The 55,467-nt window shown below is 68.0% G+C and carries 58 protein-coding genes, 1 pseudogene and 2 riboswitches (1 of these 61 only partly in view); of the genes and pseudogenes, 25 read left to right on the forward strand and 34 right to left on the reverse strand.

Features of this window, described 5'->3' with window-relative positions:
- The 3 genes and pseudogenes from IT779_RS19635 to IT779_RS19645 form a co-directional block, all read right to left on the reverse strand.
- Positions 1–154 (reverse strand): annotated as a pseudogene (locus IT779_RS19635) (4-hydroxy-2-oxovalerate aldolase); the annotation flags it as partial.
- 11 nt (positions 155–165) lie between these two features.
- Positions 166–1,077, reverse strand: a complete 912-nt coding sequence (locus IT779_RS19640; protein WP_196150834.1) for an acetaldehyde dehydrogenase (acetylating) — start codon at positions 1,075–1,077, stop codon at positions 166–168.
- A gap of 29 nt (positions 1,078–1,106) precedes the next feature.
- Positions 1,107–1,892: a 2-keto-4-pentenoate hydratase gene (locus tag IT779_RS19645; RefSeq protein ID WP_196150835.1), complete on the reverse strand. Its 786-nt coding sequence runs from the start codon at positions 1,890–1,892 to the stop codon at positions 1,107–1,109.
- Between the two features lie 365 nt (positions 1,893–2,257).
- Between IT779_RS19645 and kstD the strand changes: the two genes are divergently transcribed.
- Complete coding sequence (kstD, locus tag IT779_RS19650) at positions 2,258–3,958, forward strand: 3-oxosteroid 1-dehydrogenase (RefSeq protein WP_332838875.1); 1,701 nt, start codon at positions 2,258–2,260, stop codon at positions 3,956–3,958.
- A gap of 122 nt (positions 3,959–4,080) precedes the next feature.
- On the forward strand, positions 4,081–4,941 hold the full coding sequence (locus IT779_RS19655) for a MaoC/PaaZ C-terminal domain-containing protein (RefSeq protein WP_196150837.1): 861 nt from the start codon (positions 4,081–4,083) through the stop codon (positions 4,939–4,941).
- Between the two features lie 6 nt (positions 4,942–4,947).
- Here IT779_RS19655 and IT779_RS19660 read toward each other — a convergent pair whose 3' ends face one another.
- The 6 genes from IT779_RS19660 to IT779_RS19685 form a co-directional block, all read right to left on the reverse strand.
- Entirely contained in the window at positions 4,948–5,394 is a 447-nt protein-coding gene (locus IT779_RS19660; protein ID WP_196150838.1) for a hypothetical protein, read from the reverse strand.
- Positions 5,391–6,701 carry a DUF58 domain-containing protein gene (locus IT779_RS19665; RefSeq protein WP_196150839.1) on the reverse strand — a complete coding sequence of 437 codons (1,311 nt, stop codon included), beginning with the start codon at positions 6,699–6,701 and terminating at the stop codon, positions 5,391–5,393. Before IT779_RS19665 ends, IT779_RS19660 begins: the two co-directional genes overlap by 4 nt.
- A complete protein-coding gene (locus tag IT779_RS19670) occupies positions 6,698–7,660 on the reverse strand; it encodes an AAA family ATPase (RefSeq protein WP_196150840.1) in 963 nt (320 codons plus the stop codon). Before IT779_RS19670 ends, IT779_RS19665 begins: the two co-directional genes overlap by 4 nt.
- Positions 7,661–7,680: 20 nt before the next feature.
- On the reverse strand, positions 7,681–8,211 hold the full coding sequence (locus tag IT779_RS19675) for a hypothetical protein (protein WP_196150841.1): 531 nt from the start codon (positions 8,209–8,211) through the stop codon (positions 7,681–7,683).
- On the reverse strand, positions 8,211–9,140 hold the full coding sequence (locus IT779_RS19680; RefSeq protein ID WP_332838876.1) for a DUF4129 domain-containing protein: 930 nt from the start codon (positions 9,138–9,140) through the stop codon (positions 8,211–8,213). The genes IT779_RS19675 and IT779_RS19680 overlap by 1 nt, the downstream gene beginning before the upstream one ends.
- A 327-nt stretch (positions 9,141–9,467) precedes the next feature.
- Positions 9,468–9,914, reverse strand: a complete 447-nt coding sequence (locus tag IT779_RS19685; RefSeq protein WP_196150843.1) for an NUDIX hydrolase — start codon at positions 9,912–9,914, stop codon at positions 9,468–9,470.
- Positions 9,915–10,058: 144 nt separating this feature from the next.
- Here IT779_RS19685 and IT779_RS19690 point away from each other — a divergent pair, with 144 nt between their 5' ends.
- Complete coding sequence (locus IT779_RS19690; protein WP_196150844.1) at positions 10,059–10,481, forward strand: YciI family protein; 423 nt, start codon at positions 10,059–10,061, stop codon at positions 10,479–10,481.
- A gap of 24 nt (positions 10,482–10,505) precedes the next feature.
- Positions 10,506–11,786 (forward strand): RNA polymerase sigma factor, encoded by a 1,281-nt coding sequence (locus IT779_RS19695; RefSeq protein ID WP_196150845.1) that lies wholly within the window; start codon positions 10,506–10,508, stop codon positions 11,784–11,786.
- Between the two features lie 27 nt (positions 11,787–11,813).
- Here the strand turns inward: IT779_RS19695 and IT779_RS19700 are convergent, their stop codons facing one another.
- From IT779_RS19700 to IT779_RS19725, 6 genes are read right to left on the reverse strand one after another with little or no spacing between them, the layout of a single operon-like run.
- The gene (locus tag IT779_RS19700) at positions 11,814–13,004 is read right to left on the reverse strand and encodes a lipid-transfer protein (protein WP_196150846.1); all 1,191 of its coding nucleotides are present in this window, start codon (positions 13,002–13,004) and stop codon (positions 11,814–11,816) included.
- The gene (locus tag IT779_RS19705; protein WP_196150847.1) at positions 12,994–13,416 is read right to left on the reverse strand and encodes a MaoC family dehydratase; all 423 of its coding nucleotides are present in this window, start codon (positions 13,414–13,416) and stop codon (positions 12,994–12,996) included. The genes IT779_RS19700 and IT779_RS19705 overlap by 11 nt, the downstream gene beginning before the upstream one ends.
- Positions 13,413–14,327 carry a bifunctional MaoC family dehydratase N-terminal/OB-fold nucleic acid binding domain-containing protein gene (locus IT779_RS19710; protein WP_196151169.1) on the reverse strand — a complete coding sequence of 305 codons (915 nt, stop codon included), beginning with the start codon at positions 14,325–14,327 and terminating at the stop codon, positions 13,413–13,415. The genes IT779_RS19705 and IT779_RS19710 overlap by 4 nt, the downstream gene beginning before the upstream one ends.
- A 26-nt stretch (positions 14,328–14,353) precedes the next feature.
- A complete protein-coding gene (locus IT779_RS19715; protein ID WP_196150848.1) occupies positions 14,354–15,523 on the reverse strand; it encodes an acyl-CoA dehydrogenase family protein in 1,170 nt (389 codons plus the stop codon).
- Positions 15,508–16,572, reverse strand: coding sequence for an acyl-CoA dehydrogenase family protein (locus IT779_RS19720; RefSeq protein ID WP_196150849.1), 1,065 nt, complete (start codon positions 16,570–16,572; stop codon positions 15,508–15,510). The genes IT779_RS19715 and IT779_RS19720 overlap by 16 nt, the downstream gene beginning before the upstream one ends.
- Positions 16,573–16,598: 26 nt before the next feature.
- A complete protein-coding gene (locus tag IT779_RS19725) occupies positions 16,599–18,782 on the reverse strand; it encodes an acyl-CoA dehydrogenase family protein (RefSeq protein WP_196150850.1) in 2,184 nt (727 codons plus the stop codon).
- 206 nt (positions 18,783–18,988) lie between these two features.
- Here IT779_RS19725 and kstR point away from each other — a divergent pair, with 206 nt between their 5' ends.
- The 5 genes from kstR (at position 18,989) to IT779_RS19750 (ending at position 25,433) form a co-directional block, all read left to right on the forward strand.
- Complete coding sequence (gene kstR, locus IT779_RS19730; protein ID WP_196151170.1) at positions 18,989–19,579, forward strand: cholesterol catabolism transcriptional regulator KstR; 591 nt, start codon at positions 18,989–18,991, stop codon at positions 19,577–19,579.
- Positions 19,580–19,966: 387 nt separating this feature from the next.
- Positions 19,967–22,537 (forward strand): trehalose-phosphatase, encoded by a 2,571-nt coding sequence (gene otsB / locus IT779_RS19735; RefSeq protein ID WP_196150851.1) that lies wholly within the window; start codon positions 19,967–19,969, stop codon positions 22,535–22,537.
- A 266-nt stretch (positions 22,538–22,803) separates the two neighbouring features.
- Positions 22,804–23,667 (forward strand): metal ABC transporter solute-binding protein, Zn/Mn family, encoded by an 864-nt coding sequence (locus IT779_RS19740; protein WP_196151171.1) that lies wholly within the window; start codon positions 22,804–22,806, stop codon positions 23,665–23,667.
- A 24-nt stretch (positions 23,668–23,691) separates the two neighbouring features.
- Positions 23,692–24,573 (forward strand): metal ABC transporter ATP-binding protein, encoded by an 882-nt coding sequence (locus tag IT779_RS19745; RefSeq protein WP_408637777.1) that lies wholly within the window; start codon positions 23,692–23,694, stop codon positions 24,571–24,573.
- Positions 24,570–25,433: a metal ABC transporter permease gene (locus IT779_RS19750; RefSeq protein WP_196150853.1), complete on the forward strand. Its 864-nt coding sequence runs from the start codon at positions 24,570–24,572 to the stop codon at positions 25,431–25,433. The genes IT779_RS19745 and IT779_RS19750 overlap by 4 nt, the downstream gene beginning before the upstream one ends.
- A gap of 45 nt (positions 25,434–25,478) precedes the next feature.
- Here the strand turns inward: IT779_RS19750 and IT779_RS19755 are convergent, their stop codons facing one another.
- Both IT779_RS19755 and IT779_RS19760 read right to left on the reverse strand, forming a co-directional pair.
- Complete coding sequence (locus IT779_RS19755) at positions 25,479–25,982, reverse strand: type II toxin-antitoxin system HicB family antitoxin (RefSeq protein ID WP_332838878.1); 504 nt, start codon at positions 25,980–25,982, stop codon at positions 25,479–25,481.
- Position 25,983: 1 nt separating this feature from the next.
- Positions 25,984–26,178 carry a hypothetical protein gene (locus IT779_RS19760; protein ID WP_196151216.1) on the reverse strand — a complete coding sequence of 65 codons (195 nt, stop codon included), beginning with the start codon at positions 26,176–26,178 and terminating at the stop codon, positions 25,984–25,986.
- A 252-nt stretch (positions 26,179–26,430) separates the two neighbouring features.
- On the opposite strand from IT779_RS19760, the gene IT779_RS19765 reads away from it, so the two are divergent.
- The 3 genes from IT779_RS19765 (at position 26,431) to IT779_RS19775 (ending at position 29,114) form a co-directional block, all read left to right on the forward strand.
- Complete coding sequence (locus IT779_RS19765; RefSeq protein ID WP_196150854.1) at positions 26,431–26,652, forward strand: hypothetical protein; 222 nt, start codon at positions 26,431–26,433, stop codon at positions 26,650–26,652.
- Positions 26,653–27,034: 382 nt separating this feature from the next.
- Positions 27,035–28,207 carry an acyl-CoA dehydrogenase family protein gene (locus IT779_RS19770; protein WP_196150855.1) on the forward strand — a complete coding sequence of 391 codons (1,173 nt, stop codon included), beginning with the start codon at positions 27,035–27,037 and terminating at the stop codon, positions 28,205–28,207.
- A 97-nt stretch (positions 28,208–28,304) separates the two neighbouring features.
- Positions 28,305–29,114, forward strand: a complete 810-nt coding sequence (locus IT779_RS19775) for an enoyl-CoA hydratase/isomerase family protein (protein ID WP_196150856.1) — start codon at positions 28,305–28,307, stop codon at positions 29,112–29,114.
- Between the two features lie 20 nt (positions 29,115–29,134).
- Here the strand turns inward: IT779_RS19775 and IT779_RS19780 are convergent, their stop codons facing one another.
- The 6 genes from IT779_RS19780 to carD all read right to left on the reverse strand — a co-directional run bounded on the left by IT779_RS19780 (position 29,135) and on the right by carD (position 33,961).
- On the reverse strand, positions 29,135–29,413 hold the full coding sequence (locus IT779_RS19780) for a DUF4190 domain-containing protein (RefSeq protein WP_196150857.1): 279 nt from the start codon (positions 29,411–29,413) through the stop codon (positions 29,135–29,137).
- A 397-nt stretch (positions 29,414–29,810) separates the two neighbouring features.
- Positions 29,811–30,785, reverse strand: coding sequence for a 23S rRNA (guanosine(2251)-2'-O)-methyltransferase RlmB (gene rlmB / locus IT779_RS19785; protein WP_196150858.1), 975 nt, complete (start codon positions 30,783–30,785; stop codon positions 29,811–29,813).
- A complete protein-coding gene (cysS, locus tag IT779_RS19790; RefSeq protein WP_196150859.1) occupies positions 30,785–32,188 on the reverse strand; it encodes a cysteine--tRNA ligase in 1,404 nt (467 codons plus the stop codon). The genes rlmB and cysS overlap by 1 nt, the downstream gene beginning before the upstream one ends.
- A gap of 65 nt (positions 32,189–32,253) precedes the next feature.
- Positions 32,254–32,721: a 2-C-methyl-D-erythritol 2,4-cyclodiphosphate synthase gene (ispF, locus tag IT779_RS19795; protein ID WP_196151172.1), complete on the reverse strand. Its 468-nt coding sequence runs from the start codon at positions 32,719–32,721 to the stop codon at positions 32,254–32,256.
- A gap of 14 nt (positions 32,722–32,735) precedes the next feature.
- Positions 32,736–33,470, reverse strand: a complete 735-nt coding sequence (gene ispD, locus IT779_RS19800) for a 2-C-methyl-D-erythritol 4-phosphate cytidylyltransferase (RefSeq protein WP_196150860.1) — start codon at positions 33,468–33,470, stop codon at positions 32,736–32,738.
- Between the two features lie 2 nt (positions 33,471–33,472).
- Complete coding sequence (gene carD, locus IT779_RS19805) at positions 33,473–33,961, reverse strand: RNA polymerase-binding transcription factor CarD (protein ID WP_011206964.1); 489 nt, start codon at positions 33,959–33,961, stop codon at positions 33,473–33,475.
- Positions 33,962–34,358: 397 nt separating this feature from the next.
- Between carD and IT779_RS19810 the strand changes: the two genes are divergently transcribed.
- The 3 genes from IT779_RS19810 (at position 34,359) to disA (ending at position 37,690) form a co-directional block, all read left to right on the forward strand.
- Entirely contained in the window at positions 34,359–35,072 is a 714-nt protein-coding gene (locus IT779_RS19810) for a hypothetical protein (RefSeq protein ID WP_332838879.1), read from the forward strand.
- A 90-nt stretch (positions 35,073–35,162) separates the two neighbouring features.
- On the forward strand, positions 35,163–36,551 hold the full coding sequence (gene radA / locus IT779_RS19815; protein WP_196150861.1) for a DNA repair protein RadA: 1,389 nt from the start codon (positions 35,163–35,165) through the stop codon (positions 36,549–36,551).
- Positions 36,552–36,577: 26 nt separating this feature from the next.
- Positions 36,578–37,690, forward strand: a complete 1,113-nt coding sequence (gene disA, locus IT779_RS19820) for a DNA integrity scanning diadenylate cyclase DisA (protein ID WP_196151174.1) — start codon at positions 36,578–36,580, stop codon at positions 37,688–37,690.
- Positions 37,691–37,699: 9 nt separating this feature from the next.
- Here the strand turns inward: disA and IT779_RS19825 are convergent, their stop codons facing one another.
- Positions 37,700–38,350 (reverse strand): hypothetical protein, encoded by a 651-nt coding sequence (locus IT779_RS19825; RefSeq protein WP_196150862.1) that lies wholly within the window; start codon positions 38,348–38,350, stop codon positions 37,700–37,702.
- Positions 38,351–38,466: 116 nt separating this feature from the next.
- On the reverse strand, positions 38,467–39,090 hold the full coding sequence (locus tag IT779_RS19830) for a carbonic anhydrase (RefSeq protein WP_196150863.1): 624 nt from the start codon (positions 39,088–39,090) through the stop codon (positions 38,467–38,469).
- Positions 39,091–39,189: 99 nt separating this feature from the next.
- On the opposite strand from IT779_RS19830, the gene IT779_RS19835 reads away from it, so the two are divergent.
- On the forward strand, positions 39,190–40,128 hold the full coding sequence (locus IT779_RS19835) for an A/G-specific adenine glycosylase (protein WP_196150864.1): 939 nt from the start codon (positions 39,190–39,192) through the stop codon (positions 40,126–40,128).
- A 99-nt stretch (positions 40,129–40,227) separates the two neighbouring features.
- On the opposite strand, the gene IT779_RS19840 is transcribed toward IT779_RS19835, so the two are convergent.
- Entirely contained in the window at positions 40,228–40,977 is a 750-nt protein-coding gene (locus IT779_RS19840) for an alpha/beta fold hydrolase (RefSeq protein ID WP_196150865.1), read from the reverse strand.
- Positions 40,978–41,147: 170 nt separating this feature from the next.
- On the opposite strand from IT779_RS19840, the gene IT779_RS19845 reads away from it, so the two are divergent.
- The 3 genes from IT779_RS19845 (at position 41,148) to IT779_RS19855 (ending at position 42,701) form a co-directional block, all read left to right on the forward strand.
- Positions 41,148–41,465: an antibiotic biosynthesis monooxygenase family protein gene (locus tag IT779_RS19845; RefSeq protein WP_196150866.1), complete on the forward strand. Its 318-nt coding sequence runs from the start codon at positions 41,148–41,150 to the stop codon at positions 41,463–41,465.
- Positions 41,466–41,581: 116 nt separating this feature from the next.
- Positions 41,582–41,710, forward strand: a riboswitch (cobalamin riboswitch).
- Positions 41,711–41,736: 26 nt separating this feature from the next.
- Complete coding sequence (locus IT779_RS19850) at positions 41,737–41,934, forward strand: CbtB domain-containing protein (RefSeq protein ID WP_196150867.1); 198 nt, start codon at positions 41,737–41,739, stop codon at positions 41,932–41,934.
- The gene (locus IT779_RS19855) at positions 41,925–42,701 is read left to right on the forward strand and encodes a CbtA family protein (RefSeq protein ID WP_196150868.1); all 777 of its coding nucleotides are present in this window, start codon (positions 41,925–41,927) and stop codon (positions 42,699–42,701) included. The genes IT779_RS19850 and IT779_RS19855 overlap by 10 nt, the downstream gene beginning before the upstream one ends.
- A gap of 69 nt (positions 42,702–42,770) precedes the next feature.
- Here IT779_RS19855 and IT779_RS19860 read toward each other — a convergent pair whose 3' ends face one another.
- Complete coding sequence (locus tag IT779_RS19860) at positions 42,771–43,211, reverse strand: OsmC family peroxiredoxin (RefSeq protein WP_196150869.1); 441 nt, start codon at positions 43,209–43,211, stop codon at positions 42,771–42,773.
- Positions 43,212–43,262: 51 nt separating this feature from the next.
- A complete protein-coding gene (locus tag IT779_RS19865; RefSeq protein ID WP_196150870.1) occupies positions 43,263–43,718 on the reverse strand; it encodes an SRPBCC family protein in 456 nt (151 codons plus the stop codon).
- 544 nt (positions 43,719–44,262) lie between these two features.
- Here IT779_RS19865 and IT779_RS19870 point away from each other — a divergent pair.
- The 3 genes from IT779_RS19870 to IT779_RS19880 all read left to right on the forward strand — a co-directional run bounded on the left by IT779_RS19870 (position 44,263) and on the right by IT779_RS19880 (position 45,747).
- Positions 44,263–45,123 carry a helix-turn-helix domain-containing protein gene (locus IT779_RS19870; protein WP_232541916.1) on the forward strand — a complete coding sequence of 287 codons (861 nt, stop codon included), beginning with the start codon at positions 44,263–44,265 and terminating at the stop codon, positions 45,121–45,123.
- 153 nt (positions 45,124–45,276) lie between these two features.
- Positions 45,277–45,504: a DUF397 domain-containing protein gene (locus tag IT779_RS19875; RefSeq protein WP_196150871.1), complete on the forward strand. Its 228-nt coding sequence runs from the start codon at positions 45,277–45,279 to the stop codon at positions 45,502–45,504.
- A 105-nt stretch (positions 45,505–45,609) separates the two neighbouring features.
- Positions 45,610–45,747: a hypothetical protein gene (locus IT779_RS19880; RefSeq protein ID WP_198428789.1), complete on the forward strand. Its 138-nt coding sequence runs from the start codon at positions 45,610–45,612 to the stop codon at positions 45,745–45,747.
- Between the two features lie 51 nt (positions 45,748–45,798).
- Here IT779_RS19880 and IT779_RS19885 read toward each other — a convergent pair whose 3' ends face one another.
- The 3 genes from IT779_RS19885 to IT779_RS19895 are packed head-to-tail and all read right to left on the reverse strand — an operon-like array spanning position 45,799 to position 49,346.
- Positions 45,799–46,545 (reverse strand): succinate dehydrogenase/fumarate reductase iron-sulfur subunit, encoded by a 747-nt coding sequence (locus IT779_RS19885; RefSeq protein ID WP_196150873.1) that lies wholly within the window; start codon positions 46,543–46,545, stop codon positions 45,799–45,801.
- A gap of 2 nt (positions 46,546–46,547) precedes the next feature.
- Positions 46,548–48,488 (reverse strand): fumarate reductase/succinate dehydrogenase flavoprotein subunit, encoded by a 1,941-nt coding sequence (locus tag IT779_RS19890; RefSeq protein WP_196150874.1) that lies wholly within the window; start codon positions 48,486–48,488, stop codon positions 46,548–46,550.
- Between the two features lie 27 nt (positions 48,489–48,515).
- The gene (locus IT779_RS19895; RefSeq protein ID WP_196150875.1) at positions 48,516–49,346 is read right to left on the reverse strand and encodes a hypothetical protein; all 831 of its coding nucleotides are present in this window, start codon (positions 49,344–49,346) and stop codon (positions 48,516–48,518) included.
- A gap of 465 nt (positions 49,347–49,811) precedes the next feature.
- Between IT779_RS19895 and IT779_RS19900 the strand changes: the two genes are divergently transcribed.
- Positions 49,812–51,023 (forward strand): thiolase family protein, encoded by a 1,212-nt coding sequence (locus tag IT779_RS19900; RefSeq protein ID WP_196150876.1) that lies wholly within the window; start codon positions 49,812–49,814, stop codon positions 51,021–51,023.
- 5 nt (positions 51,024–51,028) lie between these two features.
- On the opposite strand, the gene IT779_RS19905 is transcribed toward IT779_RS19900, so the two are convergent.
- Both IT779_RS19905 and IT779_RS19910 read right to left on the reverse strand, forming a co-directional pair.
- Complete coding sequence (locus IT779_RS19905; protein ID WP_196150877.1) at positions 51,029–51,316, reverse strand: hypothetical protein; 288 nt, start codon at positions 51,314–51,316, stop codon at positions 51,029–51,031.
- A gap of 275 nt (positions 51,317–51,591) precedes the next feature.
- The gene (locus IT779_RS19910; protein WP_408637778.1) at positions 51,592–52,557 is read right to left on the reverse strand and encodes an alpha/beta fold hydrolase; all 966 of its coding nucleotides are present in this window, start codon (positions 52,555–52,557) and stop codon (positions 51,592–51,594) included.
- Positions 52,558–53,104: 547 nt separating this feature from the next.
- Between IT779_RS19910 and IT779_RS19915 the strand changes: the two genes are divergently transcribed.
- Positions 53,105–53,518 carry a DUF4254 domain-containing protein gene (locus IT779_RS19915; RefSeq protein ID WP_332838880.1) on the forward strand — a complete coding sequence of 138 codons (414 nt, stop codon included), beginning with the start codon at positions 53,105–53,107 and terminating at the stop codon, positions 53,516–53,518.
- Positions 53,519–53,583: 65 nt separating this feature from the next.
- Here the strand turns inward: IT779_RS19915 and IT779_RS19920 are convergent, their stop codons facing one another.
- Positions 53,584–54,765 carry an AAA family ATPase gene (locus IT779_RS19920; protein WP_196150879.1) on the reverse strand — a complete coding sequence of 394 codons (1,182 nt, stop codon included), beginning with the start codon at positions 54,763–54,765 and terminating at the stop codon, positions 53,584–53,586.
- A 173-nt stretch (positions 54,766–54,938) separates the two neighbouring features.
- Here IT779_RS19920 and IT779_RS19925 point away from each other — a divergent pair, with 173 nt between their 5' ends.
- On the forward strand, positions 54,939–55,250 hold the full coding sequence (locus IT779_RS19925; RefSeq protein ID WP_198428729.1) for a hypothetical protein: 312 nt from the start codon (positions 54,939–54,941) through the stop codon (positions 55,248–55,250).
- Between the two features lie 199 nt (positions 55,251–55,449).
- Positions 55,450–55,467, forward strand: a riboswitch (cyclic di-AMP (ydaO/yuaA leader) (it continues 151 nt past the right edge of the window).

A 55,467-nucleotide genomic window follows, 5' to 3' on the forward strand; every position in this document is an offset into this window, starting at 1 on the left:
CATGGGTCACCTCGATCACCGGCACACCCGCCGCGTCCAACGCACGCACGATCGACACCACCTCATCGGCGGTGAACTGATGACGCTTGTGATGGGAACCATCACGCAGCGACGTGTCGGTGATACGGATATCGAACTCTGTCCTGAAACTCATGTCGGCGCTCCTCACACGCGAGCAGAAACGATTTGACCGGCGATGACCTCGCCGACCTTCGTGGCCGCGGCGGTCATGATGTCGAGATTGCCCGCGTAGGGCGGCAGGAAATCACCCGCGCCCTCGACCTCGACGAATACCGAAACCTTCGCCATACCACCGGAGATCACCGACGGCTCGTCGAACTGCGGTTCGTTGAGCAGGCGGTAACCGGGCACGTACTGCTGGATATCGGCCACCATGCGGTGGATGGATTCGGCGATCGCGCCGGTGTCGGCGTCTTCGGGAATCGCGCAGAAAATGGTGTCGCGCATGATCATCGGCGGATCGGCCGGGTTCAGGATGATGATCGCTTTACCTCGGGTCGCCCCGCCGATGGTTTCCACGCCGCGCGAGGTGGTCTTGGTGAACTCGTCGATATTCGCGCGCGTTCCCGGACCGGCCGACACCGACGAAACCGACGCAACGATTTCCGCGTAAGGCACTTCGACCACCCGCGAAACCGCGGCCACGATCGGAATCGTGGCCTGCCCGCCGCAGGTGATCATGTTCACGTTCGGCGCATCGATATTCGCGTCGAGGTTCACCGGCGGCACCACCGCCGGACCCACCGCGGCCGGGGTCAGGTCTACCGCGCGGATACCGGCCTCGGCGTAGCGCGGCGCCGCGGCCCGGTGCACATACGCCGAGGTGGCCTCGAACACGATGTCGGGGCGCTCGGACTGCGCGAACAACCAGTCGACGCCCTCGTGCGAGGTCTCGAGCCCGAGTCCGCGCGCCCGCTTCAATCCCTCACTGTCGGGGTCGATGCCGATCATCCAGCGCGGCTCGATCGCCTCGGACCGCAACAGTTTGTAGAGCAGGTCGGTACTGATATTGCCGGAGCCGACGATCGCGGCGGTGACGGTCCCCTGAACGGACACGATGAGCCTCCTCGAAAAACCTTTGATGATCAGGTGAACTGCAAACGAACTGAGCCGAGGCCGGCGAATTCGGCGTGGAAGGCATCACCGGGACGCGCGTCGATCGCACGGGTGCAGGAACCCGGCAACACGATGTCGCCCGCCTTCAACCGCACCCCGAACGACGCCACCTTGCGCGCCAACCACGCCACCGCGATCACCGGATCACCCAACACCGCGTCACTACGGCCTTCGGCCACGACCTCACCGTTGCGGGTAAGCACGGCGTCGATGCCCTTGATGTCGATATCCTTCGGCGCGACCCGCTCCCGACCCAATACCCACCCGGCCGAGGACGCGTTGTCGGAGATCGTGTCGCACAATCCGATGTTCCAGTCCTTGATCCTGGAATCGATCAGCTCGATCGCGGGCGCGTAAGCCACCGTCGAGGCGAGCACATCGGCTTCGGTGCATTCTTCGCCGGGCAGGTCCGCGCCCAACACGAAACCGACCTCGACCTCGACACGCGGCAACAGATAACGGCCGGTATCGACCGGGACTTCCTCCGACACCTGCATATCGGCCAGCAGATGGCCGTAGTCGGGCTCGTCCACGCCCATCATCTGCTGCATCGCCTTCGACGAAAGGCCCACCTTGTGGCCGATCACCGTCGCGCCGTCGGCCAGCCGACGCCGAATATTCAGCAGCTGGATCTCGTAGGCGTCGACCACGTCGATATCGGGATACCGGTCGACCAATTTGTCGACGGCCACCCGATCCTGTTCGGCGAGGGCGAGTTCGTCGGCCAATTCGGTTCGTACCGCATCGGACAGCACGCTAGTTTTCCTTCCGGTGGTGGGATCGAGCGCGGGGTGGCGGCGCGATTTCGACGTCTCGGCACGGCCTGTCGGTGATAGACGAGTGGCCTGCGGTGAGAGTTTCGACACGGCCGCCGCGACGTGTGACGAGGCCGGGGAGCGGTTCGGCGGGTTTCCGCCCGGGAGCGAATCCGCGATCACCCCGGTGAGCGCGCGGAAACGCGCTCGATGCGCCGTATCCGACGTGCGCTGCCGCAGCGATCGGGTCCCACTCCACTGCCATGCATCCGACTCCAGAATTGAAACGAGTTGCGTGTGTAACTTAGCTGCCGATCAAGTCTTCTGCCTCTCAACATAGACCAACAGCGCCATCATTCTATAACGTGTTCTACATGACTGATCGGGAATACGACGTGGTGGTGGTCGGCAGCGGCGCCGCAGGCATGACCGCCGCACTCACCGCCGCGCACCACGGGCTGAGCGCCGTGATCATCGAGAAGGCCGCGCACTACGGCGGATCAACGGCGCGATCGGGCGGCGGCGTGTGGATACCCGGCAACAAGGCGCTCAAAGCCTCGGGGCGCCCCGACGACCGCGAGGTCGCTCGCACCTACCTGCACAGCATCATCGGCGACGCGGTGCCGAAGGAGCGCGTCGACACCTACATCGACCGCGGCGCCGACGCCTTCGACTTCGTGCTCGATCACACCCCGCTGAAGATGCGCTGGGTGCCCAACTACTCCGACTACTACCCCGAAGCGCCCGGCGGACTCGGCTCGGGCCGATCCTGCGAACCGAGACCGTTCAACGCCAAGATCCTCGGCGAGGAGCGGTTCAACCTGGAACCGGCGTACGCGAAGGCGCCGCTCAACGTCGCGGTGACGCAGGCCGACTTCGTCCGGCTCAACCTCATCCGCCGCCACCCCAAGGGCATGCTGCGGGCGCTGCGCGTCGGCGCGCGCACCTACTGGGCCAAGTTCACCAACAAGCATCTGCTCGTGATGGGCCAGGCCATCAGCGCCGCGCTGCGCAAGGGCCTCATGGACGCGAACGTGCCGCTGCTGTTGAACACCCCGATGACCAAGCTGATCGTCGAGGACGGCGTTGTGACCGGCGTCGAGGCCGAACACAACGGCGAGACGGTGCGCTTCACCGGCCGCTACGGCGTGGTTCTCGGCACCGGCGGTTTCGAGCAGAACGCCGAGATGCGCACCAAGTACCAGCGCCAGCCGATCACCACCGAATGGACCACAGGAGCCAAGGCCAACACCGGCGACGGGATCGTCGCGGGCATGGAAGTGGGCGCGGCGGTCGGCTTCATGGAGGACGCCTGGTGGGGTCCGACGGTGTTCAAGGGTGGACGGCCGTGGTTCGCGCTGGCCGAACGCAACCTTCCCGGCAGCATCATGGTCAATATCGAGGGCAAGCGCTTCGGCAACGAATCCGCACCATACGTCGACGCGGTGCACACGATGTACGGCGGCGAATACGGGCAGGGTCCCGGTCCTGGCGAGAACATCCCGTCCTGGCTGGTGTTCGACCAGCGCTACCGCAACCGCTACATCTTCGCGGGCTTGCAGCCGGGGCTGAAGTTCCCGTCGCGCTGGATGGAGAACGACAACATCGTCAAGGCCGACAGCCTCGCGGAGCTCGCGGGCAAGCTCGGCGTGCCCGCCGAGAACCTGACCGCCACCGTCGCGCGGTTCAACACCCTCGCCGAAGCGGGCAAGGACGAGGACTTCGGGCGCGGCGACAGCCACTACGACCGCTACTACGGCGACCCGACCGTGAAGCCGAATCCGTGCCTGGCGGGCCTGGTGCATGGCCCGTTCTACGCGGCCAAGATCGTGCCGGGCGACCTCGGCACCAAGGGCGGCCTGGTCGCCGACACCGCGGGCCGGGTGCTGCGCGAGGACCAGTCGGTGATCGAGGGCCTCTACGCGTCCGGCAACTCGAGCACTCCGGTGATGGGCCACACCTACGCGGGTCCCGGCGCGACCATCGGTCCGGCCATCACCTATGGCTATCTCGCGGTCCTCGATATCGTCGAACGGAAGAAGAACGCGACGAGCGCCGGGGCGTGAGCCGCACCCGACACCGTCCACACCGCTGAATCCCCGTCGCGGTCCCGTGGCGCTGAATCCATACAGCGTCCCTCGACGCGGCGGGTCCGATTCGGTCCACAAGCATCAACAAGGGAGTTCCGATGCCCATCGACCCGAAGATCGCGCTCGGGGCCGCACTAGCCGACCTCGAGTTCTCCTGGACACCGTCCGACATCCAGCTCTACCACCTCGGACTCGGCGCGGGCGCCCGCTGGACCGACCCGGCGGAACTGCGCTACCTCGACGACCGCGCGCCGCAGGTGCTGCCGACCTTCGCGGCGGTCGCACCGACCCTGCACGACACCGAGGCGCCCAAGGTCAGCTTCCCCGGCATCGACATCGACCTGGCGAAAGTGGTGCACGGCTACCAGGAGGTCGAACTGCGCGGACCGATCCCGACCTCGGGCAAGGCGACCCGCAAATCCCGCATCGCCGAACTGTGGGACAAGGGTTCCGCCGCGGTGGTCGTGCAGGAGCACACCGCGGTCGGTTCCGACGGCGATACGCTGTGGACGTGCCGTTCGTCCATCTTCGCGAAGGGCGAGGGCGGTTTCGGTGGCGAACGCGGGCCGAGCACCAAAACCGAACTGCCGGATCGCGCACCGGATTTCGATGTGAGCACGAAGACGCTGCCGCAGCAGGCGCTGCTGTACCGGATGTCGGGCGACCGCAATCCGCTGCACTCGGATCCGGAATTCGCGCGCGGCGCGGGCTTCCCGAATCCGATCCTGCACGGGCTGTGCAGTTACGGCATCGTCTGCAAGGCCGCGATCGACACGGTGCTCGACTCGGATGTCCAGCGCGTCACCGGATTCCGCGCGCGCTTCGCGGGCGTGCTCTACCCGGGCGAGACCATCCGCACCCGGATCTGGCGCGGCGACGGCGAACTCGTCGTCTCGGCGACCGCGGTCGAGCGCGACGACGCGCCGGTGCTCGGCGATGTGGTGTTGCGCCACAACTGATCCCGCTCACCCGTCGGCGGCGGTCTCCGGCTGCCGCCGCACGGCGAGCCCGCGCGCGAGCAGCGCGTAGGCGAGGATCACCAGGACGGGGGCGGCCAGCGGCGCCCACGCGAGTCGCACCGGGATCAGCGCCGCGCCGGTCGCGCACGCCGTGCTCAGCACCGCCCCCGCCACCGAGGGAATCGTGGTCGGCACCACGCCGACCGGGGCGGACACCGCCGCGATATTCAGCAAGTACGTGGTCGCCACCAAGCCGACCGCCGCCGCCTCCACCGCGCCGGTGTCGGCGAGGACCAGCACACCGAGCGCGGCGAGTACCGCGGCCACCGCGCACGGGCGCCACCACCAGCCCGCCACCGCGAGCGCGAGCGCGCCGACACCGGCGAGCGGGAACACCACCGTGACCGCGAGCACGAGCAGGCCGCCGGACAGGATCGCGAGGAATCTCGTCATCGGCGCACCCGCGCCGTCCTGCGGCGTTCCGGCAGCAGCCGCATGACCTGATCCAGGCGCGCACCTTCCGGCCACGCCACGATGTCGACGCCGACGGTACCCATGTCGCGATACATCGACGCGCGCTCCAACTGCCACATGCGCGCCAGCGTCGAATCCAGACTGTCGCGAAAAGGCGTGCCGCGCAGCACATCCACCACGACGACCATGTGCCCGCGCTTGCGCAGGTCGATCAGCGCGAGCGCGAACTGGGTGTCGAGCAGCGTCGAGAACGCGACCACGATCGCGCCGAGCGGGACCGCCGCGTGCGGGGCGAGCGTGCCGGTGGTCTCGATGTGCTCGTCGCCGACCTCGAGCACGGTGTCCACGATCCGGTAGAACTGGCGGCGGCCGATATCGGGGCGCAGCCAGCGCGGCGTGCCGCCGAGGCACACCACAGCGGTCCGGTCGCCCGACTGCAAGGTCGACTGCACCACCTGCGCCGCGCCGCGCACCGACAGTTCGAGCGAATCGGTGGCCGGGCCCGGCGCCTGCTGCGAGGTGTCGACCAGCACCACGACGTCGGCGGCGCGGTTGGTGAGCCGCTCGGTCACGTAGAGTCGCCCGCGCCGCGCGCTGACCGGCCAATTCACCAGTCGCAGTTGATCTCCCGGCGCGTAGGCGCGGATACCGGCGTATTCGACGCCGGGGCCGGTGCGCCGGGTCAGGTGCACCCCGATCCGTTCGGGCAGTTCGGTGCGCGACAGGCGAAGTCGCTGCGGATCGGTGATCGGATAGACGAACAACTGGCCCGCGGGCAGGACCACCGAGGAGACCGCGAGGCCGGCCGGACTGAGCGCCGACACCCGCACCCGGCACGGGTAGCGTCCCCAGCGGTCGGCGGTGAGCGCCAGTCGCAGCCCGGCGGGCGCCGCACCGGAATCGCTCGCCTCCTCCACCGTGATCCCCAACCCGGTCAACGGTTCGGGCCGCAACCGCAGCAGCGCGTGCCCCGAATCCACGGCGGCCGCGATGGTTAGCACCACCTCCTCGGTTTCGAAACAGCGCAGCGCGCCGCCGCCGTCCACGTGGATGCGAGTGCGCGACAGCTGCCACGGCGCGGTCGCGAGCACGCCCATCATCGGCGCGGCGAAAACCACCGGCTGCCACCGGCCGAGCAGGACCGCGACCACCAACGCCACCGCCGCGCACGTCGCGAGCATGTAGACCAGCGCGGCGGGCCGCCACCACAGCCTGGCTTCGACGATGGCGCTGCGGTCGCGGTGCCGGGCGGCGCGCGGCCCGTCCGTGACGGCGGGCGCGCTCATGTGCCGGTCGCGCGCGGCACCGGTAGTCGGCGCAGCAGTTCGGTGATCACGTCCGCACCCCTGATCCGCCGCACCCACATCTCCGGGCGCAGCGTGATCCGATGCGCCATCGCCGAAACCGCCAGCGACTTCACATCTTCCGGAATCACATAGTCGCGGCCGAGCAACAGCGCGCGGGCCCGCGCCATCTGCACCAGATCCAGTTCCGCGCGCGGACTCGCGCCGACCTCGACCTGCGGGTGGCCTCGGGTCGCCGAAGCCAACGCGACCACGTACCCGACCACGTCGGGATGCACCGAGACGTACTCCACCGACTGCCGCATCTCCAGCAGCCCGCTCGCGTCGACCACCTGCCCGACCTGCGGCGGCGTCGCTCCGCGCTCGAGCCTGCGGCGGATCATCTGGGTCTCGTCGTGCTCGGACAGATAACCCAGGCGCAACTGGAGGGCGAACCGGTCCAACTGCGCCTCGGGCAGCGGATAGGTGCCCTCGTACTCGATCGGGTTGTCGGTCGCGAGCACGATGAAAGGCTGTGGCAGCGGGAAGGTCTCGCCGTCGATGCTGACCTGTCCTTCGGCCATCGCCTCGAGCAGCGCGGCCTGCGTCTTGGGCGGGGTCCGGTTGATCTCGTCGGCGAGCAGCATATTGGTGAAGACCGGGCCGCGCCGGAAATTGAAACGGCCGGAGGACATGTCGTAGATCGTCGAACCGAGCAGATCGGCGGGCAGCAGATCGGGGGTGAACTGCACGCGGGTGAAGTCCAAGCCGAGGGCGGCCGAAAACGACCGCGCTATCAGCGTTTTGCCGAGTCCGGGCAGATCCTCGATGAGGACGTGCCCGCCCGCGAGCACCGCGATCATGATCAGCTGCAACTCGTCCCGCTTGCCGACGACCACGCGGGACAGCTCCCGCAACACGGCCTCGGTCTGCTGGACGGTCGCGTCCATCGGCATCGTCATAGGTCCACTCGCACTTACTCCTACATCCGTTGGAGACGACGCAGGATCTCCTCCAGCGCCGCACGTCCCGGCGCGCTGCTCGCCTGATCGCGCAGCGCTGAATTCGCCGGATCGACCCACCGCCACAACTCGGGCCCGAACTGCAGGACCCCCGCGGCCTCGGTGGCCTTCCGGTCCTTGGCGACCCGAAGGCCCGCTGACGATTCGAACTCCTTGGCCAGCAGCGGGCGCAGATGTCGATCCCAGTCGGCGCGGGTGCCCTCGGACCGGTCGGCCAGCATCTGGGCGCGCGCCCGCCAGTGGTACAGCATCTCCGCCGGGCCGTTCTCCATCTCCGACGCGGGTTCCTCGTCCGCGTCGGCGGCGCGTTCGCGCAACGTGACCGTCAGGTGGAACAGGGCGAAGGCGACCGGGAGCGCGGCGAGCACGGTCAGCGCCATCGGGCCGCGCACGAGTGCGACGGTCTCGGCGATCACCACGAAGAGAATCGCGACCGTCACGATGGTGAGCTGCGCGGTCCATGACGCCCGCGGTGGTGGCGAGGATGCCATCAGCCCACCCCTTCCGGAACCGCGACATGCCGCTGCCCCTGTAGGTCCGCCAGCACGATGCGCAGGAGTTGTTCGGCGCGCATTCGCTGCCACCCCAGCATGGAATGCGGACTGAACCTGGCCTCCTCGAACAGGGCGACGAGTTCGCGGGCCGACGCGTCGTGCAGCGCGCCGCGGGCGAAGGCGCGCGCCAGCACCTCCATGGGGGTGTCGGAGATCAGCGGGGCGGCCGAGCGGTCGAAGGCGAGTCCGCGTTCCATCGCGACGTAGCAGGCGATGATCGCGGTGCGCGGGTCCTGGCCAGGCGCGTTCATCGCGGCAAGGCCCATTTCCGCGGCGCGCGCCAACGAATCGACCACCTCGGGGGTTGCGGCGGGCGCGGTCTCCGGTGGGGCGGCCGGTTTGCGACGGGTCATGAACACCACCAGCGCGAGTCCGGTGGCGGCGGTGACGAGCAGGGCGATCGCGGCGACCGTGGTCACCAGGAGGGCGGTGCCGGTCAGGCCGTCGGACGCGCCGGGGTCGCTCGGCGCGGGCGGTTGGCCGGTGGTCGGCGGTGCGCCCTCGGCCGCGGTGGGCGGGGCCGGTGGGCTTCCTGTGGTGCGCGCGCCGATGACGTGGATCACCGAGAGCACGGCGGCGAGCATGGCCAGCGACGCCAGCGCGCCGAGTATCGCGAGTCCGCCCCGGCCGAGGCGCCACCCGCTCGGGCGGTCCTCGGCCTCGGCGTCCGGCATGGCCAGCGGCAGGCGGTGCTGACTGGCGATCACTCCGGCGAGCAGGATCGTCACCGAAACGCTGAACAGGACCGGCATGAGCGCCACCGCCACCGCCGAGGGCACCCGGGCCTCGCCGCGGGTTTCGGTGCCGGGCAGATAGCCGCGCAGGGCGATGACGGCGCAGCCGAGCAGCGTGATCAGTACGATCACGCGCGCCGTCGCCGCTCGCGCCCGAACCAATCGAATTTCCCACCGCATCTGAGTACCGCCCACGAATCAGCCACATAGTTACATGCCGGGCGGTCCGACCGAAGGGGAATCGAAGAGATCGGGCTACCTCGGCTTTGTCCGACAATGTCGGTACGTCCGTACAATTATGTCCGGTTTGCGACACTGCCCGTATCGGGGCTGTTCGAAGTTGTGCGATCTCACTAGGTGGAATTCGGCGAGAGTGGGTACCGCCGTGGCATCGGGCCGGATTCGTCCCGGGTTCGGGCTGCGCACTCCCCACGATCACAAAGCGCGGCGACCGGACTTTCAGCGCATCGAACGATCCCAGCCGTATTCGGAATACGGGAGGCCCGTGCGCAGGGCGTCGATGCCCGCCAACGGGTAGACGATGATGTCGTCGGGAAGCGCGCCGAGCGGGAACCAGGCCAGTTCGTAGCATTTATCGGGTTCGCGATTCTCCGGATCGCCCGTCCAACGGCGCGTCTCGAAGAACAGACCGAGGCGAGCGGGGCGGGACGCGCCGATCACATGGGCCACGTGGACCAGACGCAGATCCGCCGGATCCAAACCGACGCCGATCTCCTCCATCGCCTCGCGCACGGCGGCGTCCGTCGCGGACTCGCCCGCCTCCAGTTTGCCCGCGGGCAGATGCCAGCGCCCGTCGAATTCGTCGCCGCTGCGGCGTCTGCTGAGCAGCAGTTCGGTGCCGCGCAGCAGCAGAATATGGGCGTCCACCAGGTGATTCACGGTCATCGGGCTCCTTCGGGGTGGCGCGGTCGTGCCCGATTCAACCTACGCCGGAAAAAAGTTTTCCGACCCTGTCGATATCGGCGGCACTTGTTCGACGTGTTGGGTGAGAGGGTCGGAACACGGCCTACGACACACAAGGAGCTCACGATGAAGTACATGCTGATCATGCGCAGCACCGACGAGGCGATCGAAGCGTCCAAGGAGGTGCCTTTCGAAGAGGTCATCGAGGCGATGGGCAAATACAACGAGGCGCTCATCAAGGCGGGCGTACTGCTCGCGGGCGAAGGGCTCGCGGGTCCCGAGGAGGGTTTCGTCGTCGACTTCGCCGCCGACCCGCCGCTGGTCACCGACGGCCCCTACGGCGAGACCACCGAACTGTTCGGCGGATTCTGGATCATCGAGGTCGCCACCAAGGAAGAGGCCGCCGAATGGGCCGGACGCTGCCCGCTCGGTCCCGGTTCCAAACTCGAGGTACGCCGGGTGCACGGCAACGAGGACTTCCCGCAGGACAACGAGTGGATCCAGAAGGAAATCGGCTGGCGCGAAGAGGCCGAAGCGCGTAACTCCTGACCCGGGTCGACAAGGATCACAGCCATGAACGACACCGCGACGCGACGCGGCGACGCCGATTCGGTGCGGCGCTCCGTCGCGGCGGTCTGGCGCATCGAATCCGCCAAGATCATCGCGACCCTCACCCGCGCCGTCGGGGATTTCGGGCTCGCCGAGGATCTGGCGCAGGAAGCACTGGTCGAAGCGCTCGACCGGTGGCCACAGACGGGCGTGCCGAAGAATCCGGGCGCCTGGCTGACCACGGTCGCCAAACGCAGGGCCGTCGACCGCTGGCGGCGCGAGGAACGCTACGAGCAGCGGTTGGCGAGTATCGCCAGGGAACTCGAGGACGAGCGCGACGACGCCGCGCCGTGGGATCCCGATCACATCGATGACGACGTGCTGCGCCTGGTCTTCGTCGCCTGCCATCCCGTACTAGCGCGGGAGGCGCAGGTGGCGTTGACATTGCGGGTGGTCGGCGGACTGTCCACCGAGGACATCGCACAGGCCTGCCTGACCTCGACGGCGACCGTGCAGCAGCGCATCGTGCGCGCCAAGAAGACCCTCGCGGCGGCGAGCGTACCGTTCGAGGTGCCGCCGCGCGTCGACTTCGGGCCGCGGCTGGCCGGGGTGCTCGGCGTGCTGTACCTGATGTTCAACGAGGGATACGCGGCAAGTCGCGGCGACAGCTGGATGCGGCTCGAACTCGGCCGCGAAGCCCTTCGCCTCGGTCGCGTACTGGCCGGACTCGTCCCCGACGAACCGGAGGCGCACGGCTTGGTCGCGCTCATGGAGCTGACGGCCGCGCGTTTCCCGGCCCGCACCGACATCAACGGCGACCCGGTGCTGCTCGCCGACCAGGACCGCCGCCGCTGGGACCGCGGCTGCATCACCCGTGGCCGCGCCGCCCTGCGCAAGGTCGACGCCCTCGGCCGCGGCCGCAGCTCCTACGCCCTGCAAGCCACCATCGCCGAATGCCACGCGCTCGCGAACTCGATAGAGGAAACCGACTGGGAACGCATAGTCCTCGTCTACGACGCCCTCGGCCGCATCGCCCCCTCCCCCGTGGTCGAACTCAACCGAGCCGCCGCCATCGCCATGACCGAAGGCCCCGCCGCCGCCCTGCGCATAGTCGACGCCATCACCACCCGAGGCGCCCTCCCCCGCTACCACCTACTCCCGGCAACCCGAGGCGAACTCCTGTCCCGCCTAGGCCGCCACGAGGAGGCCCGCCGAGATTTCGAATCCGCCGCGAAACTGGCGGGCAACGAACGAGAACGAGACCTCCTCCTCCGAAAAGCCGCCGCCGCCGACCTCCCCCACTGACCAGGCCGCTCGGCGGAGTGACCGATATCAGCCCGCGGTCAGGACGAGGCCGGAGGTGGGGACGCCGGTGCCCGCGGTGACGAGGATGTTGGTGAGGTCGTCGACCTGGTTGACCGAGGTGCCTCGGATCTGGCGGACCGCCTCGGCTATGCCGTTCATGCCGTGGATGTAGGCCTCGCCGAGTTGGCCGCCGTGGGTGTTGAGGGGGAGGCGGCCGCCGAGTTCTATGGCGCCGTCGGTGATGAAGTCCTTGGCTTCGCCGCGGGCGCAGAAACCGAGTTCCTCGAGTTGCATGAGGACGAACGGGGTGAAGTGGTCGTAGAGGATGGCGGCTTGCATGTCTTCGGGGCGAAGGCCGCTCTGCTCCCACATCTGGTCGCCGACCAGGCCCATTTCCGGGAGGCCGGTGAGTGCGTCGCGGTAGTAGCTGGTCATCACGTACTGGTCGGCGCCGCTGCCCTGGGCGGCGGCGGCGATGACGGCGGGCCGCTTCGGCAGGTCCCTGGCGCGTTCCACGCTGGTCACCACGATGGCGACGCCGCCGTCGGATTCCTGGCAGCAGTCGAGCAGGTGCAGCGGTTCGGCGATCCAGCGGGAATTCTGGTGGTCGTCGAGGGTGATCGGCTTGCCGTAGAAGAACGCGTCGGGGTTGACCGCGGCGTGCTTGCGGTCGGCCACCGCGATCCGGCCGAAGTCGGCGCTGGTCGCGCCGTAGACGTGCATGTACCGGCGGGCGACCATGGCGACCTGCGCGGCGGGCGTGCCGAGCCCGTGCGGATACGACCAGCCCGCGTCGATTCCGGAGGAGGTCGGCGCGGTGGCCAGCGCCGTGGAGAACTGCCCGAACCGCGACACCGAGCGTTCGTTGAACGCCCGGTAGGCCACCACGACGTCGGCGACACCGGTCGCCACCGCCATCGCGGCCTGCTGCACGGTGGCGCAGGCCGCCCCGCCGCCATAGCCGATGTGGGAGAAGAACCGCAACTGCGGAATCCCGACGGCGCGCGCCACGGCGGCCTGGGTGTTGGTGTCCATGGTGAACGTGGTCAGACCGTCCACGTCGGCGGGCGTGAGACCCGCGTCGGCCAGCGCCGCGCCTACCGCCTCCGCCGCCAACCGCAGTTCGCTGCGCCCGGACTCCTTGGAGAAATCGGTCTGGCCGATGCCGACGACGGCCGCGCGCCCCGACAGCGCGCGCTCGGTACCGTTACTGCTCACCGCTGACCTCCGGAACTGCGATGACGGCCGTGGCCGTGACGTGCTCGCCGAGACTGTCGCTCCCGACCACTTCGATGTGGATCAGTTCGCCTTCGACGGCGGTCACGGCGCCGGTGAGGGTGAGGGTGTCGCCCGCGTACAGCGGAACGCCGAGGCGCAGCGCGATGGATTTCACGACGGCGCGCGGCCCGGCCCAGTCGGTGACGAAACGCTGCACGAGACCGGTGTCGGTGAGGATGTTGACGAAGATGTCCTTCGACCCGCGCGCCACCGCCTTGTCGCGATCGTGGTGCACATCCTGGAAATCCCTGGTGGCGAGCGCGGTGCTGATGACGAAGGTGGGATCGGCGTGGATCACCAGTTCCGGCAGCGTCGCGCCGACCTCGACGGTCGATGCGGAGACGACGGTCATTCGCTCACCTTCCAGTACGGCAGTGTGGCGTCCTCGAGCTTCTCGAAAGCCGAGCGCACCGGCAGGCCGATCTTGACCTCGGCGGGGTCGATGCCGCGCAGTTCACCCAGCATCCGCACGCCCTCCTCCAACTCGACCAGCGCGACGACGAACGGCAGCTGACGGCCCGGCACCTTCGGCGCGTGGTGCACGACGTAGCTGAACACCGTGCCGCGCCCCGAGGAGACCACGTAGTCGGTCCACTGCGACTTGTCCTTCCACACCGCGGGAATCGGCGGATGCCGCAGCGAACCGTCGGGCAGCTTCTGGATCCGCAGCTCGCCCGCTTTGGTTCCCTCCCAGAAGAATTCGGTGTCGTGGGAGACCGTCGGCTCGACCTTCGCACCCGCCGGTTTCGCGGCGGCGGGCGCGAATTTCAGGATGCGGAACAGCATTTCGGTGACGACCTCGTCACCGACGGACCACTTGGTGCGGAAGGTCGCGAACCAACCGTCGCCGAGTCCGGTCCGCTTGGGACCGATCAGGGTGTCGAGTTCGCTGGTGACGGTGATCTGTTCGCCCGGCCGCACGTACCGGTGGTAGGTCTGCTCGCAGTTGGTGCCGACCACCGAGGTGTAGCCGGCGGAGTCGAGCAGTTCGGTGATGGCGCCGAGCGGATCGTCGGGCGGACGAACGCCGTTGAGGCCGAACATGGTCCACACCTGGGCCATGGCGGGCGGCGCGACGATGCCGGGATGGCCTGCGGCGCGCGCGGCCTGCTCGTCCACGTAGATCGGGTTGGCGTCGCCGATCGCCTCGACCCAGTTGTTGATCATCGGCTGGTTCACCGGATCGCGCGCGGCGCGCGGCGCACTTCCGCCACCGGCCTTGATGCGGTCCGCCGCGGCTTCGATCTCCTCGGGGGCGGTCAACTCCGTCACAGGATTCTCCTTCGAGGTCAACGCGGCACCCGAGGTAGCTTCAGCCCGGCGGAGGCGACGAGTTCGCGCATCACCTCGTTGACGCCGCCGCCGAAGGTCACCACCAGGTTCTGTTTGGTGCGCCGGTCCAGCCAGGCCAGCAGGCTCGCGGTGGCCGGGTCGGCGGGATCGCCGAACGCGCCGACGATCTCCTCCGCGAGCCTGCCCGCCTCTTGCAGCGACTCGGTCGAGTACACCTTGGTGGCCGACGCGTCGGCGATCACGCCCATCGGATCCTCGGTCTTGCTGTCGGCGGTAGCCGCGACCTGCCAGTTGAGCAGTTCGTTCAGCCGGACCATGGCGTGCATCCGCCCCAGCGAACGCCGCACGTCGGGCTGCCCGAGCACCCCTTGCGACGCGGCCCAGTCGTGCACGCGATCGTAGAGCTGCTCGATCTTGCCGGACGGGCCGAGGCCGACGCGCTCGTGATTGAGCTGCGTCGTGATCAGCTGCCAGCCCCGGTTCTCCTGCCCGACAAGCATGTTCGCGGGCACTTTGACATTGTCGAAATAGGTGGCGTTGGTGTGGTGGGCGCCGTCGCAGGTGATGATCGGCGTCCACGAATAGCCGGGATCGGTGGTGTCGACGATGAGGATGGTGATCCCGCGATGCCGCGATTCCACGGTGCCGGTGCGTGCGGCCAGCCAGAGGAAGTCGGCTTCGTGCGCTCCGGTGGTGAAGATCTTCTGCCCGTTGACGATCCAGTCCCCGGACTCGTCGCGCACCGCGCTCGTGCGCAGCGCGGCCAGGTCGGTGCCCGCTTCCGGCTCGGAGTAGCCGATCGCGAAATGGATGTCGCCGGTGAGGATTCCCGGCAGGAACCGGCGCTTCTGCTCCTCGGTGCCGTAGGTCTGCAGGGTCGGACCGACGGTCAGCAGCGTCACCAGCGGCAGCGGCACGTCGGCGCGCACCGCCTCGTTGTAGAAGATCTGCTGTTCGACCGCGCCGAAACCCTGCCCGCCGAATTCCTTCGGCCAGCCGACACCGAGCCAGCCGTCGGCGCCCATGCGGCGCACAACCGCCCGGTAGGCGTCGCCGTGCCGGTTCACCAGCATCTCGGCCTCCTCCTCGGGAGTGACGAGATCGGCGAAGTAGGCGCGTAATTCGGCGCGCAGTGCGCGCTGCTCGGTGGTCAGGTCGATGAACATCTGGCCCCCAATCGGTCGAGTCGGAACGACGCGCCGCCGAGCCAGCGGGCGATGTCCTTGGCCTGTGAGTAGTAGCGGTGCATCGAATGGGTCACGTCGACCCCGATACCGCCGTGCAGGTGGTGACACTTCTGCATGGCGGTGGGCAGTTCCGAGGCCACGGTATAGGCCAGCACGTCCAGGTCGTCGTCGGTGCGTTCCCGGTGCGCCGAATCGGCGTCGGGCTGGGCAAGCGCCCAGGTCGCGGAGGCGGCCGCGGCGTGCAGGGTGCGCGAGACCACGTACAGGTCGGCGATCTGCTGGGCCACCGCCTGGAATTCGGCCAGCGGCCGGTTGAACTGGTGCCGGGTGCGCAGATGTTCGGCGGTGAGCACGAGCGCGCCCTTCAGCAGCCCGTCGGCGACCGATCCGAGCGCCGCCACCGCGATCCGGTGCAGGTCATCGATGCCGTCCGGAATCAGCCGCTCGGCCGGTACCCGTACGTTCTCGAGTCGGACCGTTGCCTCCGGCATCGCGCCCGACACCGGCGACGGCGTCGTGGTGATCCCGTCCGCGGCCGCGTCGACCAGGGCGAGCCCGGCGTCGGTCGGGATCAGCAGCCAGCGCGCCTGCTCGGCGTACGGCACCCCGACCTTGCGACCGGTGATCAGCACCGAGTCGCCGTCGGCGACCGCCGTGGTCGCGGGTTTCCGCACGAACGGCGCGCCCTGCTCGTTGAGTGCCGCGGTGACGATCGCGCCTTCGGCGACCGCGGGCAGCACCTGCTCGGCGACACTGTCGGGCAGTCCCGCGATGAGCGGGAGCAGCGCGAAGCCCAGTGTCGGGAGCGCGGGTGCGGCGACCGCGTCGGTCGCCAATTCGGTCAGCAGCACCGAGATCTCGGGCAGGCCCATGTCGTCACCGCCGTAGCGGGCGGGCAGCGCCACCGAGAGCAGGCCGCTTTCGACCAGTTTCGGCCACAGGTCGATATCGCGTGCGGACTCGCGTTCCAGCACGCTGACAACGACCTCCGCGACCGCGTCCTGGCCCTCGTCTCTGGTGAAATCCACGCTCTTACTCCAGTTCCCCTCGTCGACTAACCGTTCGTATCACGCGGCAGGCCGAGCACCCGCTCGGCCGCGACGGTGAGCAGGATCTGCTCGGTGCCGCCCGCGATCGACAGACAGCGGGTCAGCAGGAATTCCTTGATCACATCCGAATCCAGCGCGCCTGCCGGTCCCGCCGAGGTCGCGGCGAATTCCGCGACGTCCTGGCGGTGCCGCACACCGACGAGTTTGCGCACGCTGCTCAGCGCGGTCGGGTCGCCGCCGGACAGCATCTCCATGACCGCGCGCTGTTCGAGCAGCAGTCCCGAGATGGCCGAGGCTACGAACGCGCCGAGCTGGTCGGCGGTCAGTTCCGAACCGGGCCCGCTCGCAGGCAGTTTCGCGATGAGCTCCTCGAGTACCGGCCCGATTCCGTTGCCGCCCATGGCTACTCGTTCCGCCGACAGCGTGGAGCGGGCGATCTTCCAGCCGTTGTTCACCGCGCCGACCAGACCCTCGTCGGGCACGAACACATCGTCGAGGAAGACCTCGCTGAAGCGCGCCTCACCGGTGATCTGTACCAGGGGCCGCACGTCGAGGCCCTTGCTGCGCATATCGACCAGGAAGTAGCTGATGCCACGATGTTTCGGCGCCGAGGGGTCGGTGCGGGCCAGGCAGATGCCCCAGTTGGCGCGGTCGCCGAGCGAGGTCCACACCTTCTGACCGTTGAGGATCCAGCCGCCGTCGACCTTCTTGGCGGTGGTGCGCAGCGCGGCCAGGTCGGATCCGGCGCCGGGTTCGCTGAACAGCTGGCACCAGACCACCTCCTCGCGCAGCGTCGCCCACGCGAACCGGTCGATCTGCTCGGGTGTGCCGTGTTGCAGCAGGGTCGGCACCGCCCAGCCGCCGATGGCGAGGTAGGGGATGGCCAAACCGTTGCGGCGCAATTCCTCCGAGATGACCAGGCCGGTCATGGGATCGGCGCCGCGCCCGTAGGGGGCTGGCCAGTGCGGCATGACGAGTCCGGCGTCGACGAGCGCGCCCGCGCGCTGGTCGGCGGGCAGCGCGGCGATCGCCGCCACCTCGTCGGACAGGGCGGCCAGCGTGCCGTCCGCGACGTCGGTGGTGGCCGCGAACACCTGGTCGGCGCCGGTGGTCCTGCGGTATCCGGCCCTGGTCAGCTCGGTGACCCTGGCGCGCCAGCGCGCGGCTCCGCCGAGCAGCTGGCGCAGCGTGTTCGCGCGGCGCAGGTAGAAGTGCGCGTCGTGTTCCCAGGTGAAGCCGATGCCGCCGAGCACCTGAATGCAGTCCTTGGCGGTTTCCACGGCGGCGTCTAGCGCGACGGCCGCGGCGATGGCGGCGGCGATCGGCAGTTCGGCGCCGCCCTCGTCCACCGCGGCGGCGGCGTCGGCGGCGACGGCGCGGATCAGTTCGGTGTTGCACAGCATGCCCGCGCAGATGTGCTTGACGGCCTGGAAGGAGCCGATCTTGCGCCCGAACTGTTCGCGGACCTTGGCGTATTCGACGGCGGTCTCCAGGCACCAGCCCGCGACGCCCGCGAGTTCGGCGGCGACGAGTACCAGGATCAGGTCGGCGACCGCGTGCGGCGCGGTGAAGACGTGTTCGGCGGGCACCGCGACCTCGGCGCAGTGCACCCGGGCCAGCGGGGTACTCGGGTCGGCCGAGGCGAGTTCTTCGATCCGCAGTCCCGCGACGTCGGGCGGCACCAGGCACCAGCGTGTCCCGGCGGGCGTGTCGACGGACAAGAGCACGGCCGTGCCGCCCGCGGCGCCGAGCACCGAATCCCAGACGCCAGTGAGCAATATCTCACCGTCGGCGGCGGGTACGCTTGCCCTCGGCTCGCCGATGAAGTCGAGCGCGATGCCGCACGGCAGGTCCTCGGCGATGGCGCCCCCGGTGACGAGATTCACCACGGCGGTCGAGAGCACCGGTCCGCCGACCAGGTCGTGGGCGGCCTGTTCGACCAGGACGGCCAGGTCGACGACGGTCGCGCCCGCGCCGCCCGCCGCTTCGTCCACCGCGACGCGGAAGATGCCGAGGTCGACCAGGGACGGCCAGTACGAACGCCAGAACGCGGCGTCGCCGCGATCGGTTCGCGCGCCTTCGCCCGGTATCGTCTCGGCCCGCATTGTTGCAATCGGCCGGGCTGCTCCCGCCCACCCGCGCATCGACTCCTGGACGGCTTTATGCTCGTCAGTGGTGGCGATGGTCACAGTCCGTACCGCCTTTCCGGCGTGACTCCCACACCTAGAACATGTTCTAATATCTGAGCCGGGCGGAAGTCAAGAGAGAGACTCCGCACGCGGTGGCGATCACGCACGAGGTGAAGGGCGCGGAGGCAACAGTGCAACCCGAGAACGAAGGCTCGAAGGATCGACGCGCGTCGAACTCCGCGCGGGCGACCGCGACGGTCACCACACTGAGTGAGGACGAACTGAGTTCTTCGGCACAGCGAGAACGGCGCAAGCGAATCCTCGACGCCACTCTGGCGCTCGCCTCCAAGGGCGGATACGACGCGGTGCAGATGCGCGCGGTGGCGGAACGCGCCGACGTCGCCGTCGGCACCCTCTACCGGTACTTCCCCTCCAAGGTGCATCTGCTGGTCTCGGCGCTCTCGCGCGAATTCGAACAGATCGAGGGCAAGCGCAAGCCGCTGGCGGGCCAGACCCCGCGCGAGCGCATGCACCTGCTGCTCACCCAGATCACCAGGATGATGCAGCGCGACCCGTTGCTCACCGAGGCCATGACGAGGGCGTTCATGTTCGCCGACGCCTCGGCCGCCGCCGAGGTCGACCGGGTCGGCAAGGTCATGGACCGGGTCTTCGCCCGCGCCATGAACGACGGCGAACCCGACGAGCGCCAGCTCGCCATCGCGCGCGTCATCAGCGACGTGTGGCTGTCCAACCTGGTGGCATGGCTGACCAGGCGCGCCTCGGCCACCGACGTCGCCGAGCGCCTCGAACTGACCGTCGATCTGCTCCTCGGCGACACCGCACGCGGGGATAGCTGAGGACTCTCGCTCGATCGGCCGGGCGAACCGACCGCCCGGCCGGCGCGCGCACGGCCGCCAACGGAGCTACCGTTGTATTCATGCCGCGCTCGTCCGCGGTCGCCGTGCCCGCACCGAACCCCGATGTCCGGCAAAGCGACTCATCCCAGGCGCGTTCGCCGTGGCGCTCGTGCGCCCCGGCAGCGCCACTCGTGATCGTCTCGCGACACGAGTCGCTCCCGTCGGCGCAAGGGTTACCCGCCGGTTACCCACGTGTTAACTGGGCAAATCCACGTCACCCGTTCGCATTTGTGCGCACGGGGCCGTGCGCGCTGCGGTGCGGCGAATTCAACACAGTATTGTTTTGCCCGCCCATGGAAAAACTCCTCCGATCACTAGGTTGGATGTGTGAGCGCACAGGATCTGCCAAAGGAACTTCGCCGTGCATTGTCGACGATCGCACGCGAGCCACGCCTGTTGGTCGCCTCGGATTACGACGGGACGTTGGCGCCCATCGTCTCCGACCCGACGAAGGCTTATCCCCACCGGGAATCGGTGAGCGCTTTACGCGCGCTCGCCGGTCTCACCGGAACCACCGCGGCGGTCATCTCCGGCCGCGCGCTGCGGGATCTCGCCGCCCTTTCCCGATTGCCGGTCGAGGTACAACTCATCGGTAGCCACGGCTCGGAATTCGACGTCGGCTTCGTCCACGCGATCGACAACGATGCCAAGAAGTTGCTGAACGAGGTGCAGACCGCGCTGACAAAGATCGCGACGGACAATCCCGGTGTCTCGGTCGAGGTCAAGCCCGCCAGCGTCGCGCTACACGTGCGCAACGCGAGCCCCGAAATCGGCTTACGCGCACTGAAATCCGCGCGCGGCGGCCCGGCGAGCTGGGTTGGGGTCCAGGTCACCGAGGGCAAGGCAGTCATCGAATTGGCGGTCATCCCCACCGACAAGGGCACCGCCCTCGACACCATCCGCCATCAGGAGGGCGCCACCGCGGCGGTGTTCTTCGGCGACGACGTCACCGACGAGAAGGCGTTCCGGGTGCTGTCGGGCCCCGACCTCGGCATCAAGGTCGGCAGCGGCGACAGCCTCGCGAGATTCCGGGTGGATGCCACCGAGGACGTCGCGCGCGCGCTGGCCTACCTGCTCGAGGAGCGGCGCACCTGGCTCGCGGGCGCGAGCGCGCCCCGCATCGAGCGGCTGACCATGCTGTCGAGTCCGCGTTCGGTGGCCCTGCTCACCCCCGACGCCACCGTCACCTGGTTCTGCCACCCCGAACCCGATTCGGCGGCGGTCTTCGCCCACCTGCTCGGCGGCCCGCAGGCGGGCCACTTCACGATCGCGCCGGAACGGCCGGGCCTTCCGCTGTCGCAGCGCTATGTCGACGGCACCATGACCGTCGAAACCCGTTGGGCCAGCCTGCAAGTGGTCGACTACCTGCCGCACGACGTGGCGCCGAGCCGCACCGACCTCACCCGCGTCATCACCGGTGACGCCAAGGCCGTGGTCACCTTCGCGCCGCGACCGGAATTCGGTCAGGTGCCGGTGAGCATCGAAGCCGATCAGGACGGACTTCGGGTGCGCGGCACCAACGATCCGACCGTGCTGCGCTCCCCCGGCGTGCTGTGGCAGATCGAGACCGACGGCACCCACGACGTCGCACGCGCGGTCGTCGACCCGGCGCGGGGGCCGATCGTGCTGGAACTGCGCTGTGGCACACAAGATCTCGGCCCCGCCGAGATCTCGGAGACAGAGCGCCGCCACACCGCGGAGAACTACTGGTCGCGGTGGGCCTCCGGACTCGCGTTGCCGCCGCTCAAACCGGATCTCATGAAGCGCTCGGCGCTGACGCTGCGCGGGCTGGTGCACGCGCCGTCCGGGTCCATCCTCGCGGCGGCCACCACCTCGCTGCCCGAGGACATCGGCGGCGTGCGCAACTGGGACTACCGCTACTGCTGGCTGCGCGACGCGTCGCTGACCGCGCAGGCGCTGGTGAACCTCGGCTCCCTCGACGAGGCCGAGGCGTTCCTGGTCTGGGTGCACCGGGTGCTGGAGACGCTGCCGGGTCCGGAGCGGCTGCATCCGCTCTACACCCTGTACGGGGAGACGCTGCCGCCCGAGGCCGTCATCGACCAGCTGCCCGGTTACGCCGGGTCGCGGCCGGTGCGCGTCGGCAACGCCGCCAACATGCAGGTGCAGTTGGACGTGTTCGGCCCCATCGTCGACCTCATCGCGACCCTGGCCCACGCCCGCGAGCACAAGGGCGTCACCGCGCCGGAGCAGATCCTGCCGGACGCGGACTGGGAGCTGGTGCGCGCCATGGTGTCGGCGGTGCAGCGGCGCTGGACCGAACCGGATCACGGCATCTGGGAGATCCGCGGCAATCCGCGCCACCACGTGTACTCGAAGGTGATGGGCTGGCTGACGGTGGACCGGGCGCTCACCCTGGCCCGCAAGTACGGCCGCGAAGTCGATCCGGCGTGGAACGCGTTGCGCGAGATCATTTCCGAGGAGGTCAAGGCCAAGGGCTGGAACGACGAGGTGCAGTCCTACACCGCGGCCTACGACGGCACCGACCTGGACGCGGCGACCCTGCACATCGGCCTGAGCGGACTCATCGACCCGTCCGATCCGCGCTTCGCGGCGACCGTGGTCGCCACCGAGGCCGAACTGCGCAGCGGCTCGACCGTGTACCGGTACCACCACGACGACGGCCTGCCCGGCGGCGAGGGCGGATTCCACCTGTGCGCGGCCTGGCTGGTCGAGGCGTACCTGCTCATCGGCAAGCGTTCCGACGCCGAGGCGCTGTTCGCCCAACTGGTCGCGGCGGCGGGTCCGACCGGACTGCTCAGCGAGGAGTACGACCCGGTCGCCGAACGCTCGCTCGGCAACCATCCGCAGGCTTACAGCCACCTCGGGCTGCTGCGGTGCGCGCAGTTGCTCGGGCAGCCCGCGGAGGCCCTGGTCTGAGGTCCGACCCGGTCTGACAGCCCACGCGAACGCCGCGTCCGATGATCGGGCGCGGCGTTCGCCGTTCGTTCACTGCCCTGGACGGCGGGCGCTGGTTCGGCAGAGTTCGGGCGGCAGTCGGGCGGTTCTCGAGTTGCGCGGTGCTGATAAAGTTAAACGGTAACGATTTCCATTACGATCAAGAACGCCACGGACCCGCCGGGGTTCCCGGCGCTCCACGATCGACGCACCGCCAGGAGTGACCGCGCGTGAGTAGCCGCATCGCCATGAAGTTCGCAGGCATCGCCGTGGGAGTCGCCACCGTCGCGGCACTCACCGCGTGCGGCGGCGCCGACGAATCCGGCAAGCCGACCGTGGTCGCCTCGACCAACGTCTGGGGCGATATCGCCACCGCCGTCGCGGGCTCCGACGCCACCGTCACCTCGATCATCACCGACCCCGCCGCCGACCCGCACTCCCACGAGACCTCCGCCGTGGAATCCGCGCGGATCAGCGACGCCGACCTGATCGTGCTCAACGGCGGCGGCTACGACGAATTCATCGAGAAGGCCATCCAAGGCAAGGACAAACGCACCGTGGACGCCTTCGCCGCCCGCGCCGACACCGCCGACGACAACGAACACCTCTGGTACGACCTGCCGACCGTCACCGCCGTCGCGAACCGCATCGCCGCCGCGCTCGGCGAAGTCGACGCCGCCAACGCCGCGGGCTACACCGAACGCGCCGCCGCCTTCACCGCGCGCCTGTCCGGCATCTCCGCCGTCACCGCCGGGATCGCCGCCGAACACCCGCGCGTGCCCGTCCTACAGACCGAACCGCTCGCCCACTACCTGCTGCGCGCCGCGGCCGCCGACGACCGGACCCCGCACGAATTCCAGGAGGCCATCGAGCAGGAGACCGACCCGTCGCCCGCCGCCGTCGCCGCCACCCGCGACCTGCTCACCGGAAAACAGGTGCGCGCCATGGTCTACAACGTGCAGACCGAGGACAAGATCACCCGTGACCTGCGCGACATCGCCCGCGCCAACGGCATCACGGTGGTCGAGGTGACCGAAACCCTGCCGAAGGGCCTCGATTACATTCAGTGGCAGACCGCGAACGCCGAGGCGCTTGCCTCCGCGCTGAAGTAGCCGACCATGACCGAGGGAGCAGCGCTGACCGAACACACCGAACGGGTGGAACGGCGGCACGCGAGCACGGGCGGCACGGCCGCGGTTCGGCTCGACGCCGCGCGACTGCGCTTCGGCGACCGCACGCTCTGGGATGGCCTCGACCTCGAGGTCGCGCCCGGCGAATTCGTCGCCGTACTCGGGCCCAACGGCTCCGGGAAGACCTCCCTGCTCAAAGTGCTGCTCGGACAGCTCGCCCTCACCTCGGGCAGCGCGTCCGTCGCCGGCGTGCCCGCGCGCACCGGACATCCCGGCATCGGCTATGTGCCGCAACAGAAGACCATCGACGCGGGCGTCCAGTTGCGCGGCGTCGACCTGGTCGGGCTCGGCGTCGACGGCCACCGCTGGGGGCTCGGACTGCGCGGGCGCGGCGAACGCAAACGCAAGATCGCCGCCGCCGTCGCCGACGTCGGCGCGCGCGACTTCGCGCACAAACCGCTGGAGGCCATGTCCGGCGGCGAACAGCAGCGGCTGCGGGTGGCCCAGGCGCTGGTCGGCGACCCCTCGGTGCTGCTCTGCGACGAACCGCTGCTGAGCCTCGACCTCGCCAACCAGCGGCTGGTCTCGGAGCTGATCGACCGCCGCAGGCGCGCGCACGGCACCGCGGTGCTGTTCGTCACCCACGAGATCAATCCGATTCTGCCGCTGGTGGATCGAGTGCTCTACCTGGTCGACGGCAAGTTCAGGATCGGCAGGCCCGACGAGGTGATGACCTCCGAGGTGCTCTCCGAGCTGTACCGCACCGAGGTCGACGTGCTGCGGGTGCGCGGGCGGCTCGTGGTCGTCGGCACCGGCGACGCCATGGACGCGCTCGGCGCCGCGGGCGCGGGCCACCACCTGCCCGCGACGAACGGTGCGCACGCGTGATCGACCGCCTCTCCGACGTCCTCGCGAAGGTCACCGACTTCGCCACCACCGCCGACCTGCTCTCCTACGATTTCGTGCAGCAGGCCATCCTGGCGGCCGCACTGCTCGGCCTGCTCGCGGGCGCCATCGGGCCGCTCATCATCAGCAGGCAGATGTCGTTCGCCGTGCACGGCACCAGCGAACTGTCGCTGACCGGCGCGGCGGCCGCACTACTCGCGGGCATCGGCGTCGGACTCGGCGCGATCATCGGCTCGGTCGTCGCGGCCGTACTCTTCGGGGTGCTGGGAACCAAAGCGCGGGAACGTGATTCGGTGATCGCGGTGGTGCTGTCCTTCGGCCTCGGGCTCTCGGTGCTCTTCCTGTGGCTCGGCCCCGAACGCGCCGGGTCGAAATTCTCGCTGCTCACCGGTCAGGTGGTCAGCGTCGGCTACGACGGACTCGCGCTGCTCGCCGTCTGCACCGTCCTGGTGCTGGCCACCCTCGCCGTGGTCTACCGGCCGCTGCTGTTCGCCAGTTCCGATCCCGAGGTCGCGGTGGCGCGCGGGGTCCCGGTGCGGGCGCTGTCCATCGTGTTCGCGGTCATGCTCGGCATCACCGCCGCCTTCGGCGTCCAGATCGTCGGCGCGCTGCTGGTACTCGCACTGCTCATCACCCCCGCCGCGGCCGCCGCGCAACTCACCGCGAACCCGGTGCGCGCCACGGTCCTCGCCGTGATCTTCGCCGAGATCGCCGCGGTCGGCGGCATCATCCTCTCCCTCGCCCCCGGCGTCCCCGTCTCGACCTTCGTCACGACCCTGTCCTTCACCATCTACCTGGTGTGCCGCCTGATAGGCGCACGCCGACGCAGCCTCGCCTCCTGACAAGGATTCGGATCACAACGAGACGCAGCAGGTTCGAAACGTGCTCTAAGCGGATTTCACCGTTCGGCCGGTCTTCGTACTCCGTGCAGCCTTGGCCGCACCGCTCTTCGCCACCACGCGCCCGGTCTTCGCGTCGCGGGTAGTCGATTCGGCATTGCCGCTGCGAGTGGCCGAACCGCCGTCGAGCTGCGAAACACGCTGAGCGCTCATTTTCAGAATCACGGCCACGTCGCGTACCGGCAGCCCTTTGTCACGTAACTGCTCGACCACAGCGCGGGACGCGGAGGCAGCGGCAGCCTGCACCGCCTGCGCGGCCGCGACCTGCGCCCGCGCCCGCTCAGCGCTCTCCAGCAACTCCGGATCCCCGATATCGGGAACCACGGTTACTTCCACCTGCTCGGCCGGAATATCCTCGAGCAGCGAGATGGCATCGGCCACCATCGCCGGGATTTGCTCCAACCGCTTGGCCTGGGTAAATGCCCCATCGACTTCCGGGACCTCCACGGCCCACCAATCTCCGCTACGGCGTGCGATGGCGGTTACCTGCATCTCACTCACCATCCATTCCCAGCTGCTTGCGAATGCTCTTCACGGTCAGCTCGTTGAGCTCGTTGTGACGTGCGATCACCGTACGACGGCCGCCGACAACCACCTTGGTGTGATTGCCACCCTCGATGATCTCAACCTCCGCGTCGATCCCGGCAGCGTAAGCGTGAATCTCTTTGAGCAGAGCTTTCCGTTTCACAAAACGATAAGTCTATCCCCCCTAGAAAGTCAAGTAAAGAGGGGGTAGACCAGCTGCGGTTTCGCTCCCGGATTTCGGCGGGCACCGATTCGCAACCAGCGGCTCGAGCTGGCTTGTCCAGGTGCGCACCCAGCCGGACGACCTCGGGGCACCGCGCAGGCACCGGATCGAGTAGCGCCCTACCCTAGCTACTCCGAACACCCGAAAACAGACTGGTCCGTATCCAATGTTCGACACGAGATAAGGACAGTCATGAAGAAGATCGCCACTACCCTCGTCACCGGCATTCTCGCGGTCGGCGCCACCGCCGCTCTCGCCACCGGCATCGCCGCGGCGCAGCCCGGCGTCTACGTCGGCAACTACGCCACTCTGTCGGCCTGCCAGTCCGACGGCCGATCGCCGAGCACCGGAGGCAACTACTACACCTGCGAACCGCAGGCCAACGGCACCTACAACCTCTACGTCAGCTACTGACCCCCACGACCCGCGCATGCGACGCCCCGAGTCCATCGCGATCGACGACCACACCTACGGCCCGACCGTATCGGCCGAATTCCACGCCACGCCGTAGGCAGTGGTCGCCGGACTCCGCGACCCTTGCCCGAAACGACCGGTCCGGCACGCACTCGACGATCCAAACCACGAACTCAGGTTCACTTACCCCGGCCGCGGGGAGCGAACACCGAGTGGGGCTCCTAACGACTCCGCCGATCCTCCACCACCACGCTTCCTGCCTTCACCGGGCACTATCACCGTTCCTCAGCCATTGACACCAGTCTTTGATGGCAGTCGCCTTCAGTCAGGCCGACCCGGTTTCGTATGCTCGGTTCAAACGCCGCCGAACGAATGGTGACCCATGATCGACTTCACGATCCCCGCCGACCTCGCCGCCGAACGCGACCGCGTGCGGCAGTTCGTCATCGACACCATCATCCCGTTCGAGCGCGACCCTCGGGTGACCTCGCACGGCCCCAACGACGAACTGCGGCAGGAACTCGTCGAACTGGCCCGCGCGGAGAAGTTGCTGACCGTGCAGGCGCCGGAGGAGTTCGGCGGGCGCGGCCTCAGCCACGTCGAACAGGCCGTCATCTACGAGGCCGCGGGCTGGTCGACGCTCGGGCCGGTCGCGATGAACTGTGCCGCGCCCGACGAGGGCAATATGTACCTGCTGTCCAAGATCGCGAACCGCGAACAGGTAGAGCAGCACCTCATCCCGGCGATCAACGGCCACCGGCGCACCGTCTTCGCCATGACCGAGCCCTACGGCGCGGGCTCTGACCCGAATCAGCTCGCCACCGAAGCCGTATTCGACGGCGAGAACTTCACCGTCAACGGCCGCAAATGGCTCATCACCGGCGCCGACGGGGCCAAGACCTGGATCATCATGGCCAGGGTCGCGCCGAACCCGCACATCCCCGACGGGCCGACCCTGTTCCTCACCGAAGGCGGTCAGCCCGGCATCGTCATCGAACGCACCATGAACACCATGGACCGCAACTACGTCGGCGGTCACGGCGTCGTCCGGTTCGAGAACCTGGTGCTGCCGAAGTCGTCGCTGCTCGGCGAATCCGGGCAGGCCCTGCGCTACGCCCAACTGCGCCTCGCGCCCGCCCGCCTCACCCACTGCATGCGCTGGCTCGGCGCCGCCGAACGCGCGCAGAGCATCGCCGTCGAATACGCGCGGACGCGCACCGCGTTCGGCAAACCCATCGGCGAACACCAGGGCGTGTCGTTCATGCTCGCCGACAACGAGGTCGCGCTGCACCAATGCCGCCTCACCATCTGGCACGCCTGCTGGCTGATGGACAACGGCGCCAAGGCCAGGCACGAGAGCTCGATGGCCAAATCCTTCGTCTCCGAGGAACTGTTCAAGGTCGCCGACCGCTGCGTGCAGGTCCTCGGCGGCATCGGCATCAGCGACGAGACCGTGGTCGAGATGATCTTCCGCGACATGCGCGCCTTCCGCCTCTACGACGGCCCCACCGAGGTCCACAAGTACGCCATCGGCCGTCAGGTGCTGCGCGGATAGGCGGCCGAGCGGGGCTCGCGCGCGGCGGACGGCCGGTCGGCGTGCGGGTTGCTCGGGTACGGAAAATCGCGCGGGGCCTTCGATTACCATGCTGGGCATGAGTTCGGAATTGCTCGTCGATGTCTCAGCGGGCATCGCCGTGCTCACACTCAACCGGCCCGCGCAGCAGAACGCCTTCACCCCGGCGCTGACGGCCGCGCTCAGCGCCGCCTTGCACCGCTGCGACACCGAGGACGCCATCCGCGTCGTCGTCATCACCGGCACCCCGCCCGCGTTCTGCGCGGGAGCCGACCTGTCGAGTCGCGTCGGCGAGGTCAGCGCCACCGTTGAACCCGCGCCCTGGCGGGTCCGCAAACCGGTCATCGCCGCCGTGAACGGGCACGCCGTCGGCATCGGCCTCGCCCTCGCACTGCAATGCGACCTGCGCTACCTGGCCCGTGACGCCGTGTACGGCCTCAGCCAGGTCCGGCGCGGCGTACTCGCCGACGGATACGCGCACTGGACGCTGCCGCGCCTGGTCGGCGTGGCGAACGCCGCCGACATCATGCTCACCGGCCGCACCTTCGACGGCGACGAAGCCAAGGCCATGGGCCTGGCCAACAGTTGCCTCGACGCCGCCGAAGTGTTGCCCACCGCAATGTCGGTGGCTCACGACATCGCCAACGGTTCGGCCCCGCTGACGGTCGGAATGTCCAAACGGCTGCTCTGGGAGGGCCTCGGCATGAGCCCGGCCATGGTCGGGCAGCTCGAAACCGATCTCAACGCGCACGCCGCCGCGAGCATCGACGGCGACGAGGCGATGGCGGCGTTCCGCGAACGCCGCCAACCGAATTGGACCGGAAGCATCAGCTCGGAATGGCCGACGCTCGACGGCGGCACCGAAGCCGAGCGCCCGGTACTCGGCTGACCGACGCCGCTACCGCTTGCTCAGGCGTTGCCGGTCAACAGGATCAGGATGAAGAAGATCGCCATGATGATCATCAGAATCGTGCCGATGACCCCGAGGACGTAGCCGACCAGCACCTGCGCGCGGCCACCGTACCCGCCGCCGGACTCCTCGATCTGATCGAGCGCGCGCCTACCGAGCGCCCAGGCGACCGGCCCGGCGATACCGCAGCAGAGGATGCTCAGCGCCCCGAGGATCAGCACCGCCGTCGCGTTGGGGTGCTCGACAGGCTGCCCGATGGGTTTATCCGGTATCACCACTCACCGAATTCTACTGGCACACCGCCCTATTTGGCAGCGTCCACGTCGCTGCGTGTTCGCGGACGGGTCGACCGCCAACCGGGTTCGGAGGACACCACCGCGCTCCGGTCCCGACTCACTGCCCGCCGCGCACGGCACGGCCGAACTCCGTGCGACACCGTACAGCGCCACGAATCATGCGCGACCGCACATCGCCTCGACCACGCGTCACACGAAGCCACGCACCAGCTCGGACGTGCGCGGCGGGTACAGCCAACTCAGCCGTACTCGTCGCGCACCGAATGAGCCCGTGCGGCGACACACGGCCGAACCGCGCGACCGACCGCGCACGGCAGCCGCCTGATCAGCGCCCGTCCTGGCGAATTACCTTCCTATCGGGGCGATTTCGTTACCGGGATCAGAGGGCGCGCCGCTGCCTGGCGACCTCGGCCAGCACCACACCGGCCGCGACCGAGGCGTTCAGTGACTCGACCGGGCCCGCCATCGGAATGCTGAGCACCGCATCGCAGGTCTCCCTGACCAAGCGGGACAGGCCCTTGCCCTCCGAACCCACCACGATCACCGTGGGCGCGCTGCCGTCGAAATCGTCGAGCACCGTGTCGCCGCCCGCGTCGAGTCCGATGATCTGGTAGCCCTTCGCGGCCCAATCCTTCAGCGTGCGAGTCAGATTGGTGGCGCGGGCGACCGGAAGCCTGGCCGCGGCGCCCGCGCTGGTCCGCCACGCGACCGCGGTCACGCTGGCGCTGCGGCGCGACGGGATGAGCACGCCCTGACCGCCGAACGCGGCCACCGAGCGGATCACCGCACCCAGATTGCGCGGATCGGAGATATTGTCCAGCGCCACCAGCAGACCCGGCGTCGCGCCCGTGCGGACCCGGTCGAGCAGGTCGTCGGGGTGGGCGTAGCGGTAGGGCGGCACCTGTAGCGCGACGCCCTGGTGCAATCCGTTGGCGCTCAACCGATCCAGATCGGTACGCGGCACCTCGAGAATCGAGATGCCCGCGTCGCCCGCGAGTTTCACGCTCTCGGTGAGGCGATCGTCGTTCTCGGTGCCGACCGCAACGTACAGCGCGGTCGCGGGCACCTCGGCGCGCAGACACTCCACGACCGGATTGCGGCCGAGCACCAACTCCGGCCCGTCCTCGTTGCGGCGACCCGCCGGACGTCCCGGCGTCGTGCGGCCACCAGCGGTCGCCGCCTTCGCCTTCGCGGCGGCGCGTTTCGCGGCCGGATGCTTGGTGCGCATCTCGGCGGGCGGGGTGGCGCCGCGCCCCTCGAGTCCGCGCCTGCGCTTACCGCCGGAGCCGACGACCGCGCCCTTCTTGCTGCCGCCCTTCCTGATCGCGCCCCTGCGCTGCGAATTACCCGCCATCACTTCGCCTTTCCACGCGGGGCCGCCAACGACCATTCCGGTCCGGCCGCCGTATCGGTCACTTCGACACCCGCCGACTGCAACCGGTCGCGCGCGGCGTCGGCATCGGCCCAGTTCTTCGCGGCGCGCGCCTGCTGGCGCCGGTCGAGTTCGGCGCGAACCAGCACGTCGAGCGCGTCGAGCGCCGCCGAATTGTCCTGCGGGCGATACCACTGCGGATCGAGCGGGCACACCCCGAAGATCGCCAGCATGCCGCGCACCTGACCGGCCAGCTCGCGCGCCGCGTCGAGCGCACCCGATTCCAGCGCCTTGTTGCCCTCGTGCACCACCCGGTGCACCTCGGCCAGCGCGCGCGGGGCGGCCAGATCGTCGTCGAGCGCCTCGGCGAACGCGTCGGTCCATTTACCCACCGGAATTTCACCGACCCGATCGGCAACCCGGTGCACGAATGCCTCGATGCGCTGATACGAAGCCGCCGCGTCGTGCAATGCCTTCTCGGAATATTCCAGCATCGAACGATAGTGCGCACTGCCCAGATAGAACCGGAGTTCAACGGCGCGAACATTTTTCAGCACATTCGGAACGGAAAGCACATTGCCCAACGATTTCGACATCTTCTCGCCGCCGAGCGTCACCCAACCGTTGTGCAACCAGTACCGCGCGAATCCGTGACCGACGGCCTTCGACTGCGCGATTTCGTTCTCGTGGTGCGGAAAAACCAGATCCATGCCACCGCAGTGGATATCGAATTCCGGGCCGAGATAGAACTCGGCCATCGCGGAGCATTCCAGATGCCAGCCGGGACGGCCGGGACCCCACGGCGACGGCCACGTCGGCTCACCCGGTTTCGCGGCCTTCCACAGCGTGAAATCGCGCGGATCGCGCTTGCCCGCCCCGGCGCTCTCGCCCTGGTGCACGTCGTCGAGCCGGTGACCCGACAGCTTGCCGTAATCGGGATAACTCACCACGTCGAAATAGACGTTGCCCTCCGAGGCGTAGGCGTGACCGCGCTCGATGAGGCGCTGCATCATGTCGACCATCTGGGTGATGTGCCCGGTCGCGCGCGGCTCCGCCGATGGCGGCTGCACGCCGAGCTGCCGGTACGCCTTGTCGAACGCGCGCTCGTAGGTGGCCGCCCACTCCCACCACGGCCTGCCCGCCTCGGCGGCCTTGGTCAGGATCTTGTCCTCGATATCGGTGACATTGCGGACGAACCAGACGTCGTAGTCGTGCGCCTCCAGCCAGCGCCGCAGCACGTCGAACGCGACGCCGCTGCGCACATGACCGATATGTGGCTCGCCCTGCACGGTGGCGCCACACAGGTACACCGAAGCACGGCCGGGGACCAGTGGCGCGAATTCGCGCACGGTCCGCGTTTCGGTGTCAAAGAGGCGCAGAGTCACGGCAGTCGATCCTAGTCGGTGTAGCTGGGGGTTCTCGCCCCGGCTCAGCCCTGCCGAACCGGGAACTATGTCTTGTGATGCAGCAATGCCGTGGCGATCGCGGCGACGCCCTCACCGCGACCGGTGAGTCCGAGCCCGTCGGTGGTGGTCCCGGACACCGAGACCGGTGCGCCGAGCAGTTCACCCAGTACTTTCTGGGCCTCCGCGCGACGCGGTCCGATCTTGGGCCGATTGCCGATCACCTGTACAGCGGCATTGACAATCTCGAGGCCTTCTTCGTCGAGCAACCGGCGCACCTCTTCGAGCATTCGCGCACCCGATACATTCGCCCATTCCGGGCGTCCGGTGCCGAAGACCGCCCCCACATCGCCGAGACCGGCGGCCGAGAGCAGTGCGTCGCAGAGCGCGTGGGCGGCGACATCGCCGTCGGAATGTCCGGCGCATCCGTCGGCATCCTCGAACAGCAGGCCCGCCATCCAACATCGGCGGCCCGGTTCGATCGGGTGCACATCGCTGCCGATGCCGACCCGCATGCTCGCGACGTCGCTCATGAGGCACGCACCGGCACGTCGGACTCGAGCCGCGACAGCATGGTCTCGGCGAGCGTCAGGTCCATCATGGTGGTGATCTTGAAAGCCATCGGGTCGCCCGCGACGGTGCGCACCCCGGCGCCGAGCAATTCGACGAGTCCCGCGTCGTCGGTGGCCCGCACCCCGGAGGACACAGCGGCGTAGGCGGTGCGAAGCAGGTCGGCGGCGAAACCCTGCGGGGTCTGCACGGCGCGCAATCCGGCCCGGTCCGGCGTGCCGGTCACGACACCGGAGGCGTCGACGGACTTGATCGTGTCGACCACGGGCAGCGCGGGCACGACCGCGGCGTGGCCCGCACGCAGCTGCGCCACCACCTCGGCGATCAACCGGGGCGGCGTCAGCGCGCGGGCGGCGTCGTGCACCAGGAAATAGGCGGCGTCCGGCGCGGCGGCGATACCCGAGCGCACCGAATCGGTGCGCTCGACACCGCCGACCACGACCTGCACGGCGTCCGCGGGGGATACGGACGAACCGGGTAGCAGGGCGACGGCGCTCTCGACCAGATCGGCGGGGACCATGACGATGATCCGGTCGACGGCTCCCGAGGCGATCAAACCCTCGACGGCGAGCCGAACCATGGGTCTGCCGCCGACCTCGACGAACGCCTTGGGCATGTTCGCGCCCAAACGCACGCCGCGACCGGCGGCAGGTACCAAGGCAACGACAGTGCTGTCGCTGTCGGCGGTATTCACGGTCAGGAGGCCGCTGCGAGGACCTCGTCGAGCAGGGTCTCGGCCTTGCCGTCGTCGGTGCCCTCCGCGAGCGCGAGTTCACCGACGAGGATCTGACGAGCCTTGGCGAGCATTCGCTTCTCACCGGCCGACAGTCCGCGATCCTGCTCCCGGCGCCACAGGTCGCGAACGACCTCGGCCACCTTGTTCACATCGCCGGAGGCCAACTTCTCCAGGTTGGCCTTGTAGCGACGCGACCAGTTGGTCGGCTCCTCCGTGTGCGGCGCCCGCAGCACCTGGAAGACTCGGTCGAGACCCTCCTGGCCGACGACGTCACGAACGCCGACGTATTCGGCGTTCTCCGCGGGAACCCGAACAGTGAGGTCGCCCTGGGCGACCTTCAGGACCAGATACTCTTTTTGCTCACCCTTGATAGTGCGAGTCTCGATTGCTTCGATCAGCGCCGCTCCGTGGTGGGGGTAAACGACGGTGTCTCCGACCTTAAAAATCATGTGTCCCGTGCCCCTTTCGATGTTCACAGTTTAACATGCGACTCGATAACGGCGCGATCAACGGTGCAGGTCAGGGCCACAACGAGGCAACCACTGGGGTTGACAGAACCGGCGGGGTGTGCATTACGTTGTGGCAGAACGGGTTATCCACGGGCAGTACCCGAGGTAGAACCATGATCGAAATCCCAGCACCCTTCCGGCAATCTCCAGACCTACCAAAACCGTTATCCAATGGTTGCAGGAGCAACCCCTTCTGACCACCCATCGCCTCCGGCGTGTTGGGCAACCGCGGCGCCCGAATATCGATCCCGAGAGGTGCCGGGCAAGGGGTGACTACTACGCTGCCTAGTTACTACTCTCCGTAGCGGAGTACGACCGGTCGACATGGAGGACACCCGTGACTGCCCTGAATGCTGTGACCGCCTCTTCCGGAGCGCGGACGCGACGTCGCATGCTGATGGTCGCCGCACTGGCCGCGGGCGCGGCGATCGCCGTCTCCGGATGTAGCGCCGGGCAGATCTCGCAGACCGCCGACCAGGTGGCCGCCGTGAACGGCAGCAGCGTCGACGCGGAGAAGATCGCGCTTCGCAATGTTCACATCGTCTATCCCGGCGAGGGCTACACCAACGTCAAGGGCGGCAGTGCGCTCATCGCCCTTTCCATCATCAACACCAGCGAGACCAAGAGCGACACGCTGGTGAGCGTCACCAGCGACCTCGGGCAGGTCAAGCTCACGCCCGCGGCGGGCAGTTCGGCCGTGGTGATCGAGCCGCAGCAGAACGTGGTGGCCGCGTCGCCGGTCAACGAGGCGAAGGTCGAGGCGGGTCACGGCGACTCGCACGGCGGCGACTCACACGGCGCGCCGAGCACCGTGGCGCCGAGCAGTGCCGCCAAGCCGCCGATCGCCCCGGAGAACGCGCCCATCAAGATCGAGATCACCGGTCTCACCCGCGACATCACCCCCGGCCTCACCTACAGCGTGCTGTTCAACTTCGAGCGCAACGGGCCGGTGAAGATCGAGGTGCCGGTCGACGCGGGCATCCACGCCGAACGGCACGAGTCCGACAAGTCCGGCCCCGCCGCCGAGAGCCACGGTTCCGGCGGCCACTGAGTCCGACTCCGGCCGAGTCCGACCCGGCTCGCACGGCCCGCTGATATCGCGGGCGTCCGTCGTGTCGGACCCCGTCCGTAAGGTGCGTCTGTGGCCAAGACCAAGCCGATCTTCCGGTGCTCCGCCTGCTCGCACGAGGTCGCCAAATGGGTGGGTAAATGCCCCGACTGCGGCGCGTGGGGCACCGTGGACGAGGCCGTCCTCGCCGCCACGCCATCGGGCGCTTCCGCGCGGCGCGCCATGCTGCCGAGCACCGCCGCCGCGCCCATCTCCACCATCGACTCACAGGTCACCAAGGCGCGCGCCACCGGCGTGTCCGAACTGGATCGGGTGCTCGGGGGCGGCGTCGTCCCCGGTTCGGTAGTGCTGCTGTCCGGTGAACCCGGAGTCGGCAAATCCACGCTGCTGCTCGAGGTCGCGCACCGCTGGGCCGCCCAACCGGGGGAGAAATCGCTCTACGTCACCGCCGAGGAGTCGGCGGGGCAGGTCAGATTGCGGGCCGATCGCACCGGCGCGGTGCACGAGCGGGTCTATCTGGCCGCCGAATCCGATCTGTCGATCCTGCTCGGGCATGTCGAACAGGTCCGCCCGAGTCTGCTTGTGGTCGACTCGGTGCAGACCATGCTCGCCCCCGACGTGGACGGCGTGATCGGCGGCGTCACGCAGGTGCGCGCGGTCACGGCGGCGCTCACGTCGCTGGCCAAGGTCAGCGGTGTCGCGGTGCTGCTGGTCGGGCACGTCACCAAGGACGGCAATGTCGCCGGTCCGCGCACCCTGGAACACCTGGTCGACGTGGTTCTGCAGTTCGAGGGCGACAAGAACTCCACGCTGCGTATGGTGCGCGGCATCAAGAACCGATTCGGCAGCGCCGACGAGGTCGGCTGTTTCGAACTGCACGAGGACGGTATAGCGGGCGTCGACGACCCGTCGGGTCTTTTCCTGCACCACCGCACCGACTCGGTGCCTGGCACCGCGGTCACGGTCGCGATGGACGGCAAGCGCCCGCTGGTCGGCGAGGTCCAGGGGCTCACCGTGAAGACGGAGATCCCGGCGCCGCGGCGCGCCGTCAGCGGACTCGACTACAACCGGGTCGCCATGGTGCTCGCGGTCCTGCAGAGCCGAGGCCGCGTCTTCCTCGGCAAGCACGACGTCTACGCTGCGACCGTCGGCGGGATGCGATTGGTCGAACCGGCGGCGGATCTGGCCATCGCGCTTGCCATCGCGAGCGCCGAATCCGATACCGCGCTGCCCGCGGGGTGGGTGGTGCTCGGCGAGGTCGGCCTCGCGGGCGAGGTGCGCAAGGTCACCGGGCTGACGCGCAGACTGGCCGAGGCGCAGCGGCTCGGCTTCACGGACGCGGTGGTGCCGCCGGGTTCGGAAAAGATGAAAGGCGGGGGAATGCGAATCCACGAGGTGAGCGATCTGCGCACCGCGATCAGGTTGAGCGGCTTACGCGGTAGACGGGAAGGCGACCGGTGATCTCCGGGCGCCTCGCGGGCTATCTGCTGGGCAAACAGACCCGGTCGCGACCGGAAGCGGCGGCCACGGAAGCGGCGGCGCTGCGCGATGCCATCGTGCGCCTTGCGCCCGGCACCGAGTTGCGCGACGGCATCGAGCGCATCCTGCGCGGCCACACCGGCGCGCTGATCGTGCTCGGCCACGACGAATCGGTGGAGAGCATCTGCGACGGCGGCTTCGAACTGAACGTGGAGTTCGCGCCGACCAGGCTGCGCGAGTTGGCCAAGATGGACGGCGCGGTCGTGCTGTCCGACGATGGTGCGCGGATCGTTCGCGCCAACGTCCACCTCGTCCCCGATCCAGCGCTGCCCACCGTCGAGACCGGAACAAGGCACAAGGCCGCCGAGCGCACCGCGACCCAGACCGGGGCCGCGGTGATATCGGTCAGCGAATCCATGAGCGTGGCCACCGTCTACGTCGGCGGTTCGCGGCATATCGTCCAGCCGTCGGCCACCATCCTGGCTCGCGCGAATCAGGCGCTCGGCACGCTGGAGCGCTACAAGGTCCGCCTCGACGAGGTGAACCGGCGGCTCGCGCGCGGCGAACTCGAGGATCAGGTCTCGCTGCGCGACGCGCTGACGGTCGCGCAGCGGCTCGAAATGGTACGCAGGATCGCCGAGGAGATCGATCGCGACGTACTCGAACTCGGCACCGACGGGCGCCAGCTCGCCTTGCAGCTGGAGGAACTGGTCGGAGACAGCACGTGGCTGCGCGAACTGCTCGTGCGCGACTACCTGCGCACCGAACCCGCCGCCGCGGCGGTCGACCGCGCCATGGAGCGACTCGACGCGCTCACCGATTCCGAACTGCTCGATCTGACGAATCTGGCCGGTCCGCTCGGCTATCCGGCGGGCATCGAGGCATTGGACGAGCCGATGCGCCCGCGCGGATACCGGCTGCTCACCCGCATCCCGCGACTGCAATTCGATCGGGTCGAGGCGCTGGTGCGCGCGTTCGGGTCACTGCGAGGTCTGCTCGCCGCCACCGCGTCGGATCTGCAATCGGTGCCAGGCATCGGCGCGACGCGGGCGGCGCAGATCCGCGAGGCACTGTCCAGGTCGGCCGAAGCGGGCCTTGACGGTCCCTACGAGCGAAGCTGAACCACGGCCTCAGGCGATGTTGAACGGTTCGGCCGCGCTGCGCACCGAGCCGAGCTGCGCGACCACCGAGTACGCGCCCGCGCGCACGGGCACGCGTTCGCCCGCGCATTTCGGCTGGGAAGTGGATCCCGACCAGGTCACCTGGAACGCCGCCTGCTCACCGCGGTTGAGGGTGCGCACATCCGGCTGACCGTCGGGATAGCAGTCGGTGCTCGACCACAGTCGGCGCTGGCCGTCGAGGGAGAACACCGAGATCTGCTGCAGGCCGGAGCCGACGTCGCGCGAGCACGCCACCGCCGAGATATTGGTGATGACGATGCCGAAAACGGGCTGTTCACCGGACTTGTAGGTGGGCTGTTCGACGGTCACCTTCACCGCGAGCGACTGGTCGGGGCACTGCGCGGCGGCCACCGTCGCGGCCGAGGGCACCGCGCCGCCCGACGGCTTCGGCGTATCCGAGCCTCCCGGCGTCTTGGCCTGGGAGGTGGCCTGCGCGGAACTGGAGGCCGACGCCGTGGCGTCGGCGGGCGAACCGCCGCCGCGTGCGATCATGACCACCAGCCAGATGACCACCGCGAGGACGACCACGAGAGCGCCGACGGCGAAGACACGGCGACGCCAGTAGATCTCCGGTGGCAACGGTCCAGTCGGTTCCAGCACGCCTCAACGTTAAGGGCACGGCACGGTAACGCGACTCAGGACCTCGGCGTGTCGGGCGGTTACGGGCACGCGCGCCCATGCGGGTGCGGCGCGCGTGCCGACGCCGACTCCGCCGGTCAGACCGTCTCGCCGATATTGCCGACGACCCGGTGCAACTGCACTTCACCGTCGCGCAGTTTGTAGGTGACGCAGGCGATGGCGCACTCCCCCGTTGCGACCTTCTGGGAGATGATCATCGACCGCTGCATCAACAGTCGGCTGGTCTCCACCACGTGCCTGGCCTCCATCTCGTCGACGGTCGACAGGCCCTCGCGGCGGCCGATCAGGATCGACGGGGTGACTCGTTCGACCACGCTGCGGATGAAACCGCCCGGCACCTCGCCGCCGTCGAGCGCGTCGATCGTCGCTTTGACGGCGCCGCAGCTGTCGTGGCCGAGCACCACGATCAGCGGGACACCGAGCACTTCGACGCCGTACTCGATGGAGCCGAGCACCGAACTGTCCACGACGTGACCCGCGGTACGGACCACGAACATGTCGCCGAGGCCCTGGTCGAAGATCAACTCGGCGGCGACCCTGGAATCACCGCAGCCGAACAGGATGGCGGAAGGATGCTGTCCCGCCACCAGTTTGGCTCGATCGGCCGCTCCTTGGCTAGGATGCAGCAGCGTGCCGTTGACAAAGCGCTCGTTGCCCTCGCGAAGGGATTTCCAGGCGCTGATCGGGTTGGAATCAGGCATACCGTCCATTGTGCACAACGGTTCCCCGGTCGATGCGTCCGGCGCGTTACAGGGCGGCAAATATCGACCTGCCGCGACGGCGAGGGGGCGGTGAGAACAATGGGCCACACCACACGGCGTGTCAGATCTTCGCGAGTCGAAATCGCACCGAACGCGGTGGACGCCGAAGTGTTGCTGGAGTGGTACGGCGCGACCGCGCGAGATTTGCCGTGGCGGCGAGCAGGCGTCACCGCATGGCAGATCCTGATGAGCGAGATCATGCTCCAGCAGACGCCGGTCGTGCGGGTCGAACCGATCTGGCGCGAATGGGTCGCACGCTGGCCGGTGCCGTCGGCCATGGCCGCGGCCACACCCGCCGAAGTGCTGCGCGCCTGGGGCAAACTCGGATACCCGCGGCGCGCGCTGCGACTACACGAATGCGCACGGGTGCTCGCCACCGAACACGGTGACGAAGTGCCCACCGACGTGGACGTCCTGCTCGGGCTGCCCGGAATCGGCGCGTACACCGCGCGAGCAGTCGCCTGCTTCGCCTACGGACAGCGAGTCCCCGTAGTGGACACCAACGTTCGCCGGGTGGTGGCCCGCGCCGTACACGGACGCGCCGAAGCCGGTAACCCATCCTCGCGCGACCTACCCGAAACCGAAGCACTGCTCCCCCAACGGATCGACCACGCCGCCGTCTTCTCCGCCGCCCTCATGGAACTCGGCGCCACCATATGCACCGCGCGCAACCCCGATTGCACGAGATGCCCACTGCCACGATGCGCCTGGATCGCCGCCGGTCGACCGGTCGGCGAAACGGTACGGCGGACTCAGAAATACGAAGGCACCGACCGGCAGGCACGCGGTCGGCTGCTCGACGTGCTGCGCGACGCGACCGGCCCGGTAGAACGGTTTCGCCTCGACCTGGCTTGGACACGCGACATCGGGCAACGCGACCGCGCATTGGATTCACTGCTGGTGGACGGCCTGATCGAACAGACACCGGACGGACTGTTCGCGCTCGCGGGCGAGGGCCGGCTCAGCGAGGGTTCGTGAAAGCGACCCCGGAACGGCACCACACACACCCGTCGGGCAGCCGTAGCTACGGGTCGCGTCGTGCCCGACGAACTCAGTCCAGCATGCGAGTAGCCGATATCACCCCTCGGCCAGCACCTTCCGAAGAAAGGTTTCCACCGCCTCGCGGAAACGTTCAGGCTGATCATCATGAACGAGGTGGCCCGCATCGGAAACACGGACATAATCGGTCCCCGGCCGTGATTCGGCCATCGCACGCATCTGCCCCGGCGGAGTGATGGTGTGCTCCCCCTCGATAACCAAGCTCGGAGCGCGAACAGCTTCCCACTGCGACCAGAAATCTCGTGAACCCCACTCCTCGGAGATATCGCGGAAGGTTTCGACCGAGCCGTGGAGTCGGTATCCGTCCGGGCCGTGTTCGAAAGAGTTCAGGAAGTAGCGCCCCGCTATCGGACCGAAGAAATCCAGAACCGATTGTTCGTCCGGAAATGGCTGCGGCCACGCGCCGACCATGGCCGCCCAGTCGGCAGCGGTTCGACCTCGGAAATCCGGGGCTATGTCCTCGACGACCAAAGCGCGTACTCGGTCGGGGTAGGTGGCGGCGAAGACCCAGCCGTGCAGGCCGCCCATCGAATGTCCGATCACGACCATGGGCTCGGTGATCGGGCTGGTGGCTCGGGCCAGGTCGGCCACGAAGGCTTCGGTGGTCAGTTCCGGGGGTGCGGGACGGCCGTGGGCCGCGGCGTCGAAGGTGTACAGGTGGCCGAAAGGGCGGAGCCACGGGAGGTGGGCGCGCCAGGTTCGGGCACTGCCCATCAGGCCGTGTAGGAGCAGGATCGGGGTTCCGAGGCCGCCGTGGTCGTGGAGCATGGGGGTTTATTTTGGGGGGTCGGCCTGCTGACGGTTGTGTCGGGTTGTGCTTGTCGAGGTGCACGCTGCCTCTAGGTGCACGCTGCCTCTAGGTGGGGCTTGGAAAGGGACGCCTGTCGGGGTACCGAGAGGTGGTGTTCGGGTGGGGTGGGCGGACGTATTGTCGGGGTATGGCTGTTGTGAAGATCAATGCGATCGAGATTCCCGAGGGTGCCGGGCCCGAGCTCGAGAAGCGGTTCGCGCATCGGGCGCACGCTGTGGAGGGGTCGCCCGGGTTTCTCGGGTTCCAGTTGTTGCGTCCTACCGCGGGGGAGAATCGGTACTTCGTGGTGACGCAGTGGGATTCCGAGGAGTCGTTCGCGGCTTGGCGGGATGGGCCCGCGCGTAGTGCGCATGCGGGCAGTGCGGAGCAGAAGCCGGTTTCCACCGGGGCCTCGCTGCTCGAGTTCGAGGTCGTGTTGGACGTGGCGGCCAAGTCGACCTCCTGACAAATTTCGGGCGAATCCGGCGGGTCGCGGGTATCGGACTCGCCGGGTGACTCGCCCGACAGCGTGGGCGTCGGCCTCCGTGCGTGTTGACGCGGGGGGCTTGCCGGTGTCACAGTTCGAAGGTTGAACGCGATGGTGACGCGGTAATCCGGTGGGAATCCGGAGCGGTCGCGCCACTGTATTCCACGCATCGGTCCACGGTGGGGGGAAGAGCCAGACACCGGCGCCATCGCATGGCTCGAACGGGACGCGCATCCCCAGGAGGACTCGAATGGCCATCGCACATTCCCCGAGTAGGACCGCCGGCGATTCATTGGCGACCGTACTCGTCACGGTAGGTGTCGTACTGCTCGCACTGCTCACGCTCTACCTGGTCGGATTCGATCAGGGCGCCATCTCACGCGGTGGGATGTTCCTGCACGAGCTGATGCACGACGGTCGCCACCTGCTGGGCGTTCCGTGCCACTGACCGGATCACTCACCTCGTTATTGCTGCGCGGTCTGTTGGCCGGTCTGATCGCCGGACTGCTGGCCGCCACGGTGGGTTATTTCGTCGGCGAACCCAAGATCGATGCCGCGATCGCCATCGAAGAGGCGGCCTCCGCGCACGCCGATTCCGGCGCCGAAGCGGGGCACACCCACGGTGACGAAGAAGAACCGCTGGTCAGTCGCGACGGGCAGAAGGCGGGGCAGTTCCTCGCACTCGGCCTCGGCGGTATGGCCTTCGGCGCGATCTTCGCCGCGGCCGCGCATTACGCACGTCGCGTGAGCACCCTGTCCGGTCCGACGCTGGCGATCGCACTCGCGATCGGCGGCTGGCTGGCCATCGTTGCGGTGCCGTTCTTCAAATATCCGGCGAACCCGCCCGCGGTGGGTGATCCGGACACCATCAACGACCGCACGCTGCTGTGGGTGGCGGCCGTGGTCCTCGGACTCGTCGCCGTCGGCGCGGGCGTATTCGTCCACCGGGTGGTGCACGTCGGATTCGAGACGGTTCGCGTGATCGCGGGCGTACTCGCCTTCGTCGTGATCGTCACGCTCGGCTACGTCCTCTTGCCCGGCGTCGACGAGGTGAAAGCCGACTTCCCGGCGAGCCTGCTCTGGCAGTTCCGGATAGCGTCCATGGCGCAGACCGCGACACTGTGGGCGGCACTCGGACTGGCGTTCGCGTTCCTCACCGAATACACCTCCCGATCGAGCGCTCCGGCGCGCGAGGAGATCCCCGCCGCGGCTTGATCGGCGCGCGGGATGCGAAGGGCAGTGCCGGAGCTGATGACCGGCACTGCCCTTCGCGGTTCTCGCGACTCAGACGAGCGCGGCGTCGAGGGTGATCTCGTCCACCCCCGCCAGCGCCTTGCTCACCGGGCAGCCCGCCTTGGCGGCGGCCGCGGCCGCGGCGAATCCGTCGGCGTCGAGTCCGGAGACCCGGCCGCGGACCGTCAGCGCGATACCGGTGATGCGGAAGCCGCCCGCCGGGTCGGGGCCGAGGGTGACCTCGGCGGTCACGTCGAGGCTTTCCGGGGTGCCGCCCGCATTGCCGATCTGCGCGGAGAGCGCCATCGCATAGCAGGAGGAATGCGCCGCCGCGATCAGTTCTTCGGGGCTGGTTGTGCCGTCGGCGTTGTCGGCGGAACGCTTCGGGAACGACACGTCGTATTTGCCGACGCCCGAGCTGGCCAGCTCGACCTGTCCTGACCCATCCTGCAGGCCACCGGTCCAAGCGGTGCGCGCGGTACGAGTGGGCATCACGGTCCTTTCAGATGATTCGATCCGTTCGTGTCGAACCTACTAGCTATGTCAGTTGTCGGCACTCGTTCGGTGATCGAGTTGCTCGAGCACCAGCGGCCACGCGGCAAGATGCCGGTCGCGAGCCTCTTCGGTCGGAAATCCTTCGTGACGCAAGCGAAGTCGGATCCCGCGCGGCTGATTCACCAGCTCCATGGTGACCACGGTCTCGGCCCCCTCGGTCCCATCGGCACCGGTGACCCAGGTGAGCTGAACGATTCGTTCCGGTTCCAGCCGCAGAAAGCGACCGTAGTGGGGATAACGGATTCCCGCATGCTCGGTTTCGAAGAAGAACGGTTCATTGACCGCGGGCTTCATGAGCACCGAACCGGGTGCGGCGAACCAGATATCGAACCCCTGCGTGAGCGCCGCATAGAGTAATCCGGGCGAGGCGGACATAACACGCTCGACAGCGAGCTCGTGCGGGCGTGCGGAAAGATCCGGGAAGCGAATCGGCTGGTCGGACATGACTGGACAATACCCGGATCGCACCCCCGGACCGCTAATTCGCCGCACGCCAACCGGCAACCCCCACCACACGACCCGAAATCCGACACGATCCAACCGAAGCAACCCCACCAACCCCCAACCCGCCCAACATCATCGCCCGCACCCCCACCGCCCCCCAGCCGATCCACCAAGCGCCTACTTTCGAGCCACACGAGCGAGCCCAACAAGCAACAGTTGGCCCCCACCTCATTTCCAAACCCACCAGTCGGCACCCCTACAAGCGCCTCCTTCCAAACCCCACCCCACGCCCCCGCCCCCGGCACACCGACAAGGTTCGCGGCCGTCTCGCGTCCCAGCGTTCGAGACAACGCGACGAAGGAGCAAGTATCGAACGCTGGGACGCGAGACATGAAGGGCCGCGAACCCGCGGCGCCGAAGGCGCCGCCAATAAACACAGGAGCGTGTCGTGTCAGCGAGTTCGGTCGAAATCTCGGTTGGTGCGCGACGGGGGCTGCGAACGGTGGAGCGCCCGCTGTCGGTTTGCGATAGTGGGCCCTCCACCTTGCCACGCAGGCAGTTGGGTCGCTATCTGCGGGATTGGCGCACCCAGGCCGGCCTGACCATCGCCGAGGCGTCGCGGTTGATGGAGTGGGGGGCGAGCACGCTGCAACGCTTGGAGAAGGGGCAGGCCGAGCGTGTGCGCACCCTCGACATCGGGGAACTATGCCGCATCTACGGCATTCCCGACGACCTCGCCGAAGGTCTCAAGGGATTGGCCCAGCAAGTCGCGGTGACGAGTTGGTGGCATGCGCGCGGTGATCTGATACCGGAGAGTTTCGACGTGTACGCCGGACTCGAAGCTACCGCGCAGCAATTCCGTTCCTATCAGTCCGAAACGGTATTCGGGCTGCTCAGGACCGCCGAATACGCGCGGACCCTGAAGCACCTGGGGAATCCGGACGATTCGGATGTCGAGATCGAACGCCGGGTGCAGTCGCGACTGCAACGGCAGGCGCTGCTCACCCGCAAGGTCGCGCCCGCCACCGCCGACGTGATCCTGCACGAATCGGTGCTGCGCCGGGTGATCGGCGGGCCTCGGGTGATGGCCGCGCAATTGCGCCATCTCGCGGATATGAGCACCAGGGGCAATATCTCGCTGCGCGTGCTGCCGTTCAGCGCGGGTCTGCCGCTCGGCGTCGCGACCGGGCCGTATACGGTGCTCGAGTTCGGCCTCGATCGCAAGGGCCGGGCGGTCGAGCCGCCGGTGGTGTACGCGCAGTGGCTGTCCGGGGATCTGTATCTGGAGCGGGGGATCGATGTGCTCCGCTACGACCGGGCGCACGAATGTCTCCAGCGGCACGCCCTCGATTTTCAATCCACCCGACATCTCCTCCGGCAACTGGCGAAAGAGTATGCGGCCTAGTTTTCGGGAACCGTCGGCGGATTGAATTCGCATCGCGGCCGCGGTGCGGCTATCGCATCGCCGCCGCGATGCGGCAACAGTATCGCAGCTGCGATACGGCACGTTTCTATTGTTCACGAATCCGGTTGTACCGGTGGGGAAAGGACTCATCGCATGAGTGTCAATGGCGGTACCGACGTCGACCTGAGCAATGCGGTCTGGCGTAAAGCGGGGGAGGGCGACGGCCGCGACAGCGTGGAGGTCGCGCTGCTCGCCGACGGCCACGTCGGACTGCGCGACGGCAAGAATCCCGACGGCCACGTGCTGGTTTTCACGCCGGGGGAGTGGTCCGCGTTCGTGGCGGGCGTCGAGGACGGCGAGTTCGACCGCCCCGAGAGCTGAACGGGGCGGGGTTTATCACGGCCGTTGCCGGGTAATCGAATTCATGTGGATCGCGGGTCGAAGAATGCCCCGTCCCGGTACCGGAAACTGCGGCCGGGTGACCGGTTGGAATGGCTGATCGTCGCGCTGTTGTTCGCGGTGTCATCGATCGGCGTTTACGTGCTCACCAGCTCGTTGTTGCCGGCTTTGTTCGTCGGGATTCTGGTGTGGGGGGTCGCCATCGGAGTAGTGGCGATGTTGTGATTCGGGTGCGCCGTCCGGTCGGGTTTCGAAACCCGGCCGGACGACGTCCGTTCAGCGTCGGAACAGCTTGTTGCCCAACCAGACCAGCGGGTCGTATTTACGGTCGGCCACCCGTTCCTTCATCGGGATCAGCGCGTTGTCGGTGATCCCGATGTGTTCGGGGCACACCTCGGTGCAGCATTTGGTGATGTTGCACAGCCCGAGACCCTGTTCCTCCTGCGCGAGATCGCGCCGGTCGGCCACGTCGAGCGGATGCATCTCCAACTCCGCGATCCGCATGAGGAATCGCGGACCCGCGAAGGACTGCTTGTTCTCCTCGTGGTCGCGCACCACGTGACAGGTGTTCTGGCACAGGAAGCATTCGATGCATTTGCGGAACTCCTGGGACCGCTCGACATCGACCTGCTTCATCCGGTACTCACCGGGCTTGAGATCCACCGGTGGCGTGAACGACGGGATCTCCCTGGCCTTCTGGTAGTTGAACGACACGTCGGTCACCAGATCCCTGATCACCGGGAAGGTGCGCATCGGAGTCACGGTGATCAGTTCGTCGGGCTCGAAGGTCGACATGCGCGTCATGCACAGCAGTCGCGGCCTGCCGTTGACCTCCGCCGAACACGAACCGCATTTCCCGGCCTTGCAATTCCAGCGCACCGCGAGATCCGGCGCCTGGGTGGCCTGCAATCGGTGGATGATGTCGAGGACGACCTCGCCCTCGTTCACCAGGACCGTGAAGTCCTCGAGTTCACCACCGTCGTTGTCACCGCGCCACACGCGGAATTTGGCGTCGTAACCCATTGTTACGCCTCACCTTCCGTGGCAGAAGCCGAACCGGACGGGTGCGTCGCGAGTTCGGCGGGGTTGTAGTACTTCTCGAGTTCGGACAGGTCGAACAGCGCGAGCAGGTCCTCGCGCATGGGTTCCTGGTCCTCCTTGGTCACCCGAACCGCGGGGACCGCGAGCGCGGCGTCGGCCGGGTCGATCGCGCAGACCAGCAGCTTGTTGCGCCAATCCGGGTCCATGCCCGGATGGTCGTCGCGGGTGTGCCCGCCCCTGCTCTCGGTGCGCAGCAGCGCCGCCTGCGCGACGCATTCGCTGACCAGCAGCATGTTGCGCAGGTCGAGGGCCAGATGCCAGCCCGGATTGAACTGCCGGTGCCCTTCCACCACCACACCGCCGAACCGCGTGCGCAATGCGGCGAGCCGCTCGATGGCCTCGCGCAGTTCGTGTTCCTTGCGGATGATGCCGACCAGGTCGTTCATCGCCTGCTGGAGATCGGTGTGCAGGGTGTAGGGGTTCTCGCCCGCGCCTTCGGCGGGCGGGTCGAACGGCGCGACCGCCGCCGCCGCGGCCGCGGTGATGTCGTCGTCGGACACCGAGGGCCGCTGCGCGAGCTGCTCGACGTAGGTGGCCGCGCCGAGTCCGGCGCGCCTGCCGAAGACCAGCAGATCCGACAGCGAGTTGCCGCCGAGGCGATTCGACCCGTGCATGCCGCCGGAGCACTCACCGGCCGCGAACAGTCCGGGCACGGTGGCCGCGCCGGTGTCGGGCGCGACCTCGATGCCGCCCATGACGTAATGGCAGGTCGGCCCGACCTCCATCGGCTCCTTGGTGATGTCGACATCGGCCAGTTCCTTGAACTGGTGATACATCGAAGGCAGCCGCCTGCGGATCTCCTCGGCGGGCAGCCGGGAGGCGATGTCGAGGAAGACGCCGCCGTGCGGGGTGCCGCGCCCGGCCTTCACCTCGGAGTTGATCGCGCGCGCGACCTCGTCGCGGGGCAGCAGGTCGGGGGTGCGGCGCGCGGAGTCGTTGTCCTTCAGCCACTGATCGGCCTCGGCCTCGCTCTCCGCGTACTGCCCCTTGAAGACCGCGGGGATGTACTCGAACATGAACCGCTTGTCCTCGGTGTTCTTGAGGACGCCGCCGTCGCCGCGCACACCCTCGGTGACGAGGATGCCTTTCACGCTCGGCGGCCAGACCATGCCGGTCGGGTGGAATTGCAGGAATTCCATATTGATCAGGGTCGCGCCCGCGCGCAGCGCCAGCGCGTGACCGTCGCCGGTGTACTCCCAGGAATTGGAGGTCACCTTGTAGGACTTGCCGACGCCGCCGGTCGCCAGCACCACCGCGGGCGATTCGAACAGCACGAACTTGCCCGACTCGCGCCAGTAGCCGAAGGCGCCGGAGATCCGGTCGCCGTCCTTGAGCAGTTCGGTGATCGTGCATTCGGCGAAGACCTTGATGCGCGATTCGTAGTCGCCGGATTCGGCGAAATCCTCCTGTTGCAGCGACACGATCTTCTGCTGCATGGTGCGGATGATCTCGAGTCCGGTTCGGTCGCCGACGTGCGCGAGCCGCGGATAGGTGTGGCCGCCGAAATTGCGCTGGCTGATCCGCCCGTCGGCGGTGCGGTCGAACAGCGCGCCGTAGGTCTCCAGCTCCCACACCCGGTCCGGCGCTTCCTGGGCGTGCAGTTCCGCCATGCGCCAGTTGTTCAGGAATTTCCCGCCGCGCATGGTGTCCTTGAAATGGGTCTGCCAACTGTCCTTGTCGTTGGCGTTGCCCATCGAGGCGGCGCAGCCGCCTTCGGCCATGACGGTGTGCGCCTTACCGAACAACGATTTGCACACCACCGCGACGGAGAGGCCGTGTTCGCGCGCCTCGATCACCGCGCGAAGTCCGGCGCCTCCGGCACCGATCACGACGACGTCGTATTTGTGCCGTTCAACTTCTGGCATTGCCGCGAAATCTCCTTGGTGAGGCGGTCAGTTGAAGAACCGGGGGTCCGAAATCGTCTCGCTCGCGACCAACATCACGTAGAAGTCGGTGAGCACGAGGGTGCCGAGCGTGGTCCACGCCAACGCCATGTGGCGGGTGTTCAGCTTCGAGATCTGAGTCCAGAACCAGTACCGCACCGGATGCGCGGAGAAGTGCTTGAGCTTGCCGCCCATGATGTGCCTGCACGAATGGCAGGACAGGGTGTAGGCCCACAGCAGTACGACGTTCACGAGCAGCACGACATTGCCGAGGCCGAAGCCGAAGCCGCCGTCCTCGCCGTGGAAGGCGGTGATCGCGTCGTAGGTGTTGACGAGGGAGACCAGGGTCGCGACGTAGAAGAAGTAGCGATGCGCGTTCTGGATGATGAGCGGCAGTTTGGTCTCGCCGGTGTATTTCGCGTGCGGTTCGGCGACCGCGCAGGCGGGCGGGGAGAACCAGACGGCCCGGTAGTAGGCCTTGCGGTAGTAGTAGCAGGTCAGCCGGAAGCCGAGCAGGAACGGCAGGACGACGAAACCGAGCGGGATGAACATCGGCAGGTCGCCGAACGGTGTGCCGAAATGGGATGAGCCCGGCTCGCACGATGTGCTCAGGCACGGCGAGTAGAACGGCGTCAGGTAGTGGTACTTGTCGACCCAGTACGCCTCGCGCACAAAGGATCTGATGGTCGCGTAGGTGACGAACGCGGCGAGTCCCACCGCGGTGATCAGGGGTGGGAGCCACCATCGATCGGTGCGCAGGGTGCGCGCGGAGATCTTGGCTCTCGTCTGACTGAATACGCCCGTTCCGGTCTGGGGGCTGGCGGTCGGTGCGGCACTCACAGGTGGATGCCTCGCTGATCTGCTGTGCGGGTGGTCATCATTACCTCCGCAAATCGGATGTGATGCCGAGCACCATACGACACGGCTGCTATCGATTGAACGGGGTCGTGGGAATCCCGACCGCCCGGATCGCCTATGATTTGCGCCACATCGACGGCTTCGCGCGCGTACCCGTTCCGTATGTGAAACAAACCCTTCCGTGGCCGAACTGAACCGGCGCGGAACAGGATTCGCGCGAACCCCCCGCAACCGGTGCGAAAAGTCCGTTTTTTCGGTTTCCGATCGTCACATGGAAGCAACAATCCCGTGGTCACATTCTCTTTGAGATTTACCTGTTGACGTGCGCCGATGCGCTCGTCGCACCGCGGTGTGAACGACGGTCCGCCCGGTGGACGCCGATGTCGCCGGACTCGCCTTCGCCGTGCCGTGGACGGAGCACGCTCCGGTCGGGAAGGAGTCACCAGAATGAGACGAGCCGCGATCGTCGCCCCCGTCCGCACACCGAGTGGAGTGGAGGGCGGTGCGCTGACCGGAATGCCGCCCGACTGGCTCGCGACCACCGTCCTATCGGCCGTGATAGAGCGTTCCGGTATCGATCCGTGGCGCATCGAGGACGTCGCGATGGCCTGTGTCGACGTCGGCGCGCCCGAACTCGGCCGCCGCGCCGCGCGCGGCGCCGGACTCCCCTTCGCCGTACCGGGTTTCCTCACCGACCGGCGCAGCGGCAGCGGGCTGCAGGCCGTGATCACCGCCGCCATGATGATCCAGACCGGCGCCGCCGACGTGGTGGTCGCGGGCGGCGTGGAATGCGCTTCCGATCCGCTCGGCCACGACCGCGCGCGCTCGGTGGAACTCGCCAACGCCGAGCAAGTGGCGCGCTACTACGGCATCCGGCGTGCCGAAGCCGACGAATTCGCGGTCGCCAGTCACCGCAAAGCGGCGCGCGCGTGGCGGCAGGGCACCTTCGCGGCGGAGGTCATCCCGGTCGGCGTCACCGCCGAACCGCCCGGCTGGGGCGGCGAACCCGGCTTCGACACCGCGGGACACCGGATATCACGTGACGAGGGCGTGCGCGACGACGTGTCGACCCACACGCTCGCCGCGCTGCGCCCGCTGCTGTCCCACGGTGTGGTGACCGCGGGGAATATGAGCGCGCACCGGCACGGCGCGTCGGGCTGCCTCGTCGTCGCCGAGGACCGGCTCGAAGAACTCGGGCTGACGCCGATGGCGTTCCTGGTCGGCTGGGCCGCCGCCGGATGCTCCTCCGACACCGCGACCCTCGGCGCGGCGCCCGCGGTCGCCAAATTACTCGGCCACACCGGATTCGATCTCGACGAGATCGACCTCATCGAGGTCAACGAGGGTTTCGCCGTCGAGGTGCTTGCCCTGGCGCGGGAATGGGACATCGATCCGCGCGCCCGCCTGAACGTGAACGGGTCGTCGATCGCGCTCGGCCACCCGGTCGGGGCGACCGGGCTGCGCATCATGACCACGATGCTGCACGAGTTGTCGCGCACCGAAGGGCGTTACGGGCTCGAGGCCATCGCGCTCGGACACGATCACGGCATCGCGGCGCTGTTCGAGTCGGCGGACACCGGTCCGACGGTCGAGGCGCCGCGCGGTGCGCGGTTCCACGGTGTGCGGCCCGCGCGCAGGCCCGGTCGGCACCGGGCCTGACGCCGCTACTTGGTGCGCGGACGGGAGTGGAAGCCCAAGCCCTCGTCCTGCGCGCCCATCCACGCCGCTTCGTCGGATTTGCTGTCGGGTACGTAGATGGTGTTCCTCGGGCCGCCAGCGACCTCGGGCGGCGGCGACTGCTCGAAGTCCTCGGCGTCGATGACGAGCCGCTCCAAGTCGTTTTCCAAGCGCCGCACGGTCTTCGCGTCACCGTAGTGGGAACGTAGTGCGCCGATGGATTGCCGGAGCTGTCCGACCGCGTAGCGTAGTTCCGCGATGTCGCTGCGTGTCATCGTTACCTCCTGTGATGGTCAGCGGATACCCGAGCCGGCGCCCGCGCGTCGACCCCGGCGGAACCGCATGTGGGCGCGCGACACCAGTCGTGTGATCCACCACACAACGTGATCTACAACACAGTACAGAAGAATTCGGCGACAGGCTCGTGGGATTCGAAACAGGGTGAGTTTGCCTGCCGATTGCCTCGCCTCGTCGCGATACTCGTCAAGCCTGCGCCCGTCCGGCGGGCCGCGCAACCGGCGACCCGCGACGACACCCCTCGAAACCGGCCTCAGCCTGCGACGGCCATCCCGGAACCCGGTGCGGCGAAGCCGGTGCGCGCCCGCTCGACCAACGCGACGAGCGAGAGTGCCACCTCCTCTGCTCGCTCCAGGATCACACTGTGTCCAGCCCCATCGACTCGCACCAGTTCCGACCCGGCGAGCTGGGAGGCGAGCACCACCGAATGCGCGAACGGGACCACGATGTCGGCGGTGCCCGCGAGCACCAGCGCCGGAATCGCGCCGAGGCTGTGCAGGGTGGCCGTCTCGTCGAACGCGATCAGCGAGGTCAGGAAACTCGCCATGGTCAGCAGCGGTGTGTCGTTGAGCATGGCCGTCGCGACCGCGGCCATCCTCGGATTCACCTTCCGTGTGCCGAACTGCGCCTCCCGCACGATCGGTTCGAAGATCCTGCGCGTCATCCGCTTCGATGCCTGCATCATCCGCGGCGCGCGCAGCACCGCCACCTGGAGCGAGCTCACCGCGTACCGGTGCAGGAACCGCCCGAGCCCGACCTCGGTGAGCCCGTTCGCCGCGCCCGCGATCAGCGCGAGGCCGACGACGCGGGTTCCGATGGTGTGCGGGAACAGTCGGGCGTAGGACAGGGTCACCATCGCGCCCATCGAATGGCCGACCAGGATCAGCGGACCGGTCGGCGCGACGACGCGCAATACCGCGTCCAGGTCGTGGCCGAGTTGGTCGATCGTGTAGGTCGTCGGGTCGGCGGCGCCCGAATCGCCGTGTCCGCGATGGTCGTAGAACACCATGCGTATTCCGTCGTCCCACTGTCGCAGCAGGTGGTCGCGCAGATAGAACCAGGATCGCGCGCGCAGGCAGTGTCCGTGCACGAAGGCGACGGTGAGCGCGGCGTCGTCGGCGCCGAGTACGCGCACCGCGATCGGGACGCCGTCGTCGGTCGACACCGTCACGCGGCGGCCGTCCTCGTCGGCCCGTCGAGCGATGATCGTGGACATGATTCCTCCTGTCGTCGACCCGATGGACGGAGCGTTCTTGTCCGGTTGTCGGTGATTGTTTCCACCGCGTTAGCCGCTCATACCAGGCGTTATGCACATGTTGCGCAATCGAGGTCGCCGGTCGATCGAGAGCCATCTTCGAGTATCTAACCTTCTCTAGCTGAAATATTAGATGGCTATAGTTAATCCTGATGTGAGAGATGTTCCGGATAATCTAAATTAATCTAGTGAAATACATAGAATTAATTAGATTGAGTGCGATATGACCAAGTCACTGCTTCTGTTGGGCCGTCTATTCCATGCGCTGGATGCTGGAATACTCTCCTGCGGACCGCGTCTCGCGAACCGATACGAACCGTTCCCGATACCCTCGCATCGCACCCGGTCGATCCGATGCGCGAGACCCGCACCCCCGGATGAACTCTCGGTTACCGCTACCGAGGTGAACGCCTGACGCGCGGATGTGATCATGGATGGTCGCGTTCCACGCGAACGGATTTCGACCCGTGCCGTTCGAGGTGCGAACGATCACCGGAGGTGAAGGGCTGCCGTGCCGAACGAACGATTCCCCACCAAGGGCGAAGTGCTGCGCGCCTGCCGAGGCGTCGACCACGCGGGCCACCCCATGCTCCGCGCCGCCTACGCCCTGACCACCCTGCACGAACGCCGCCTGTTCGAAGGCGCCGACCCGCACACCGACGGCCGCAGCGCGGGACTGGTACACGAGATAGACCACTGGGTCCGCCGCCAACTCCCCCCGACCCACACCGCCACCGCCGTCCACACCGAATCCATCGGCGCCATCGTCGACCGCATAGCCGCCTACACCGCCACCACCTACGCCGCCCTCGCCGCAGGCTCCCCCGACCGCCTCGCCACCGAACGGCAACGCCTCGCCGCCCTCGCCACCACCTACGAACACCTCACCGACGACGTGGTGGCGGGCCGCCGCCGCCTCCCGTAACCACCGCGCACAGCCGGGCAGGTTCGATTGGCGCCGAATGGCATTCGGCAGCCATAGCGGAGATGTCAGACGCTGCGGAGGTAGCGGCCGAAGTGGGGGACGGTGAAGCCTATGGTGCCGCGTTCGGCGGAGTAGATGAGGCCCTTTTTTATGAGGCCGTCTCGGGCGGGGGAGAGGGAGGCGGGTTTGCGGCCGAGTTCGGAGGCTACGGCGGAGGTGGCAACGGGGCCGTCGTCGCCGGAGAGGTCGGCCATGGCTCGCATGTATTCGCGTTCGGCGGGGGTGGCGCGTTCGTAGCGGGAGCCGAAGAATCCAACGGCGAGTTCCTCTTCGGCGGTGGGGGAGGCGACTTCGACGTCTTCGGCGGTGATGGGGCTCTCCGGGGCCTGGTCCCAGGCGGCCTTGCCGTAAGCCTGGACGAAATAGGGGTAGCCGTCGGCTCGTTCGTAGAGGGCGTCGAGCGCTTCGGTGGTGAAGGCGACGTCCTCGCGTTCGGCGGGGGCGATGAGGGCCTGGTTCGCGGAGTCGCGGTCGAGGCGGTCGATGCGGTGGTAGCTGAACAGGCGTTCGGAGTAGCTCTTCGAGGCCGACAGTACGGCCGGTAGGTGGGGTAGGCCCGCGCCGACCACGATCAGCGGGGCCGCGTCCTGGCTCAGTTCGTGGCAGGCGCCGCAGATGGCGGAGACGTCGGCGGCGCCGAGATCCTGCATCTCGTCGATGAATATCGCGATGCCGACGCCGATGTCGCCCGCGAGCCCGGCGGCTTCCTTGAGCAGTTCGACCAGGTCGATCTCGATGTCTCCGGAGTCGGCGCGCCCGGAGACGGCAGGCACGTCGATGCCGGGCTGCCAGCGGTCCCGCATGCCCTTGTCGGCGGTGGCGCGCAACGCGAAAGCCTTGAGGATGCCGAGGAAGTCGTCGACGCGTTCGGGATTGCGGTGCGACATGGCGATCGCGCGCGCGGCCGTGTGCAGTGCCGAGGACAGCGGGCGGCGCAGTTCCTGATCGGGTCGCGCCTCGATCTTGCCGGTGCCCCAGTTGCGCGAGACGGCGGCGGAGCGGAGCTGGTTGAGCAGGACGGTCTTCCCGACGCCGCGCAGACCGGTGAGCATGACGCTGCGTTCAGGACGCCCGCGTGCGATCCGTTCGAGCACGATGTCGAAGGCGGTGAGTTGTTTGTCGCGCCCGGCCAATTCGGGTGGGCGCTGTCCGGCTCCGGGAGCATACGGATTCCGCACGGGGTCCATGCGGTAACACCGTAGCCGCTCTAGTCCGGAAAATCTGGGCCAGTCTAGGGTGAGTGATAGAGACCGCTAGTGAACCCTGGTTCCCGAGGGGCGCTGCTTTGGCGCGCCGGAACTCGGCTGCCTACTCTGATGGCATCCGATGCGTGGTGGCCGCGTGCTGACGAGAGGGTGTCATGATCGAGGGGTCGCAGGAGTCTCAGGACGACGAACCGGGCGAGGAGTCCGTCGACGACGACGCCGAACTCACCGAGAAGATCATCGAGGCCGTCGGCGCGTGGCCGATTCCCGATGGCGCGGAGCGGGCGCGGCGTATCCAGGAGAATCTGATGGCGGCGGTTCGCGGCGCCTTTCCCGATCCGCAGATGGTCGCCTACCTCGCGGTGGGGCCGCTGATGGTGGCCATGGGCCGGATCGAGGTCGAGTTGCTGGACGCGCGGCGCAGAATCGGCGAGCTCGAACGCGCACTCGCCGAACGGGATAGCTAGCTGAGTGGTTGCCACAACCGGCGCATCCGGTTTCGAGATCCAATCGTTACCCGGAGGGGTTGTCGGACGCGTGTTCGATTGCCGGGCGATTTCGCACAGTTTCGGAAAATGCTGGTCTGTGCGCTGGACAACAGTGCGCCCGCATCGTAATCTTCTCGTGACTTAGTGGAGTCTGTCGTTTCGTCCAGGAATCGGCGCCACTGAGTCACCGCCTAAT

The organism is Nocardia bovistercoris (genome assembly GCF_015674855.1).
GTDB classification, from domain to species: Bacteria; Actinomycetota; Actinomycetes; order Mycobacteriales; family Mycobacteriaceae; genus Nocardia; species Nocardia bovistercoris.

What these genes read in the sequence shown, in the direction of transcription:
- IT779_RS19840 (WP_196150865.1), bottom strand. Translation starts at nt 40,977, where the DNA reads ATGCTCCACGACCACGGCGGCCTCGGAACCCCGATCCTGCTCCTACAC.
- IT779_RS19655 (WP_196150837.1), top strand. Translation starts at nt 4,081, where the DNA reads ATGCCCATCGACCCGAAGATCGCGCTCGGGGCCGCACTAGCCGACCTC.
- carD (WP_011206964.1), bottom strand. Translation starts at nt 33,961, where the DNA reads ATGATTTTTAAGGTCGGAGACACCGTCGTTTACCCCCACCACGGAGCG.
- IT779_RS19925 (WP_198428729.1), top strand. Translation starts at nt 54,939, where the DNA reads ATGATCGAGGGGTCGCAGGAGTCTCAGGACGACGAACCGGGCGAGGAG.
- IT779_RS19875 (WP_196150871.1), top strand. Translation starts at nt 45,277, where the DNA reads ATGAGTGTCAATGGCGGTACCGACGTCGACCTGAGCAATGCGGTCTGG.
- IT779_RS19690 (WP_196150844.1), top strand. Translation starts at nt 10,059, where the DNA reads ATGAAGTACATGCTGATCATGCGCAGCACCGACGAGGCGATCGAAGCG.
- IT779_RS19705 (WP_196150847.1), bottom strand. Translation starts at nt 13,416, where the DNA reads ATGACCGTCGTCTCCGCATCGACCGTCGAGGTCGGCGCGACGCTGCCG.
- ispF (WP_196151172.1), bottom strand. Translation starts at nt 32,721, where the DNA reads ATGCGGGTCGGCATCGGCAGCGATGTGCACCCGATCGAACCGGGCCGC.
- IT779_RS19670 (WP_196150840.1), bottom strand. Translation starts at nt 7,660, where the DNA reads ATGACGATGCCGATGGACGCGACCGTCCAGCAGACCGAGGCCGTGTTG.
- IT779_RS19920 (WP_196150879.1), bottom strand. Translation starts at nt 54,765, where the DNA reads ATGGACCCCGTGCGGAATCCGTATGCTCCCGGAGCCGGACAGCGCCCA.
- IT779_RS19845 (WP_196150866.1), top strand. Translation starts at nt 41,148, where the DNA reads ATGGCTGTTGTGAAGATCAATGCGATCGAGATTCCCGAGGGTGCCGGG.
- IT779_RS19900 (WP_196150876.1), top strand. Translation starts at nt 49,812, where the DNA reads ATGAGACGAGCCGCGATCGTCGCCCCCGTCCGCACACCGAGTGGAGTG.
- rlmB (WP_196150858.1), bottom strand. Translation starts at nt 30,785, where the DNA reads ATGGCGGGTAATTCGCAGCGCAGGGGCGCGATCAGGAAGGGCGGCAGC.
- IT779_RS19685 (WP_196150843.1), bottom strand. Translation starts at nt 9,914, where the DNA reads ATGACCGTGAATCACCTGGTGGACGCCCATATTCTGCTGCTGCGCGGC.
- IT779_RS19890 (WP_196150874.1), bottom strand. Translation starts at nt 48,488, where the DNA reads ATGCCAGAAGTTGAACGGCACAAATACGACGTCGTCGTGATCGGTGCC.
- IT779_RS19835 (WP_196150864.1), top strand. Translation starts at nt 39,190, where the DNA reads ATGGGCCACACCACACGGCGTGTCAGATCTTCGCGAGTCGAAATCGCA.
- IT779_RS19885 (WP_196150873.1), bottom strand. Translation starts at nt 46,545, where the DNA reads ATGGGTTACGACGCCAAATTCCGCGTGTGGCGCGGTGACAACGACGGT.
- IT779_RS19695 (WP_196150845.1), top strand. Translation starts at nt 10,506, where the DNA reads ATGAACGACACCGCGACGCGACGCGGCGACGCCGATTCGGTGCGGCGC.
- IT779_RS19665 (WP_196150839.1), bottom strand. Translation starts at nt 6,701, where the DNA reads ATGAGCGCGCCCGCCGTCACGGACGGGCCGCGCGCCGCCCGGCACCGC.
- IT779_RS19850 (WP_196150867.1), top strand. Translation starts at nt 41,737, where the DNA reads ATGGCCATCGCACATTCCCCGAGTAGGACCGCCGGCGATTCATTGGCG.
- IT779_RS19830 (WP_196150863.1), bottom strand. Translation starts at nt 39,090, where the DNA reads ATGCCTGATTCCAACCCGATCAGCGCCTGGAAATCCCTTCGCGAGGGC.
- IT779_RS19660 (WP_196150838.1), bottom strand. Translation starts at nt 5,394, where the DNA reads ATGACGAGATTCCTCGCGATCCTGTCCGGCGGCCTGCTCGTGCTCGCG.
- IT779_RS19860 (WP_196150869.1), bottom strand. Translation starts at nt 43,211, where the DNA reads ATGCCCACTCGTACCGCGCGCACCGCTTGGACCGGTGGCCTGCAGGAT.
- IT779_RS19755 (WP_332838878.1), bottom strand. Translation starts at nt 25,982, where the DNA reads ATGCAGGTAACCGCCATCGCACGCCGTAGCGGAGATTGGTGGGCCGTG.
- IT779_RS19775 (WP_196150856.1), top strand. Translation starts at nt 28,305, where the DNA reads ATGAGTTCGGAATTGCTCGTCGATGTCTCAGCGGGCATCGCCGTGCTC.
- IT779_RS19765 (WP_196150854.1), top strand. Translation starts at nt 26,431, where the DNA reads ATGAAGAAGATCGCCACTACCCTCGTCACCGGCATTCTCGCGGTCGGC.
- IT779_RS19715 (WP_196150848.1), bottom strand. Translation starts at nt 15,523, where the DNA reads ATGTTCATCGACCTGACCACCGAGCAGCGCGCACTGCGCGCCGAATTA.
- IT779_RS19740 (WP_196151171.1), top strand. Translation starts at nt 22,804, where the DNA reads ATGAAGTTCGCAGGCATCGCCGTGGGAGTCGCCACCGTCGCGGCACTC.
- IT779_RS19865 (WP_196150870.1), bottom strand. Translation starts at nt 43,718, where the DNA reads ATGTCCGACCAGCCGATTCGCTTCCCGGATCTTTCCGCACGCCCGCAC.
- IT779_RS19770 (WP_196150855.1), top strand. Translation starts at nt 27,035, where the DNA reads ATGATCGACTTCACGATCCCCGCCGACCTCGCCGCCGAACGCGACCGC.
- IT779_RS19905 (WP_196150877.1), bottom strand. Translation starts at nt 51,316, where the DNA reads ATGACACGCAGCGACATCGCGGAACTACGCTACGCGGTCGGACAGCTC.
- IT779_RS19675 (WP_196150841.1), bottom strand. Translation starts at nt 8,211, where the DNA reads ATGGCATCCTCGCCACCACCGCGGGCGTCATGGACCGCGCAGCTCACC.